Source organism: Spirosoma flavus (assembly GCF_054778555.1).
The window spans coordinates 1-57671 of record NZ_BAAGZL010000003.1 but is presented as its reverse complement, the minus strand read 5'-3'; the positions used below and the strand labels follow the sequence as shown (position 1 = coordinate 57671).

The following is a 57671-nucleotide window of genomic DNA, read 5'->3' as shown; positions in this document are numbered from 1 at the left end:
TTCGGTTGCCAATCGTGATCTCCTGTGCTACAAAACCAATAGCTGATACGGTTAATGTGTTACGTCCTGTTGGTACGTTCAGCGAAAACTGACCATTGGCGTCAGTCACCATCCCGATCTGCGTGCCTGTGATTACTACGTTGGCACCCGGTAGGGGATTGTTGTCGGTTCCGTCGGTAACCCGACCGGTAATTTTGCGATCCTGGGCGAAGGCACCCACGCACAATAGCCAGCTAAGTACAAGGAACGGCAATGTGCGATACGCTTGTCGTAAAGCGTGTTTCATCATAAGAAATAATTAATAGAATAGGTGAAAGATGACTATTAATACTCAGTAGTACTTACGTATTACTGCCTAAAGTTAATCCTAATTATGTTCTACTTAATCCCTTTTTAAGGATAGTTTTAAAATAATATAAAAAAAAAGTCCCAAAAAAAGTCCGAATGTTCAAACATTCGGACTTCACGAGGAGTTATATTCTATTTTTCTTAAAAAGAGTAGAATTACGTGAGTTGTAATTCATCAATTACTCGCTGCACTTTTGCTTTTAATTGGGCATACGTATCATCGAAAGCTTCCTTACTTTCAAGCGGCTCACGGACACTGACGTAGAACTTAATTTTAGGTTCAGTACCCGACGGGCGCGCCGATACTTTGGTGCCATCCTCTGTAAAGAATTGCAATACGTTCGACGATTCAATACCCATCTTACCAGCCTCAATAGCAGACGTATTGCCGGATTGCGCATCCAATCGGGTTAAGGCTTTGTAGTCATCAACACGCACAACCGGTGAACCGGCAATCGACTTGGGTGGGTTTGCCCGGAAATCGGCCATCATCTGCTGAATTTCTTCGGCACCCGATTTGCCTTTCTTCGTCAGTGATACTAACGCTTCGTAGTAGAAACCATTTTCCTGATACATAGCCATCAGCATGTCGAACAGGCTTTTACCCTGATCTTTAGCGTAAGCCGTTAACTCCGCAATGATGGCGCAGGAAGCAATGGCATCTTTGTCGCGAACGAAATCGCCGATGAGGTAGCCGTAACTTTCTTCACCACCACCGATGAATTTTTCTTTGCCTTCGAGCTCGCGGATAACTTCGGCGATGTATTTAAAGCCGGTAAGCGTATTGTAACACGTAACGCCGTAGTTTTTACACATCTGGTCGATGAGGTCGGTCGTTACGATGGTTTTTGCAACAAACTCTTTACCGGTCAGCTTACCGGCGTCTTTCCAGGCGTTAAGTAGGTAGTAAATAATCAGACTGGCCATCTGATTGCCGTTCAGCAGCTCAAACTCGCCGTGGTGATTACGAGCACCAGCACCTACGCGGTCAGCGTCTGGATCAGTGGCCATTACGAGATCAGCGTTGATGGAAAGCGCCAGATCAAGGGCCAATTGCATGGCAGCCCGTTCTTCAGGGTTCGGTGATTTTACCGTCGGGAAATTGCCATCGGGTGTGGCCTGCTGTTCAACGATATGTACGTTATTAAAACCTAAAGCTTCTAGCGTACGAGGCACCAGCGTAATACCCGTTCCGTGAATAGGCGTATAGACGATATTGAGGTTCGCCTGACGTTTGATTACGTCCGGATTAACCGCGTTCGACTTAAGCCGCTCCACGTAAGGCGCGTCAATTTCTTCGTTGATAAGTTGAATTCTTTCGGGAATGCCATCAAATTTAATCGCGTCAATAGACGTGATTTTATTAACCTCACCAATAATGGCTTTATCATGCGGAGATACCACTTGACCACCGTCGTTCCAGTATACTTTGTAGCCGTTGTATTCCGGTGGATTGTGAGAAGCTGTTACGACAATACCACTCTGGCAACCCAATTGGCGAATGGCAAACGAAAGTTCGGGAGTGGGGCGCAGGCTGCTAAATAAATACACCTTAATACCATTGGCCGAGAAAATATCGGCTGCCAGTCGTGCAAATTCAGGGCTCATCCGACGGCTATCATGGGCAATCGCAACGCTGATATCCTGGCCTGGAAAAGCCGCGTTGATGTAATTCGACAGCCCCTGCGTAGCGGCTCCCACGGTGTAGCGGTTCATCCGGTTGGAACCAACGCCCAGAATGCCCCGCAAACCACCCGTACCAAATTCGAGGTCGCGGTAGAATGAGTCAGTCAGCTCAGTAACATTGCCCGAGTCGATAAGATGTTGAATAGATTCTTTGGTGGCGGCATCGTAGTTGCCAGCCAGCCACTTATCGACGCGCTGTTGAGTAGATGGGTCAAGGGCCGTTGTCATATTGAAAAAGATTTCCTGTCTAAAAATTGTGCGCCAAAATTACAATTACCTGACTGACCACCAAATTCACAGGATAGAATCAATCAGAACTGATTGATAAATTGTGGCTCAGCCTGAAGTGCAATTTTGTATTTATATAGGAATATGACAACTGCATGAATTGTTACATAAGATTTAAATACATTTTATTGGATCGTATTTATCAACGTCACAGTTTCATCGTTCGCAACCGAAGACTATTGCTAACAACTGATACTGAACTCAGAGCCATTGCTGCACCAGCCAGCATTGGATTCAGTAGAAAACCAAAAGCAGGATACAGCACGCCAGCCGCGATAGGAATGCCAATCAGATTGTAAATAAAAGCCCAGAATAGATTTTGCCGAACTACCCGCACAGTTTTTTTCGATAACCGCAGAGCTTTCGATACGCTGGTTAAATCGGACGTAGTGAGGGTTATTCGTGCTACGTCCATCGCTATATCAGAACCATGTCCCATCGCCATGCTTACGTCGGCCTGAGCCAGTGCCTGCGAATCATTGATGCCATCGCCCACCATCGCCACGACATTTCCAGCCGCCTGCAGTTCTTTAATGAAACGTGCTTTATCATCAGGCATAACTTCGGCCTGATAGTGACTAAGACCCACTGCATTTGCAACGGCCGTTGCCGTCTGCTGGTTGTCGCCTGTGAGCATATACGTAGCAATGCCAAGTCGTTGGAGTGAACGTATCGCTTCTGTCGAGGAATTTTTTATTGGATCGGCAATGGCAATAATGGCAAGTAAATGGCCTTTCTGTTCTGGTATTGTTGCACTAAGTGTGCGATTTTTTCGGGCAAAAAAGATGACTGTTTTCGCCTGATTTTGTAGCTCTGCTACGTACTGAGTAAGATTGTCGGGAATCGAAATCGACAATTGATCCAGCAAACGGCTGTTGCCTACTACGTATTGATGATCCTGATAATAGGCACTGACGCCCAGGCCCGTCGAACTTTCAAATCGCTCAATATATATTCGTTTTTTGCTCTTTAGATACGTAGTGACGGCACTCGCTAATGGGTGCTCCGATTGGGATTCCAGCTCATACAATATTGACCGAAATAAGGATTGCTCTTCTTCTGAAACCGTCCATTGGACATCTGTCACTACAGGTTGGCCTTTGGTAATGGTGCCGGTTTTATCGAATACAATGGCATTAGCGCGGTGGCCTATTTCCAGACTCTCCGCATCTTTTATCAAAATGTTATTTTCTGCGCCCTTACCAACACCAACCATAATTGCTGTTGGCGTAGCAAGTCCCAATGCGCATGGGCAGGCAATCACCAGTACCGTTACAGACGTAAGCAGGGCTGTTGTAAGCGGATCGGTACCGGGAGCCAGATACGTACCGAACATAAACCAGACCAGAAATGTCAATAGGGCAATTCCTAATACAACAGGAACAAAAATACCGGCAATCTTATCCACGATACGTTGTACAGGCGCTTTACTACCCTGTGCTTCCTGAACCTTCCGAATAATCTGCGCCAGCAACGTATCAACACCAACTTTTTCGGCCCGGAACCGAAAACTCCCTTTCTGATTGATGGTACCAGCAAATACGCGTGTTCCTGATAACTTTTCAACAGGAAGCGGCTCGCCACTAATCATGCTCTCGTCTACATAGGACTCACCAGATTCGACCAGTCCATCAACCGGAATTTTGTCACCGGGGCGTACCAAAAGCAGATTGCCTACCTGCACCGACGTAATAGGAATTTCCCGTTCCGTATCATGCTCAATTAGCCAAACCGTATTTGGCTGTAGACCCATTAATTTTTTGATAGCCGATGTCGTATTCGATTTGGCGCGCTCTTCAAGAAGTTTTCCTACTAATATGAAAGTCACAACTACGGAAGCCGCTTCAAAATAAACGTGTGGGTGCAAACCACGACTGTGCCAGAATTCGGGATAGAACGTATTGAATGCGCTGAACGTAAACGCAATTCCCGTGCTGAGAGCCACTAACGTATCCATGTTCGCTTTTCCATGACGGGCCTGCCGCCAGGCATTTGCGAAAAAGGATCGCCCTAACCAGAAAACAACCGGGGCGGATAGCACCATCATGATCCAGTTGACATACGGTACGTTCATGAAGAACATCCCCAATAGCACAACGGGTATCGATAAAATGGTGGCCCAAATGGTACGTTGGCGGATACGGTTGCTACGTTCTAATTGAGCATTTTCCTGTATTTCTTCCGGAGCCTGTGTATCAATGATAAGATCGTAACCAATCGAACGTACTGCGCTCTGTAAATCGACTGGTGTTACGTTAGCAGGATCAAATTGAACCCAGGCGCTCTGATTCGCGTAGTTAACGCCCGCATCAATAACGCCCGGCGTATGTTTCAGCATCGACTCAACACTGACAGCACAGGCGGCACAACTCATTTCCAGTACCGGATACGTTTGTCGTAATTCAGCTGAACCTGGTTTGCCTATTGTCCGATGTTTTGTTGTTGACGCGTTCATTTTTGTTAATTCAAAAGTTCAGCTTTATAGCCTGCTTTTTCTACCGCTTGTTGAACAGTAGCAGCTTGGTCAGCTTCAGCGGTCAATAGCTTTTTAGGATCCTGCGTATCTACCTGCCAGCGCCCTTCGCCAACGGCATCATTCAGAAATGGCGTAACGGCGGCAATACAACCGCCACACTTGATATTTGTCTTAAACGTGATCGTTTTCATGATTGTAATTTTTTAAAGGAGTAATGCGTTCATGGCTTCTGGCCGTCGGGCCATACACAATACATATCCCCCGTACGATAACAAAATCTATTCAACAAATGTCTCTGATCGTTTTGCCATTACATTTACATAATTGCTGACCAGTCGTGTAAAATTCAGTTTCGCAGTTAGGATAGTATATTTTGTAGATAAGAATCGTTAGTATTGAAGACACGTAACGATTTGATTACCTAGGCCAAATTTTAGAAAAAATTGTCTAGCGCTAATACATAATTTCTGTTATTTTGCTTACTTGCAATTGAAGGCAACTTGGTGATGCGAGGCAGTGTAAGACGCTAGAATCTATTATTTATATACGTTAGATAATATTAGCAATGCAAGGGCGTTTTTATTTAAAAGATGCTGTAAACTTTGTATAATCACTTTATTAAGTGGTTTATCGGGTTACACCATCGTTTGAGCTAGAAAAGTTTTTTTGTAGGTTAATAAAGAAATTGCGTACCTTTAGCGCAAACAATCCTTTACAAAGGGAAGGTTGAACATCAAGATCAGGCGGCCGCCCGGTCGTCGGTCTTGAAATGGTGTGGATAGAAGCGGAAAGCCGCCCCGAAATTCGGAGCGGCTTTTTTGTTGCTTATCTAGCCTATGAAATAAGTAAAAGGTATTATAACGGCCTTTTAATGCTGTCGTCTTTTTTTTTGCCTAAGATTGGCGGGTAGAACAGAAACTTAACTAAAAGGACTTTGTGTGTACAATAGGTAAGTGGCTGTATATCTGAATTTTCTGTTCGTCCGTTCTTAAAGCGCAAAGGAATTACTTATGTATGTTGCAGATATGAAGATTTTGGTAGTCGAAGATGAACCTAAATTGGCATCATTTGTTCGAAAAGGCTTGGAAGAACAAGCCTGTGAAGTAGACGTTGCTTTCGATGGGCAGGCTGGGCGAACAATGGCGCTGGCGAATCCATACGATGTAATTATTATGGACATTAATCTGCCTAAACTCAACGGGTTTGAGGTCGTCCAATCCATCCGACAGCAAAAAAATAGTACACCTGTGCTTATGCTTACAGCCCTCGGTTCTGTAGATGACAAGCTGACAGGATTTGAAGCCGGGGCCGATGACTATCTGGTGAAACCGTTTGAGTTTCGGGAGTTGATGGCCCGGCTACGTGCGCTTACCAAACGTAACAGCGATGGGGCGTTGCAGGCAAACACGTTGAAACTGGCTGATTTGGAATTAGACTTGAATGAAAAAATAGCTCGCCGGGGAAATAAACGTATCGACCTGACAGCCAAAGAGTTTGGCCTGCTCGAATACCTGATGCGTAATCGGGGTAGAGTGGTGTCGCGGGTGGATATTGCCGAAAAAGTCTGGGATATTCACTTCGATACTGGAACGAACGTGATTGATGTATACGTCAATTTCCTGCGCAAGAAAATTGATAAAGATTTTCCAACTAAGCTCATCCATACGGTTATCGGGATGGGGTATATGTTGAAAGAAGACTAGGCGATAGTCACGGTCGGTGGCAGACTCCGACAGGTTCTGGCTGTCGGTTATGTAGTAGCAATCCAGTTAGCCGCTAACGCAACTCCGACAGCCAGAGCCTGTCGGGGACTACTACGTATGAATATCCGCATTCGCCTGACGCTCCTGTTCATGCTGTTAGTAGCGTCGATTTTACTGCTTTTTTCAATCTCGGTTTACTACCTCTACAACCAGTTCCGACAGCAGGAATTTCAACAACGGCTTGAAGAAAAAGCCTATACTATGGTACGCCTTCGCGAAGACGTTGGCGAGGTACCGCAGGCCGATCTGCCCGTTATGGTCGATGAACAGGTAACCATCTACAATAGCCAGCAAGCTGTTGTGTATAATCAGGGAAATCAGCGTCCCAGGTTCCCAGTTTCGGCTGATTTTCTGCATAAAACGGCCCTTGGTCAACCACAATATTTACAGGTAGATAGCATAGAAGCAGTTGGGGTTCGACACATCAATCTCCGGGGCGAACCGCTACTCATTGTTGCATCAGGAAAAGATCGTTATGGATTCAGCAAGCTAGGACGATTGCGCGAAATTCTGCTTTTTGGCTGGTTGTTAAGTCTGGGTATCGTAGGTATCGCTGGTTATCTGTTTGCTTCTGATGCCCTTCGGCCCGTGTCCGAACTGATTGCACAGGTGAATGCCATTTCGGCAACAAATATTCATGAGCGAGTTTACGTCGGACGGCAGAGCGATGAGCTTGCCGATATGGCCCGTACCTTTAACGATCTGCTCTCGCGACTTGAAGAAGCCTTTATTCTCCAGAAAAGCTTTGTTTCGCACGCATCTCATGAACTGCGCACCCCGCTCACCGTGATGATGGGGCACATTGAGGTGACACGGCTGCAATCGCGCTCCCGGGAAGAATACGAAGTAACGCTTGATGCTTTGCTCGATGAAGTGAAAAGCATGATTCGTCTCGTTAACGGCCTGCTTGAATTGGCACGTGCCCGTGCTGATACTGCTGCCAATACCAATCAGCCAGTACGTATCGACGAGTTATTGTGGCAGGCACAGGGACTTATTCTGCACAACAACCCTGATTATCAAATAAACATTGACTTTGAGAATTTACCCGATCAGGAAGAGGAGTTGGTGATCATTGGCGAAGGTTCGCTGTTGCAAACGGCGTTTCAGAACCTAATGGAAAATGGCTGTAAATATTCACCTGATAAGCGAGTATCGGTCGGGATTTCGTTCGAGCGTGGACAGGTACAAATTACGTTTACCGATCAGGGTTATGGCATTCCTAAAGAAGAATTGTCTCATATCTTCGAGCCGTTCTACCGGTCTGAAACGACCATGACCATCAAAGGACATGGTATAGGATTAGCCCTTACCCAACGTATCATCGAACTACATAGGGGGCAAATCGAAGTTAAATCGATAGTAGGGAAGGGGAGTACCTTCCGAGTTACCCTACCCATTCCCTACGGCTCGAAAACAGACGCTGATGATACGTATAAATCGATAGAAGCCGCCAAAACGGACTCCTGAACGTAGCACAATTGAGGTAAAAAATAACGGAGTGCTACGTAGCACTCCGTTATTTTTTACCTCAATTAATTGGCTGATTATTCACTCCGCATACTCTTAAACGCATTCATCAGGCCGTTGGTCGAGCTGTCGTGTGTACTAACGGTAGCGTCGTCCTGCAACTCAGGCAGAATGCGGCTAGCCAATTGTTTGCCCAACTCAACACCCCACTGGTCGAAGCTGAAAATGTCCCAGATGATACCCTGCGTAAAAATTTTATGCTCGTACATCGCAATTAGACTGCCGAGCGTTCGGGGGGTTAGCTTCTTGAATAGAATCGAGTTCGTAGGTCGGTTACCCGAAAATGCTTTAAACGGCGCTAATGCTTTTATTTCCTCTTCGCTCTTGCCTGCTTTGCGTAGTTCTTCGCCAGCCTCTTCTTCGGTTTTGCCGTTCATCAGCGCTTCCGTTTGAGCGAAGAAATTGGCCATCAATATTTTATGGTGCTCGCCAATCGGCCGCTGACTAACGGCGGGAGCCAGAAAATCGCAGGGAATCAACTTAGTGCCCTGATGAATTAATTGGTAAAAGGCATGCTGGCCATTGGTGCCGGGTTCTCCCCAGATGATCGGTCCGGTTTGGTAATCGACTGGATTTCCGTCGCGGTCGACGGATTTGCCGTTACTTTCCATATCGCCCTGCTGGAAATAAGCCGCGAAACGGTGCATGTACTGGTCATAAGGCAGAATCGCTTCGGTCTGAGCACCAAAGAAATTGTTGTACCAGATGCCGACAAGCGCCAGAATAACAGGCAAATTCTGATCTAGCTCAGAACTCTGAAAATGCTGATCCATGGCATGAGCGCCATCGAGTAATTCCTCGAACGTATCGAAACCAACGTAGAGCGCAATCGAAAGTCCAATCGCCGACCAGAGCGAATACCGACCGCCAACCCAATCCCAGAATCCGAACATATTAGCCGGGTCGATTCCAAATTTTGCTACGTCCTTTTGATTAGTCGACAGAGCCGCAAAATGTTTAGCGATAGCCGCTTCGTCGTTGGCCGCATCCAGAAACCACTGCCGGGCCGTCTGGGCGTTGGTCATGGTTTCCTGCGTCGTGAACGTCTTCGACGCAATCAGAAACAGCGTTGTTTCGGGTTGAACAGTTTGTAGCGTTTCGTAGATGTGCACGCCATCGACGTTCGACACAAAATGCACACGCAGTTTTTTATCGTCGGCGTAGGGTTTTAGTGCTTCCGTCACCATCACCGGACCCAGATCAGAACCGCCGATACCAATATTTACTACGTCCGTTATTGCTTTACCCGTGTATCCTTTCCACTCGCCCGACCGAATCTGCTCGGTAAACGATTTCATGTGGGCCAGTACGTCGTTCACATCAGGCATTACGTCCTTTCCATCGACCATAATCGGTGTGTTCGAGCGATTACGTAGCGCTACGTGCAGCACAGCCCGGTCTTCAGTACGATTTATTTTATCGCCCGACATCATCTTGCCAATAGCGCTTTTCAACTCGGCCTGTTCGGCTAACTGAATCAGCAAACGTAGCGTTTCGGTGGTGATACGGTTTTTCGAAAAGTCGAGCAGAATATCCTCAAACTGGCGCGAAAACGTAGCAAACCGTTCTGGATCTTCTGCGAACAAATCGCGCATATGCCGTTCTTTCAACGTATCGAAATGAGCCTGTAGCTCCGGAAAAGCAGGTAACGTAGTAAAGCGATGATTAGCGAGCATAATTAAGACTGGTTTATACGTTTCAGACCAACGTAGTAATTGCTTCTAGGAGGCAGATAGCGAAAATTGCTACGTATCAGCCGACTCGGTAAACGGAAAACGAAATTGTCGGCGCGAATATCGGGAATCCCGGCAATCTTTTTTCCTCTATTTTTACACTTCTTTTCCATTTGGGAGGCTTACTTTTTTCCATCAATACGCTCATTAATGAATCAAAAACTTTTTTATTCACTGGTTCTGATTGGGTTAGGCGCTTTGTTCTTCATTCCCTTTCTGGGAAGCGTCCGCCTGTTCGACTGGGACGAAATCAACTTTGCTGAATGTGCCCGCGAAATGATTGTGCTGGGTGATTACTGGCACGTTCACATTGATTTCAAGCCGTTTTACGAGAAGCCACCCTTGTTTTTCTGGTTCCAATCGATCACGATGAACCTGTTCGGGATCAACGAATTTTCGGCTCGTCTGCCAAACGCGATTTGCGGAATCATTACGTTAGTTTACATCTATAATCTTGGAAATAAACTACATAGCCATCGATTTGGATTACTTTGGGCGCTGGCTTATCTGGGCTCGGTGACACCCCATCTCTACGCTCGATCGGGCATTATTGACCCGTTTTTTAATCTGTTTATTTTCGTTGGTCAGGTGAATCTGATTTTTGCCGCCTGGAAACGCGAACGACTTGGCGGAGCCATGACGGTGCCCAAAAGCGAGTGGCGCTACGTAGTGCTGGCTGGCCTTATGATCGGTTTCGCCGTATTAACGAAAGGCCCGGTGGCATATCTTATCGTGTGTCTGGTACTGCTCATTTACTGGCTGTTAAATCGGTTTCGCTGGTTCATTACACCTCTGCAATTTCTGGCGTTCACGGCGTTGGCGTCGGCGGGCTCGCTTATCTGGTACGGGCTCGATGTGTACCTGCATGGGCCGGCAATGATGCAGGAGTTTATCGCTTATAACATCCGTCTGTTCAGTACGCCCGATGCGGGGCATAGGGGGTTTCCGGGTTTCCATTTTATAATACTGTTGATAGGTTGTTTTCCTGCATCGATTTTTGCTATTCGTGCGTTTGGACAGTTATTCATCGAACGTAACTACCAGCGCGATTTTCGGCAGTGGATGCTGATTCTGTTTTGGGTAGTGCTGATACTGTTCAGTATTGTTCAGTCGAAAATTGTCCACTATTCGTCACTCTGCTACATTCCCCTGACGTACTTCGCAGCGCTGACGCTGGTGCAGCTAGAGGAACGTAAAATTCAGTTTTCTAACTGGTTATGGACCGGTTTGCTCATCATCGGTGGCATTTTTATTGTCGCTACGATCGGGCTACCGCTGCTGGCCAGCCATCGGATGGATTTGGTAAAATCGATTGCCGATCAGGACCCCTTTACGCAGGGGAATCTGGCCGCTAACGTACACTGGTCGGGTTGGGAAGTGCTTCCTGGCGTGTGGCTGCTGGTGGTATTGGTGCTGGTACTGATTTGGTACAACAATCACGAAGCTGCCCGCGCATCGGTTACGTTATTTGTTGGTTCGGCGATTTTCGTCACGCTTACGCTATGGTCGTTCATCGGACGTATTGAGGGAATTGCGCAGGATGCTCCCATGCGATTTTTTGAGCAGGCTCAAGGGCAGCCGGTCTACGTAAAAACATTTGATTATCATAGCTACGGTCCATTTTTCTATACCAGAAAACCTCCCGTAACAAACCCTAATTATTACGATACCAACTGGTTGCTACGTGGTAAAATTGACCAGGACGTATTGTTTGTCCGCAAAGCTTCTAGACAGCCAACGCTTCTAGATTCGCTACCCGATGTGCGCAAAACGGGCGAACAAAATGGCTTTGTTTTTTACCGACGTAAGGCAAAGTGATAATCAGCGTATCAGCCTCTTATTTCGCGTTGATACGTTGACTATCAAGATAATGTATTTGCGTTTTCGGAAGTCAATCTGCTATACTGTGTGTTAGGATAATGGCTGGGTGAACAAAATATTGGCAAGGATGTTGAGTGTCTTATTTATGTTCCCCTACCATTCTGATTTTCACTAAAAACAGTACATGACAGCTAAAACGCTACCGCCACCTCACTATCACCAGTTTTCTCTGTCCCTGCTTTCGCTGGCTATTATTACGGTAGCTATCTATTTGGGGCAGGATATTATCGTACCGCTTGCCATGTCGGGACTTATTGCGGTATTGCTACGTCCCATCGAAAACCGACTGATTCGATGGGGAATGCACAAGGTTATTGCGATCAGTCTGGCTTTATTGCTGGCCATTATTCTTGTATCGGCGGTAACGTTTTTACTGTCCATGCAGATATCGAATTTTGCGGACGATCTGCCAAAAATTCGTCAGAATCTGAACGATGCGTTTCACAAAATTCAGCAGTGGATTCGGCAGGAATACAACCTGAGTTATCGGCAACAGAATCAGTACCTAAAAAAAGCGCAGGCACAAACCCTTGATTCACTGCAAACTACTGACGCGCTTGGTGTAATTTCAGGACCACTGGCTACATTAATCGTGATCCCGATTTACGTGTTTTTGCTGCTTTACTATCGTGCCATGCTACTTCATTTTATCATTGCGCTGTTTTCTGAAAAGCATACAGAACGAGTGCGTGAAGTGCTGGGCGAGGTGAAGGCCGTTATCCAGAGTTATATGGTTGGACTGCTCATCGAAACGGCCTGCGTAGCCCTTCTGAATTCGCTGGGATTGCTCATTTTGGGCGTTCAATACGCAATTTTGCTGGGCATTATGGCGGCCATTCTCAACCTGATTCCCTATATCGGAGGGTTGGTTGCTACGTTTCTAACAGTACTCGTTACGTTCAGCAGCAACCCGGAATTATCAGTCATCTTAGGGGTTGTCGGTATTTTTCTGCTAGTCCAATTCATTGATAATAACGTATTTGTGCCATTAATTGTAGCTTCTAAAGTGAAGGTCAATGCACTGGTTTCGATTGTAGGAGTCCTGATTGGCGGGGCGTTGGCTGGTGTTTCGGGTATGTTTTTGTCAATACCTGCCATTGCCATCATGAAAGTTATTTTCGACCGCGTTGAAAGTCTTCGTGCTTGGGGTATTCTTCTCGGCGACCAAACGCCTGAAGAGTCAGGAGCTAATCTGTTTAAAATCTCCCGTAAAAAGCGGAAGCCTAAAGAAGCATAAGTAACTGAAGGTGCGCCCATAATGGCCGATTTTTACCACCAAAGTCGCTTCTACGATCCGGAGATTTGCCTGCCGACTTTTCCAAAGTGCGTAGGTAACGTAGGACGTATTCGTAGACAGCCAGAAAGTAGTCCCTGACTACGTCTTTCTGCGTAATCAACCCCTGACTGAACCGTCTCCTCGATTGTTACGTCCGTTCTACCAACGGATTGGATTTTTCGGCAAACGTACCGTCAAATTCAATCTCATGGAAACGAAAAATTATAAAAAGCGAAAGCCATCCGATGCCGAAACTGCTGTCGGATGGCTTTCATTTTTTAAGCGTCCATTAGGGCACTCTTTGATTCTTTCGATTAGTATACTCTGCCTCCTCTCCTGTAATAAAGGTGATGAAATGAAGGCAGATCCGAACCCGACGAACCCATCGAATCCAACCAACCCCAATCCCGCTGGCAACGTAGCACTGGGTAATGGTCAGCCGGGAATAGTGGGTATAGCCGGTATCGACGCCTGGGATAAACTGACTGCCGCCGAAAAGGAACGTATCAAAAACTGGAATACGCTGTTTTTGCATCAGTCTGTCGGGCAGGATCTGGAAGAAGGGGCCAAAGCCAATGGCGTTCCGTTTGAGTACTTTGGGCCGAAAGACCTTGTCGATAAGGGGGCCGAAGGGAAGGGGCTCCGGGGCGGGATTTTCGTGGACGTGGGCGGCATTGCAAATGGTAATCCGTACGAGAAAATCCGGGTGTTTAAAGAGGCCGCGCTACGTAGTAAAACCACGTTAAAAATTGCCGTGTTCAAATTCGGTTACGCCGACGTACTGGACAATAATCGTGAACAGGTGAAAACGGCCTATAAAACATTTATCGATGAACTCCGCCAGCAGATTCCGGGCCTTCGGTTTGTACATATGACACCCCCGCTTGTGTATTCTACCACTGCTGAAGAAGGCAATGCCGCCAAAGCAAACGTTGGTCAGTGGATGAAAGATACGTTTAAAAATGCCGACGTAGTGTTTGACTTACAGGCTGTTGAAACCAACGAAGGAAGTTGTCAGCAAAACAACGTACCACGTATCTGTCAGGACAACCGCGCCAGTACCACTGATCCTTCCGAGGTAAACGGTGTAGATAGCGACGGGCAAGGGCATTTGGGTAAAAAAGCGAGCCAACGTATCAGTAAGGGGCTTTTGTACGCCATTTATCAGGTTGGGAAATGACAAAGGCAAAAAGGATTTGCTACGTTTCACGCAGGTGCAGACTGGTAAAGTCATCGGCACGCTACGTCACGTTTGATACAAAAATCCAACGGTGAGTAAATTAACTATTGGATATGCAGAAAGGATGTCGATACTTCTGGAAACTAGCCGGGTACATACCAGCGCAGTTTTATAATCTTCATTCTTTAACCAGTTAATTAAATGCTACGTCTACTTTTCACTACGTCTTTCTGTTTCTTTTTATGCGTTATGGGTTGGGCACAAAGTGCCGTTGGTACCTGGAAACGCACTACCATGCTGCTGACCGAAGCCGATGGGAAAACTACCGATATGTCGGCTCAGCTCACAAAAGCAATGCCCTGCACGGCCGACATTACCTACACCTTTGTGGCCGACGGTACGTTCCGGACCGACGTTCCCGAATCCTGTGGCGCTATGAAAAAGACCATCGAGCAAATGAATAAATCGGGCCGGTGGTCGGCAAAAGGTAATAAAATCAAAGTCGTGATGATCGATAAAAGTCTGCCCGACGCCGACTATGATCTGACTGTAAGCGGTAACACGATGACCTGGTCGTTCAACTATGCCGACAATCCGCAAATGCCTAATCCTACCAAAGCCAAACGTACCGTCATTACGTACAAGCGGCTTTAAAACCTCTCATCATCCATGAAGTACGTACCCATTTTGCTAGTCCTGTGTCTGGAGTTATCGATTGATTTGAGTGCTCAAAATCTGTACCTGAATCAGGCCGGCGATGTTGGCGTTGGCACAAAGACGCCGTCGGCCCGATTCAACGTATCAAGTACGGGCGAGAATGCGATGCGTATTGATGGCGTAAATCCATACGTATTGTTTCGGAACGTAAACGAGCCAGATCCTAACGGGCAGATGCGCGAATTTGGATTTATCCGCACCTGGACAACGAATCCGTTCAATTCAGCCGGGTATTACGGCCTTGAACTAGGTGTGCCGCCACCGGCTTCTGGGCAACCCGCCAAACACCTGATGTTGTCGACCAACTACGTTCCCCGACTAACTATTCTGAACAATGGCCGTGTCGGAATTGGCACCACAACGCCCTATACAACGCTGGATGTAGCTGGTACGAGCCACTTTGTAGGCCCTATGTTTATTGAAGGTAGTAATGGTGTTAACCCCATGCTTGCTATAATGGCTGAGTCGGGTAATTCACTGTTGTTTCTTGAAAATAAAGACATTGGGCCGTGCATTCAGACAAGAAGTAAAAATTTTTATACGTCTCTCTGGTCACAGAATACAGGTTGGGGCGCGGGATTAGTGGCTGCAACGTTTAATGGACAATTTTCGGGCATTTTCGAAGGGGGGCGCGTGCTTATCAAAGGCGATAATTCGGAAGGCCGCTCGGGTGGAATCGAATTTCGAAACAGTTTTTATGCTAATTCGAGCCTTGGTTTCATGGGGATGAATGGTGACACCGAAATGGGATTTTTTGGTTATGGGCTTGGCGACTGGATCTTACGAATGAACGTCGGTACAGGCGCTATCTGCTCTCGCTCCAACATCACACTCTGCTCCGACCAACGCCTGAAACGCGACGTTACGTCATTAACCGCTTCACTTACAAATTTATCCAGATTACAGGGCCGACATTATTTCTGGCAAAATGACCAGATACCGGGTTTGCAGACTGGCTTCATTGCGCAGGAAGTGCAGGCTGTTTTTCCAGAATTGGTGCAGACCGATGACAAAGGATTTCTGAGTGTGAATTATACAGGTTTCATTCCGCACCTGGTCGAAGCTGTAAAAGAATTGAAAAGGGAAAACAACGTATTAGCCGAGGAAAATGCAGGGTTAAGGAATCAGCTTGAGGACGTACTGAAACGGTTATCAAGATTGGAGTCCGGCCTAACTGCGTCTCGGTAAATGACGTAATGATACGTTACTAGTTGTTTCAAACAATTACGATTGTTTCTCTACGCCAACGAACTTGCGTAAATCCTTGTAGATGAGATTGCTTTTCCAGAAAAGCTGAACCGCCATTCCTACGTGTTTCTTACCTGGAATTACTGTAAGCGTGTGACTGATGCCAAATTTTTTCAATTCTTGCTCAAATTTCCGACTGCTTTTTATGATGCTGGGATACGTTTTTTCGCCGGTATAGAGCAACATAGGCGGACAGTTGGCACTTACGTGATAGAGGGCCGATACCGCCCGCCAGACATCCGCGTTTTTACCGAAAGGAATCAGGTATTGATCATCGCCGGGATACTCCATTTTCTTCAGATAATCGAACATGTCCAGCCCTGCCGGGTCGTCGAGGATGGCGCCTTTTATTGGGTTCTCGGACAGACCAAGTTGGGTAAAATAATGGCTTTCTGTGGCTAGCAAGGCGGCTAATCCAGCGCCCGCCGAATGGCCCATTACAAAAATCTGGTTGGGGTCGCCCCCGTATTCGGCAATGTGTAAAGAAGTCCAGAATAAAGCGCGGGCACAATCAACAGCCATGTCTGGTACTTCGACCGTCGGTGCGAGTCGATAATTAATCAGCACGGCCACAACGCCCTGACTGGTCAGCCGCCGACCCACGAAGGAATACATATTTTTACTGCCGCTGTTCCAGCTCCCACCGTGGATAAACACAACTACTGGGCGGGGTTTCGACGTAGCAGAACGAGGTACGTACACATCGAGTCGGTGCCGCTCCGACGCAGCATCAGAATCATCGTACGGAATATCTTTGGTACGTTTGCTGCCGCTGGCTATGGCGTATTCGTTGACTGCAAATAGTAATGTTGTCAGCAGAATCAACGTAAGCGGAGCAAGCCAGAGGAATCGGGATAAAAGCATAACTACAAGCGACTGCAAATACAAAATCGCATACTATATACCGCAGAGAAAGACATCTGGATTTTTTTAAAGATACCGAAAGCAGGAAATATAGAACGTAGCAGCCCGAACTGATCACCCTACTTGACGAAGCTAATACGACCAATAAGTTGCGAGCCAACCCGCGCCGTGAACCAGTACTTCCCCGGTAAAGGTAGGCTGACGGTTTCCTGAACCTGGGTTGTATCCGGGAATTGTTTCTCGAGAAGAACAAGCCCCATGTTGTCCGTAACGTATAGATTTACAGTCTGTTTCGATGGTAATGATACCCGTACAGTTGCTGGCTCCTTACCTTCATCAATAGTCATTTCACCCTCAAACGTCAGATTAGGAGACGTCGTGTTGTCCATATCAATGGTAAATACGTCAGAGAGGCAGCCAAACGAATCGGTTACTGTATAAGAAGTGGGTGCGGTTGGCGCTACGTTGATGGCACGGGTGGTTGCATTGGTATTCCAGCGATAGTCACCCGGCCAGGAAGCTGCCAGTGGCGTCGACGTACCAGGCGTAGTGAAATAATAGTAGCGTTTGCTCACGTTTTTGAAAAGCGTGAATTTATCTTTAATTGTCCCGTCGGCAGCCAGCCATTGTGCATCGAGCCGGTTGTTTGTTACGTCCATGATCATGGAACCGCCAACGGTATTGTTCGAGAAAATCATTGCCGGATGGGGGTAACCCGGTGCCTGGCCGCCCAATTGCCCGCCACTGCCGCTCACTAAGTAGATGACACCACTGGTTTTATTGGTAATCGGGCATGAGTTGGGCGTACCATCGTACCGGGCATTGCTGGTCGAGACGGCGTGCTGGGTAATGTTGAACGTGCCAGACAGGCCATAATGCCCTTTCATCAGATAACTTCGCTCATATACGTGGCTGTGGCCGCACAAGACAAGGTCGACATTATAGCGCTCCAGAATGGGGACAAGATTCTGACGGATAAGCGTTTGATCCTGAAACGTATCGGAGTCGCGCGGACCCTTGCTGTAGGGAGGATGATGAAAAAATACGATGGTCCAGGGTAATTTATTGGCGGCTAGATCCTGTTTCAGCCACTGCACCTGTCGTCCGGTTGTATCGTATAAGCGCACATTATCCTGTCCTTCAGAATCCAGCGATACGAAATGCACATTCGCATAATTGAAGGAATAATTCATTTCTGAACCCGACGCTACGCCCCCCGCTTCGGCCTGTTGTGGCAACGTAGTCAAATTGAAATACTCGTTGTTGAAATTAGTAGGTGTCTCGTTGTAATCATGATTACCGGGTGTTGGCCAGAACGGCAGATATTTGAGGATGTCGGCATACATGGTAAACACGTTCTGCTGGTATTGCAGGTCAGTTCCCTGGGAGTAAGCATTGTCGCCCAGCCAGAGCCATACGTCGGCGGGCCGGGTTTGGGCTAACTGCCGGTAGCGTTGCGCCACATCCATCTGATTGGCAGACCCCGTTCCAAAATCGCCCAGCGCCCAGATGCGAACCGGGGCCGTAGAGCCCGGTGCTGGAGACGTTTTGAAGTTCAACTCATTCGATACTAATATGTCGCTGGTCGAAGAACCAATAGCGTAATAGTAACGGGTGGCTGGTTGGAGGTTCGTTAACGTAACGATGTGCTCGGTAGTTACCGCCGAATTGGTCGTTTGCTGATTGAGTTGCCCCAGACTACTACCAAACCGAACCCGGCTGTCGGTTGGCTGGTCAGTGCGCCAGCGAATAGTAATTCCGGTTGGGGTAACCGTTTGCAGGTATGGCGAGCGGGTAAGTGTCTGAGCCATAGCCGTCAGCGTAATGGTCAGAAAGCAGCCAGTTAGCCAAAAGTAACGTTGAGAGAGCATAGTCATAGTGAATGAAAAGATGAGTGAATGTACTCAACTTTAATCAATGCTCACATACCAATGCTTTATTCAGTAACTAAATTGTATCTAATGGCACCTAGTGACATAAAATTACTGTAACAATGGACTGACTCACTAATCGTTTATCACTCATCACTTTTTAGAACGCTTTATAATTCTTTACACTTTCCTGAAGAGAAGCCAGAACGCCCGTGAGTTGTTTGTCGAGTTCCGTACAAACTGCCTGCGTGTCTTTCTCATTACGTTGGCAAAACGTTTCGAGCGAAACACGTTTGTTACTACTGGTTTCTTCCAGATCGATGCGGGTAATGGTTGCCCGGTATTTCCGGTTGGTGCATTCAATCGTCAGGCTGTAATGAAACGTATAAAGGCCACCGGCCGACGTTTCTGTGCGGGGAAGTCGCACAACCTGGGTGAGCCGACCCGCCAGATCACCGGTTTCTTTATCCATAACCGGAAACGTATCGACTGTTGATGAGTTTGATTGTGCTAGCCACAGCCGTACCCGGCGGAATACGTCGGTCTGCGTGACACTACCGCAATCTACTACGTCGATGTATGTGGCTTTTTGATTAACAACGGGAAAAATACCGGCTAATTTTCCGTCAATTAAGTCAGACGTAGAATTGGCATAAACCGAACCGACAATTAATAAGCAACTGGTAATGAGTGAAAGAAAGGCAGTGTTCATGAGTAACTTGTTGTGCTTTTTGGGGCTTTACATTGAAAAGTATGTAAAGGTAAATTCACCCAAGCCGCACAACCAGCCAGACCTTATACGTAGTAGTATTGTCTGAACAACCGGCGAAATATTGGCGATAATTGGTGCTACTTGGCCACGACCTGCACGACGTAGGTGCGAACAGGCTGCCCGCTTCCCGACTGATTGATCGGTTTAGCCGAGAAAATAACATTAGCCGTTCCCGACGTAACGCCTTTAATCTGAAAAACCGCTGGCCCTGTTTTACCCCGACTTAACGTATCGACGGCAGGCGCCAACTGCTGACGCGACACTTCTACAACTTCCTGATTGTCGGATGTACCAATAAGCTCGGTACTGCCATCTCCCTGACCAGGCAGCGATACTTCTTTAATTTCGCCCACCATAACCCGTAAACGCTGGCTAGGGCCATTAATCGGCTGGCCAGACCGGCTACAGGCTATTTGCCCAATGAAAAGGCTGAGTACGAGCAGCGAAAAAGTAGTCTTTAAGAGACGTATTGGAGTAGTAAAGTGCGTTTCCATAGTGCCTATAACTACCCAACTACGTACCTGGTTTTGAACATATTGAATTGTAGCTGTTATGATTGGTTGCTACGTTGCCGGTTTTTATTTTTACGAAAAGCTGAATCCGACCATTTATGACTGAAATTGATGTACTGAGATATGCCCTGAAAGAATTTGCCGGCATTGATGACGAAGCATTCGACTTATCGATGGCTTATTGGCAAAAGAAGCAGTATCAGAAAGGAGAGTTTTATAATGAATACAAAAACGTTTGTAAACATCTAGAATTTATTCTCGACGGCGTGTTTCGAGCATACTGTGTAAATGAGCAAACGGGCGAAGAAAAAAACGTTTTCTTTTTCTCGAAACATCAAATTGTCGTTTCCTTCAAAAGTTTTCTGGAACAAGCGCCCTGTAATTATTATACGGAGTCGATGGTTGATTCAACCATCTTATACATCCATGTCAATCACCTGACTCCACTATATAAAGAGTCGCATCAGTGGGAACGGTTTGGGCGGATGGTGGCCGAACGGGCATTTTCTGTAGCCATGGGACGTACCGAAAGTTTCCTGTTTCAGACGCCCGAACAGCGGTATCTGGACCTTGTTGAGCAGCATCCCGATATTTTTAACGCCATTCCGCTTTACCATATCTCGTCGTATCTGGGTATTCAGGGGCCATCGCTGAGTCGAATTCGGAAAAGAATGATCGGTCATTGACGATTTTAACTTCGGTTAAAATGATTGTCGACCCTCGTGCTGAATTTTGTCCTGTTCAAACGCCACAGCGAACAGTTGGTTATCAGCTTTCGTCTGTATTGATTTGAAAATGAATATCTTAAAAGTTAAACTGACTTTAAACACTACGACCATGGAAACGACAACGAGTAAAAACAAAAACATTGTATTTGTAACCGGAGCCTTCGTTACGCATCACGGCTGGAGTGAGTGGCAGGCTTATTTCGAAAGCAAAGGCTATAACACGGTAGCACCCGCCTGGCCGTATAAAGAGGGCACTGCCGAAGAACTTCGAAATTGCCAGCCAAATGATACTGATCTCGCACGTCTGACGCTTGACGAACTGGTTGACCATTACGCAGCTATTGTAGCCTCCTATCCCGAAAAACCCATTGTGATTGGTCATTCGCTGGGTGGATTAATTACGCAGATTATTGTGAATCGCGATCTGGCTGCGGCTGGGGTTGCCATTCACTCAGTTCCGCCACAGGGTGTGATTCCCTACGAATTTTCGTTCCTGAAAGCGGGCTGGAAAGCGCTGGGTATCCTGACGGACCTCGACAAAACCTACTTGATGTCGTTTGAAGACTGGCAATATGCGTTTGTGAATGAAATGCCGCTGGACGAGCAAAAAGCTGCTTACGAAGCCAACACCATTCCCGAATCGAAACGGGTAGCGCGTGGCGGTCTGACCAGTGCCGCCCACGTTGATCTTGATAAACCACACGCTCCGCTGCTACTCACCTCGGGCGAGCTGGATAACATTATACCTGCCCACCTGAATCACCGGAATTTTGAAGCGTATGCAAAAGGTGATTCTGTACTGGATTACAAAGAATTTAAAGGGCGGAACCACTTCGTTTTGGGCCAGCCGACCTGGAAAGAAGATGCTGATTACATTCTGGACTGGCTCGCTAAAAATGCCTGAATCAGCTAATTACGTAACGTAATGATACATAGATCAAAATAGTACGCTTGTAATTCAGAATCGTCGATAACCGTTTCGTGTCTCGCGATTCTATCTATTCAAAACAAAACCTTCTATTGAACGTATCGTTACGTTAGAAAGCGGCCACCCGATCATGGACGAACCGACGCTGGACGTATTACTCAATAATTAGTTTTACTACGTTGCCAACAGCCAGTGGGAAGCTTTTGACGAGGCCGGAAAACCCGTTCCCAATTTCTCCGCGCAGAAACCAACTATTCTGGTTGTGGCTGTGAAGTGATCGGCCTCGACAGGCTCTGGCTGTCGGTCATAACCGGATGGTTAGAGCTACACGGTTAGTCGCTAACTCCGGCAGCCAGAGCCTATTAGGTTTCTACTCAAATTGGAACGCAAAATACGTACAGGGGCCTTTGCTGGTATTCTGAAGTGCGTGCGGTACGTTCGATTCCAGAAATATAAGATCGCCTGTGGTAGCGCTAAACAGCTTGCCATCAATGCTTTCCTGAGAAGAATCTTCTTTCATCAGGAGAATTTCGGCCGCCCGATGCGTATGGGGCGGATGGCTCCATAAACCCTGATTCAACGTAGTAACGTGCATTTCAAAACGTTTGGTCATGGCCGTTGCCCGGTCGAACATGCGACGAATACCGCCCTTGTCATGCGGCTTGAACGGTACGTCATTCCAGTCAATCCAGAACGATCCGCCCGCTTTACGTCCCCGCTCCAGATCAACGGGTTCCTTAGACGTATAACGCATGACGTAATAGGTTGCTGAAGCGTCGCTATTGTTGGCAAAGCCGTGTTCGTCGCCCGGCATCATCAGTGCTACGCTGCCCGGTCCCAGTGTTTTGGTTTTCCCCTCGATAGTTACAGTAAGTTGACCTTCCTTGATGATAATCAGTTCTTCATCGTCGTGCTTATGGGCGGGATGCGGCTTCTGATAAGCAGGCAACGTAGTAGCGTGTACTTCAAGATGGCTAAAATCGGTGCTACTCCCCTCCAGAATGGCGCGCTGCTCCGACGTAACTTTCTTCACAACCGGAGTATCTTTCCAGACGTATGTTTTCGATTCGATGGTCTGAGCCAGGCAATAGCCGGTGTTTAACAGACAGATAAACAGGAGGATAGAGCGGAGAATCATAGGCGCGTCTGGGCTTTGATTTGTAAAAGAGAATTTTTAAAAAGGGATACTCACAGGCTTGTTAATGAGCTAATTGTCGCCCTAAGAATTGCTTTTCAGAGCGAAGAAAATAAAGTGCATTTCGGCAATTCACTGCTGACATAGGGCTGTCACTGTGTTGGATTTACTTTGTATTATCAAAAACAAACACTGTATGACACTCGCAACCGAACAGAAAACGACGCTGACCGCAGCTACCCAAATTCAGGATTTTGCCGTTTATAATGCCTGGGCCAACAAACGTTTGGTCGACTGGCTGCAAACAAAATCAACCGAGTTGATGAACGAAATTGTGCCTTCCAGTTTCCCAGGTTTGAAAGAAACGCTGGTCCATATCTGGGATACAGAGCGTTTTTGGCTGGCCACTGTGCAGCAGGTTGAACCGCCACGTTCGTTTCGGCAGCATGGGTTCGATGGTACGGTTGCTGATGCTTTTAACGGCATTGTGTCTCAATCAGAAATGTTTGCGGAATATGTTCAATCATTGTCAGACGAAGATTTGCAGGAGGACGTAACACTAAATACCCCCTGGGTTACGGGAACTGAGCCGCGCACAGTTTTTTTACTTCACTGCCTGAATCACAGTACGTATCATCGGGGTCAGATCGTAACAATTGGCCGTGTGCTTGGCCTTACCGATGCGCCAATGACTGATTATAGTTTTTATCGGCTGATAGGCTAAACTGGCTTTGTCATTAAACAGGAGTGGTTGTCAATGAACTTCGGTGCGTCTTGACAATCACTCCTGCTTTATGACAACTTCATTCTTTTGCCAAAAACATGGAATGTAATTTTCAGTTTACTGTTTTCAATGCAGGAAAGAACACCTGTTAAAGAGAAACAAGAATCAGTAACTATGACTACGACAGAAACAAAAACAGCCTTAATTACAGGTGGATCTAAAGGAATTGGCTACGGAATTGCCGAAGTGCTAATCAAGGAAGGTATTAAAGTGGCCATTACCAGCCGTTCGTCGGTGGCGGCTGAACTGGCTGCAACCAAATTGAATGAAATTAAACCTGGTTATGCGCTGGGCGTAGGTGCCGATGTCCGGAATCTGGAATCGCAGCAAAAAGCAGTGGAGACCGTAGTGAAAACCTGGGGGCGGCTCGACTACGTAGTGGCTAATGCCGGCGTAGGTCATTTTGCGTCCATTCAGGAATTGACGCCTGAACAGTGGCAGGAAACCATCGATATTAACCTGACAGGTGTGTTTAATACGGCAAAAGCGACGCTTGACGCACTGAAAAAGTCGGAGGGGTATTTCATAACCATCGCCAGCCTGGCCGGAACAAATTTCTTCGAAAAAGGAGCGGCTTATAATGCCAGCAAGTTCGGATTGGTCGGATTTACGCAAGCCGTTATGCTCGACCTACGTAGTGAAGGTATCAAAGTAACGACCATTATGCCGGGTTCCGTAGCTACGTATTTCAATGATCACCAGCCCGACGAAAAAGATGCCTGGAAAATCCAGCCAGAAGACATTGGCCAGATTGTGTATGACCTGATCAAGATGAATCCGCGCACGCTGCCCAGTAAAATCGAGGTTCGGCCCACAAAGCCGGGTGGCAAATAGTGCCTTATAAATTCACGAACGTAGCGATTCTGGCTGTACTGAATGAAGCGTGCTACGTAGGCCATTACGTCAACAATAGCCTACGTAGCACGCTTCATTTTCATTTAAATTCGCCCTAAAAACATTGCCGAACGTATCAGTTTACAGTTCTGCCAAAACCTCAAAACGTTTATGATTGGTGAATCAACGCACACGAATTTATACACAAAGCCAGCTATATTTTCCCGGTTTCCGAACGTAGTAGCGGCCGAAAGCACACGGCATGGAGGCATTAGTCCACAACCGTTTGCATCACTCAATCTAGGTATCAATACAGACGATACCCCGGCGAATGTAATAGAAAATCGTCGGCGATTTTTTGCGGCAATTGGGGCGGCCGAAACTTCATTTGCGTCGTCATATCAGGTGCACGGTACGTCGGTTCTGGTTGTTACGGAACCGGGTCGTTATGAAGGGTATGATGCCTTGATAACCAGTCAATTAAGTTTACTGGTTGGGGTAACAGTTGCCGACTGTGTACCTATTCTGATTTACGATAGCGCCAATCGGGCAGTAGCTGCTATACATGCTGGCTGGCGTGGAACGGTAGGCGAAATTGTGCTTAAAACGCTCACAATGATGCAGGAGCAGTATGGCACAAACGCCACTGATTGCTATGCTTACGTAGGTACGTGTATAGATGAATGTGCGTTCGAAGTAGGTCCTGAAGTGGCCGGGCAGTTTGACTCCGCCTTTAAACGTATCGACCCGTTTACTCAAAAAGATTGTGTTGATCTAAAAGGGGCCAATCGGCAGCAACTATTGAATTTTGGTATTCCTGCTGAACAGATCATGGTTTCACCTTTTTCAACGATTGAGCATAACACCGATTATTTTTCTTACCGTGCCGAAAAAGGACAAACTGGACGGATGCTGGCTGCTATTGGAATTAATTCATAAACAAAGTCAACCGAGTGCTAGTTATGTATCTGTTTTAACAACAATTCATTTACTCAACACTTAATAGTCATGGGAATCTTAGTTTCGATATTGGTAGGTGCGGTTGCCGGATGGCTGGCCGACCTTGTTTTCAAACGGTTTTCGTTTTCCTTATTTGCTGAAATTTTACTCGGCATAGCCGGTGGTTTCGTAGGCGGCTGGATTTTTGGTCGTGACGGAGGAATCATTGACAGTATTCTCACCGCTTTTGTTGGTGCCGTTATTATCCTTGGTATTGCCGCCCTGATCAAGGGACGTAGCAGTACGGTATAGTCTGAACCGGGATTTAACAGATTGAGGGATTTTCACGATTTTGTTTTTCGCTTTTTTAAAGCGTTTTATCGAAACAAAATCGTGAAAATCCCTCAATCTGTTAAATCCCGGTTCAGATAAGTATCTGCCTAGAAATCACTATTTTCTGAATTTCGCTTGTTCCTTCGCCAATCGTGCACAATTTGGCATCGCGATAAAATTTTTCCGCCGGAAAATCTTTCGTGTATCCGTAGCCGCCGAAAATCTGCACGGCTTCATTCGCAACACGTACTGCCGTTTCAGAGGCAAACAATTTGGCCATGGCCGCCTGCTTAGTAACGGGTTTTCCTGTGTCTTTGTAAGCCGCAGCCTGATACGTCAGCAGGTGAGCCGCTTCAATATCCGTAGCCATATCAGCTAGTTTAAAGCTAATGCCCTGATACGTAGCAATCGGATGACCAAATTGTTCGCGCTCTTTTGCGTAAGCAAGTGCGGCATCGTAGGCTCCCTGCGCAATCCCCAAACTCAATGCTGCTATCGAGATACGTCCCCCGTCCAGCACTTTCAGGGATTGAATGAACCCATCGCCCACTTCGCCAAGACGTTGACTGTCTGGAATTCGGCAGTCCTGAAACAACATTTCGGCTGTTTCCGACGCCCGCATCCCAAGTTTATCTTCCTTGCGCCCGCCCGAAAAACCGGGTGTTCCGCGCTCAACCACAAAAGCTGTAGCATTATGCGACGTATTGGGTTCGCCAGTTCGGGCAATCACAACGGCAACGTTACTGCTTATGCCATGCGTAATGAAATTTTTGGAGCCATTCAAAATCCAGTCGTCGCCGTCGCGCACGGCGGTGGTACGCATATTCCCAGCGTCCGAGCCCGTGTTCGGCTCTGTTAACCCCCAAGCACCCAGCCACTCGCCAGTTGCCAGTCGTGGCAAATAAAGTTGCTTCTGGTCTGAATTGCCAAACAGCAAAATGTGATTAGTACAAAGCGAGTTATGCGCAGCCATCGACAAGCCTACTGAGCCGTCGACACGAGCCAGCTCAACAATGGCCGTTACGTATTCGGCGTAGCCTAATCCGGCACCATTAAACTCAACAGGTACAAGCATTCCCATCAGGCCCTGCTCACCCAACTGGCGAAATAATTCGGCAGGAAAATGCTGTTCTTCATCCCACTTTCGAATGTTTGGGCGAATAAGCCGTTCGCTCAAATCACGCACTGACTGGGCAATTAATTCTTGATTTTCTACAATTTCGTTTGTCATAAAGTGATAAAGCAAACTATCTCGTTTGGATAGTAATATTTGATAATATAGGAAAATAATCGGAGAATGACAACCTTATTTTCTAATTGGATTCGAAAGATCTTTTATGCCAATTCCGTTAAATAATTACTTATTTTGATTAGCTTATATTAGCTGCCGATGACAATAAATTTATTATTTTATGAAAATGGTATTGTGACTTGACCTTAATCGATACGTCTGTATGAAGTATATTAATTAATTACAACCCGGTGCCGATCAATCACTAAATGACACAAGTCAGTACCGCCTATTAAAAAACTCCTATTTTTGTGAACATAGACGTAAGGGTTGGTCTAATTAATTATTGTCTGAAATCACTGAACATCATATATGAAATTAGCTGTTGTTGGAACCGGATACGTAGGCCTAGTGACAGGCACCTGCTTTGCCGAAACAGGAAATCAGGTTACGTGTGTTGATATTGATGAGCGAAAAGTTGAGAAACTTAACAATGGAATAGTACCCATTTATGAACCTGGTCTTGAAACGTTGTTTCATCGGAACGTAGAAGAAGGTCGGTTATCCTTTACGACGAACCTAGAAGAAGGTATTAAAGGAGCCGAAGTGATTTTTCTGGCTTTACCAACTCCTCCGGGTGAAGACGGTTCGGCAGATCTAAAATACATTCTGAAAGTAGCCAGCGATCTGGGGCCGATTTTAAATCAGTATGCAGTTATCGTCGATAAAAGCACGGTACCGGTCGGAACCGCCGAGAAAGTACACGCTCACATTGCCGATAACGCAAAAGTTGATTTCGACGTAGTATCGAATCCCGAATTTTTGCGGGAAGGTGTGGCTGTCGAAGATTTTATGAAGCCTGATCGCGTCGTGATCGGCACCCGATCAGAACGGGCTAAGAGCGTCATGAATAAACTTTACGCACCACTGGTACGTCAGGGGAACCCGGTTATTTTCATGGACGAGCGTTCGGCCGAAATGACCAAATATGCCGCCAACGCGTTTCTGGCTACCAAGATTACGTTCATGAACGAAATCGCCAATTTGTGCGAACTAGCTGGTGCCAACGTCGACGATATTCGCCGGGGGATTGGTACCGACAGTCGGATTGGTAAACGCTTCCTGTTTGCTGGTATTGGATATGGCGGGAGCTGCTTTCCTAAAGACGTACAGGCACTGGCCAAAACCGCCAAAGATTTCAACTACGACTTCAAGGTGTTGAAATCGGTAATGGACGTTAACGCCGAGCAAAAAACCAAACTGATGCCGCTGATTCTGGATTATTTCGGTGGTGATCTGCGCGGAAAAACCATTGCCGTCTGGGGATTGGCGTTCAAGCCTTACACCGATGATATTCGGGAAGCACCAGCCCTGGACAACATTCGGGCGTTGCTCGATGCGGGCGCGAAAGTGACGGTTTATGACCCTGAAGCGATGGAGAATGTTCGTCAGCAGATTGGCAATGCCGTTTCGTATGCACACACGCAGTATGCTGCCCTTGACGATGCTGATGCGCTGGTGATTATCACGGAGTGGCCACTTTTCCGCACGCCTGATTTTGAGAAAATGAACCTGTTGCTGAAGAATAAGCTTATCTTTGACGGCCGGAACGTATACGAACTCGATCAGATGCGCGAGAACAATTATACGTATTACAGCATTGGTCGGGAAGCTGTGTTGGCACCCGTTGAGCAAACCGTTAAATAATGAATAATGTACAATGAGTTATGTATAATATATGATGTATGATGTATAATGCATGATGCCTCGGCAAAATCATTATATACCATACATTATACATCATACATTCTTCATTACCCATCCTTCCGATGAAACGAGTTTTAATTACCGGTGGAGCCGGCTTTCTGGGATCGCATTTGAGCGACCGATTTATCAAAGAAGGATACCATGTCATTGCCATGGATAACCTTATTACGGGCGACATCCGTAATATTGAACACCTGTTCCATCTGCCGAATTTCGAGTTTTATCACCACGACGTTTCCAAGTTTATTCACGTACCGGGCAACCTGGATTACATTCTGCATTTTGCCTCGCCAGCCAGCCCTATCGACTACCTTAAAATTCCGATTCAAACACTAAAAGTGGGGTCGCTGGGTATTCATAACTGTCTGGGTCTGGCCCGTGTAAAAGGTGCGCGTGTACTGATTGCATCGACATCGGAGGTATATGGGGATCCAACCGTGCATCCTCAACCAGAAGAGTATTGGGGCAACGTGAACCCAGTTGGTCCGCGTGGTGTGTATGACGAAGCCAAACGGTTTCAGGAAGCCATGACGATGGCCTACCATACGTATCACGGACTGGAAACACGTATCGTTCGCATTTTCAATACGTATGGTCCCCGGATGCGCCTGAACGACGGCCGGGTGCTACCTGCCTTCATTGGCCAGGCGTTACGTGGCGAAGACCTGACCGTTTTCGGCGATGGCAGCCAGACACGTTCTTTCTGCTACGTCGATGATCTGGTAGAAGGCATTTACCGATTACTGCTGAGCGATCATGCGTACCCGGTGAACATCGGCAACCCGTCGGAAATTACCATTAAAGAATTTGGTGAAGAAATTATCAAGCTGACTGGTACTTCACAGAAACTGGTATTTAAAGATCTGCCGAAGGACGATCCGAAACAGCGCCAACCAGATATTACCAAAGCAAAAGCGATCCTGGGTTGGGAGCCGAAGGTATCGCGGGCCGAAGGATTACGTGTTACGTATGAATACTTCAAAAGCCTGCCACCTGAAGAACTGTATCGGGCTGCCTATCACCGCGAATTTGTAAAACAGTGATATCGCCAATTTATTGTCGTTGTCAAAAAATAATTATAATTTTACTTCAGTAACTGCTTTTAAGCAGTACACCTTTAGCTGTCTAACAAAAACCTGCGAGCCCTTGCGCGCAGGTTTTTTTATGACGTAACGTGGGTAGAAAGCCGCGCTACGTTCTGTTAACTCAATCTATCTTTAAAACTCTCATAGCCATAGGTTTTGACGAGCCGAAACGATTCATCCTCCTGCCAGATACCAATAGCGGGCAAATTGACGCCATTGAACGTAGTGGTTTTCACCATCGTGTAATGGATCATGTCGTCGAACACAAGTTTATCGCCAATAGCTAGTGGCTTGTCGAACGAATAGTCGCCCATAAAATCACCGGCCAGGCACGTCATGCCGCCAAGTCGATACGTTGGTTTTCCGGCAACGGGTTCGTGGTAAGAATCCAAAATGCGCGGCTTGTAAGGCATTTCCAACGTATCGGGCATGTGAGCGGCAAACGACGTATCGAGAATAGCAACTTCAATTCCCTGACTGTCTACCACGTCCAGTACGGTCGATACCAGTACGCCCGTTTGCCAGGCAATGGCCGAACCCGGCTCCAGCAGCACATCTACGTTGTATTTCTCTCGAAAATTGGTCAGCAACTGAATCAAGTGGTTGGTGTCATAACCTTCTCGGGTCATCAAATGTCCCCCACCAAAGTTGACCCATTTGGCCTGATGTAGTAAATCACCGAAACGGTCTTCCAGCGCGGCCAGCGTTCGCTCCAGTGTGAATGAATCGTTCTCGCAAAGGGTGTGAAAATGAATGCCGTCAAGGCCGTCCGGCAACGTATCGGGTAGTTTGTTTCGAGTGGCACCCAGCCGCGAACCCGGTACGCAGGGATTATACATGTCCGTGGCCACCTCCGAATACTGCGGGTTAACCCGAATGCCGCACGAAACTTTTCCTACCGCCCGATCTTTAAAACGCTCCCACTGATTCCAGGAATTGAACGTCAGGTGACTGCTACGTTCCACCACTTCGTCAAATTCATCGTCTCGGTAGGCGGGGATATAGGTGTGCGCTTTCACGCCCATGTACTCGTTCACCAACTTGATTTCGTTGAGCGAACTGGCCGTTGCACCAGCCAGATATTCACGTACCAGCGGAAAAGCGCTGTACATGGAAAAGCCCTTCAGGGCCAGGATAATAGTGACACCGGCAGCGCGTTGCACCGAATCGATTAACTGCAGATTCCGCCGGAGTTTAGCTTCTTCCAGCACAAAGCAGGGCGACGGAATGGCGTCGAGGTTGTGTTGCAGGCTTGTATTCATGCCGCAAAGGTAGGCATACAACTCACTTCTACCGCCTGTTCCGTAATCGTAGGCTCCGCCAGCCAGAACCTAATGGCGCCTATTCCAGGGTGAACGTAATAGGTAAGTTGTATTTTACCCGAACCGTTCGGCCAGATTGCTTACCAGGTCGCCAGGCGGGCATTTTGTTGACAACGCGCAGAGCTTCCTCATCGCAGCCAAAACCAACGCCCTTCAGCACCTGTACATCAGTTAAACTACCGTCGGTATTTACGACAAAACTGATGTAAACCCGCCCCGAAACTCCAGCCGATGCAGCCGCCCGTGGATACTTCAGGTTCTTTCCCAAAAACGAACGTAGTGCATCCATACCACCCGGAAATTCGGGCTGCTGTTCAGCAGTCAAAAACGGTTGCTCAGGTTTGGGGATTACTTCCATCGCTTTTTCCTGAACCGTCGGTTCTGCAGCTTCAGGCGCCGTAATTGCTTCCAAATCGCCGGTTCCTTCGATAGTTTCGGTTCCAGACGTAGCGTTTTCTAATTCAGCAGTAGTAGGTGGCAGAATTTCTTCGACAACCTCATCTTCAGGCGTAACAACCGGCGGCAGATTTCGAACAGTATTTACGGCTGGCGCCTGTTCAACGGGCGGTAGTTTAATGGGCGGTTCGACGGGCTGTTCGGGCAGTTTCATTACGTTTGCTTCTACCAAAACTTCGCTAGTGCTACGCTGATCAGAAGCAAAGAAATGAGCGTGAAGCATGGGCGCACTTAACGCCAGTAGAAAAAAACAAATGCCCAGACCTAAAGCTCGACTAAGTGTTGTTCGGTATTGTTGGCGCAGGTCGAAAGCGCCATAAGCACGGTTACGCGCCAGAAAAATAATCTCGTCGTACGAGAGAGCGGACGTATCGTTTGGTAACATGGTCGTTGTGGTTTAAGTATACCCCATAGATGACCATGCGTGTTTGATTCCATATGGTAAAGAGCGAATACCATCCTGGAAATTCGCTCTTTCGCTCTTTCATTCTTTCGCTCTTTATAAACTGTCGTACTTCTTTAGTAAAGATGCTGCGCCCTCTTCGGTTTTGAGGTTCAGCGAGGCTTGCTTAGCGAAGGCTTTCAGTTCGTCCTGATGGTCAGCAATGGCTTCGAATAAGGCTTTGTCCGACAGCTTAATTTTGGTGAGCGATTGGTCGGGATTCTGTAGAAAATACGTATTAGTTTCCCGGAACGAGTCGTAGCGGACACTATTTGAATAGGGATCTTTAAAATCGGCAGCTTTGAATTTCTTTTCGATGCGTTTCAGTAACGACGTTTTTCCCGTGTAAAGCACCAGAAAATAGCCCTGAGGTTGCGATTCCTGTGGGGATGTCAAATGACGGAATACGTACGTTTGCCCGTTGGCGTCACGGAACTGAAAGGATTTTACGGTTTCGGAGTTAACTAGAATGGAATCATTGCCCATCCAGGTACGTAGCAGCATTAATTGTTGACGAAAGGCATCGAATTTAATGGGAACATCCTTGTAATTCTGCCCGGCCGCCATCTCAATTTGCCCTTTGTTCCATTCAGGTAAAAAATAAGGTGTTCCGCGCAACCCTTCGTACCGATGATCGATGGTGTTAATGGCGGCCCCAGGTGCCAGGCCTACACCTGTTATATCAGCTGAACTTTGATACGTCTCATAACCGTTACGTCGGCTATTCGGATTGTCGACTACGGCCCGCCGAGGTTTGGTTGCCGACGTATCAGCCTTTTGAGCCATTACGTTAATGCCGATCAGTGTGAGCAACGAGAAGAGAACCAGGGTTTTCATGGGTGTGCTACGTAGAAAAAGGGATTTAGCATAAAACGATCATTACCATTATAAGCTATCATAACGTTTTAATAAGGCAACAGCGCCCTCTTCACTCTTCAGATTCAGCGACGAATTTTTGGCGAAGGTCTTCAATTCGTCTTTATGATCGCTGATAGCGTCGAGCAGGGCTTTGTCAGAAAGTTTGACTTTGATGAGCGTCTGATCGGGCTTAAGTAGATAGTAGGAAATGGCGTTCTGAAATTCGTCGTAGCGAATGTCATTTGAATACGGACTTTTGTAATCAGCCTGTTTAAAGGTTTTGGAAATACGTTTCAGCAGCGATGATTTGCCCTGATAGAGTACAAGAAAATACCCCTCTTTGGCCATAGTTTCCTCGGTTTTTACATCGGGATATCGCCGGAATACGTAGAGCTGACCAAGATTATCAGTAAATTGAAACGACTTTACCTGGTTAGGATTAACAATAATCGAGTCAGTGTTAGCCTGTTTACGTAGCAGCAGTAACTGTTGCTTATAGGCGTTGAATTTGATCGGTACGTTGCGGTAATTCTGTCCAGAAATAATCTCGATCTGACCATTGTTCCACTCCGGCAAAAAGTAAGGCGTTCCGCGCAATCCTTCAAAACGCTGATCGATAGTGCTCACCATCGTATAAACACCTGAGCCAATAATCTGATTGGTTGAGGAAATTCCTTCAAACGCGTTACGTTGCGCCGTAGTGGTGTTCGACGTAGGAGCCGACTGAATTTTGCTGGAATCGGGCTTTTGAGCAAAGAGGCTTCCCGCAAGACCGAGAAGAAAAGTGGCTGACAGCAGTACGTTCGTAAACGTCTTCATGGGAAAGTCAAGTTTCAGGAGACCACGTAAATTGAGAAGCTTGTCGGGTAACGACGTAACGAATGGTTTTATCGTTACGTCGTTACCCGACGATAAACAGTTTAATCTACTAACGAAAAATCCCGCTTCTTAACGTAGCGGGATTTTAAATTTACTAGTAGGCTGGATACTCATGCGGGAGTGTTACGTTGACGCGCTCCTGAACGGGCAATCCCTGTTTATTCATTTGTTCGATAAATGGGTCTGGATCAAGCTCTTCGCAGTTCCAGACGCCAGGTTTCATCCAGACGCCCGTGAGCATCAGCATGGCGCCGATCATAGCTGGTACGCCCGTCGTGTAACTAACTGCCTGACCCCGCACTTCGCGATACGTTTCGGCGTGGTCGCAGTTGTTCCAGATGAAGTACGTTTGTTCCTCTCCATTTTTTACGCCCTTAATCTGGCAGCCGATGCTGGTCTGGCCCGTATAATTTTCGCCGAGCGAATCAGGAGCGGGCAGTACGGCTTTCAGAAATTCCAGCGGTACGATGTCCATGCCCTGGAATTTGATGGGGTCGATACGTGTCATACCTACATTTTGCAGCACTTCCAGATGCGTCAGATAAGCTTGACCGAATGTCATCCAGAAACGAGCGCGTTTCAGCGTCGGGAAGTTTTTTACCAGCGACTCCAGTTCTTCGTGATAAAGTACGTATGATTCGCGTGGACCAATCCCTGGATAATCGATGGGTTTATGAATACTCATCGCCGGAATTTCGACCCATTCGCCGTTTTCCCAGTATCGGCCGGGCTGGGTAATTTCCCGAATGTTGATTTCCGGATTGAAATTAGTCGCGAACGCTTTGCCGTGGTTACCGGCGTTGCAATCGACAATATCCAGGTAATCCATCCGGTCGAAATAGTGTTTGTTGGCGTAAGCTGTGAACACCTGCGTAGCGCCCGGATCGAAACCGCAGCCCAGCAGCGCCATCAGACCAGCTTTCTCGAAGCGCTCTTTATAAGCCCACTGCCAGCTGTACTCAAATTTTGCTACGTCCTTCGGCTCATAATTGGCCGTATCCATGTAGTGAACCCCTGCTTCGAGACAAGCGTCCATAATGGGTAAATCCTGGTAGGGGAGTGCTACGTTAATGACCAGCACCGGATTGAACGACCGGATGACGGCTACCGTCTCGGCCACTACGTCGGCATCGACTTGTGCAGTCTGAATCGTTACGCCGTGCATTTCCTGAATTTCGGCTGCAATTCGGTCGCATTTTGCTTTCGTACGGCTGGCCAGCATAATCGACGTAAATACGTCGCTGTTCATCGCACATTTGTGCGCTACAACACTACCAACGCCCCCCGCCCCAATAATGAGCACATTCGCCATCTATCTAAATTTAATGGTTTGCATTTTTTACGGGCGCAAAGATAAAGAAAGTCGCCAAGTCGATACGTCTGTAATTAGTTTCAGGCATGGTTTTTAGTAAGCCTGATGAAGGATTAGATAAGTGCCCTTAGTACCTGACGCTACGACCAGAAAGGTCTGTAATGTTACTAATAGGGAAAAATAGGTACTGACAAGCTCATCTTTACAACATTCTTTTAGTATATTTGTTAAGTAGGCAAATATGCATTCCTCGACTAAATCGTTATGAAACTTATCTCCTCTTCAGATTCCTCCGATTCGTTTGAATTATCTATTCTTGGGTACGGTAAAACAACTACTACCTGGCGCGATCGCAACCGCCTTCAATGTCGTCTCTCTACGTTCTGGCGGCAAAAAGCAGATACACAGTCAGCCCCTCTGCAGACCTGGGAAGTGAAGCGGCTACTAAGCGGGTTACGTTCTCTCTGGAATAAGGCTTCTAACCGCATTACGTTTACTTTCTCTGAACCAGGCCTCAGTATGGAAGCTAAAACGATGCCTGAAAATACGTATCAGTTACAAATTCAACTAGGTCATTCACTGAAACCAGCCTGGCATGGATATCCGGATGTGCCAATGGAAGTAACCATTTTGTTGGATCGTAATCAGTTGGAAGAAGCAATTCATGATTTATCGGGACAAATGGCAGCGTATCCTGAAAGATAGTTTGGTAATTTAGATGTGACTACATTAATTTTCTGAGTCTATATATATAGAAGTTCTGCGATTCGTTAGCTGAACATATAAGTACCATTAATCGCAATTTGTTGGTAGTACAAACTTAATGTGGCTGATAGTCACTAGTCTTATCCTTGTGCTCCTGTTTTGGCGGCTATATTTTGATAAGATATACATAACTGTCATATTTGTTTCTCTATCAGCCTATTGGTGTATTTATAGGTATACACCATTGAATAAATCCTGAAATCCCTCTTTTTTAACCAAAAATATATTTCCTATGAAAGTAATTAAGCGTAGAAACCGCCAGATGACAATGGAGCGCATTCTACGGGCAATGGGCGACGTAATGGCTGAGCGAGGTACCGATAAAGCAGGTATTAATGCTGTAGCCGAACGTGCCGACGTAAATAAAGTGCTCATTTACAGGTATTTTGGTGGCTGGAATGGACTTCTGGAAGCGTATGTACAACGGGGCTTCTTCCTGTCGATGTTCAATGACAAATTTTTAGATTCCGTACCTGCTAATTTACCTGCTGAAAACCGGAGTAAAGTTTGGTCAGAATATACGATTCAGTTTATGCGGGAGTTCCGCGCTCGTAAATCGTCTCAGGAACTGATTCGTTGGGAAATGGCACATGGCGAAACCGAACTAGCTCGTCGTTTGGCTGAATTCCGCGATAATTCGTATAAAAGCTTGGTTTCTAAATTAGCTCCCTATAATGACTTTGACCCAATTGCGATCACAAGTCTGATGGTAGCAGCAGTAACGCACATCGTATTGAACAGTGCGCAACGTGATCATATCGGCGATATTGACCTTCGTAACGATGCAGGCTGGGAACGTCTCGAAACGGCTATTCGTCGGATATATTCAAGTCTGAATATTGCCCTCGAACGGGAAAATAATAAGAAAGAAGAGGCTGCGGTTTAGGTTTTGTTTGCATCCCATATATAGAAAAAGAAATAAGAAAACGCCAGGTAGCTAGGTATTCAGGCTGCTTGGCGTTTTCTTATTTCTTAAAATAACAAGTAATCAGTTGCCTGGATGTCCAATCTACTGATTCATTAACGATTCAATTTCGTCGGCTTCCAGCGGAATATTGGCCATGAGATCAATATTGCCGGATTCTGTAATCAATACGTTATTTTCCAGCCGGATACCGAGCGATTCCTCACGAATGTAAATGCCTGGCTCGACGGTAAATACCATTCCTGGCTCCATTTTTCGGTATTTGTTGCCCACATCGTGGACGTCGAGACCCAAAAAGTGCGACGTACCATGCATGAAATATTTCTTATAAAGGGGCGCATCCGGGTCCTGTTTGGCTACGTCATGGCTGTCCAGTAAGCCCAGACCGATCAGTTCGGATTCCATTAGTTTACCCACTTCACGATGGTACTCATCCCACAAATTACCAGGACGTAGCAACTGTTTTGCTTCCTTCATGACACGTAGCACGGCATCATAAACCGCTCGTTGGCGGGCCGTAAAGCGCCCATTAACGGGGATCGAGCGCGTCATATCGGCATTGTAATTGGCGTATTCGGCCCCTATATCAAGCAGTATTACGTCGCCATCCTTACACTGCTGACTATTAGCGATGTAATGCAGTACGCAGGCATTAGCCCCCGACGCGATGATAGGTGTATAAGCTACTCCTCGTGAACGATGGCGTAGAAACTCGTGCATCATTTCGGCTTCAATTTCGTATTCCCAAACGCCCGGTTTTACAAAACCAAGCAGCCGCCGGAACATTTTATCGGTAATATCGATAGCGGTTTGGATAAGCGGAATTTCGATCAATTGCTTTATAGCGCGTAGCTGATGCATCAGTGGAGCCAGTCGTTCCAGGCGGTGGAGTGGGTATTTCTGGCGGAAACTTTCAACGTAACGCGCATCCTGCGTCTGAACTTCCACCCCGGCGCGGGTATGTTCATTGGTGTTCAAATAGATATAGTCAGCCTCGAAAACCATCTGGATAAAAATCTGCTCGAACTGGGTCATCCAGTAAATCTGCTTCTGGGGGATGCCCGTTACGTTTTCCGCTTCGGCTTTGGTGAGTTTGTGACCTTCCCAGATTTCGATTAATTCGCTGGTTTCGCGCAGAAATAGCACTTCGCGAAATTTCGGATCTGGATGATCAGGAAATAAAACCAGCCGCGTTTCTTCCTGATCGACGCCAGTGAGATAGAATAAATCATTGTTCTGCCGAAATGCCATAGTGCCATCGGCATTCGTAGGCATAATGTCGTTGGCATTGACAACTACCAATGATTTTGGTTTTAAGAGAGCCGTCAGGCGTTGGCGATTCTGGATAAAGAGCTGGTTATCGATCGGGAGGTAACGCATACTGAAGATGAAGAAGACTCGTGTTTCTGATTAATTTTGCAAATATTAGCAAAAGCAATAAGAGTTTTTGCCCATTTCCTTGTTTTAGCAAATACTGATTCGGGTTTGCCCTGAATTGTTTTTGTCTGCCTAAACTAATTATGACGCTTCGCTTAACGACCCTGCTTTGCCTGGTTTGCCTTTCGGTGCAGGCACAAACAAAATACTGGATTCTCCTGCGTGATAAGGATGCTACGTCGGCTCCGGCCATATCGCAGCTGACGTTACAGCAGCGTCAGCTTCAAAATCTTCCGGTTGATGAGACGGATAAACCAGTTTCGGGGACGTATCTACGTCTATTAAAACAGGCTGGCGTTCAGCCTGTTTGCCAATCGCGTTGGCTCAATGCGGTTTCGGCTCGTTTGAGTAACGATCAATATACGCAGGTTCGGGCGCTGCCATTTGTGCAGGAAATTCGACCCATCGATCCGGCCATTGTTATTACGTCGATTGATTTGCCTGTTAAACCACAAATGGCCCCTGTAATGACACAGATTCAGGCACCTGATTTTGCCCAGGCGGGGCTAACGGGTCGATTTGTTAATGTTGGAGTTATTGATGCGGGTTTTTTTGGGGCCGATTCGGCTAATGCACTTAAGCATGTTTTCGCGCGGCAGGGCGTGAAACAGGTGCGCGACTACGTCAATGAGAAAAAGACGCACAGTAATCTGTTCCGCACGCTCGAAACCAATTCTGATTTCCACGGCACCGAAGTTTTTGCCGCCATCGCTGGTAGTGATCCTACCGAAAATATTCAGTTCGGCCTTGCCACCGATGCTACGTTCTATCTGGCACGTACCGATCAGGGAAACCGCGAATACCGGGGCGAAGAAGATAACTGGGTAGCCGCTATGGAGTGGATGGACAGCCTCGGAGTTCGGCTAATCAATACGTCACTGGGCTACGCCAAGGGAATGAGCAATCCAAAGGAAAATTACGAACCGAAAGAAATGGATGGGCACACCAGCCTGATCAGTCGGGCGGCTCAAATTGCTGCCGATAAAAAAGGAATTTTGATTGTGGTTTCGGCTGGTAATGAGGGGGAAGACCGTTCCTGGCGTATTATCAGTACGCCGGCAGATGCACAAGGCGTTCTGGCTATCGGTGCAACCAACGCCCGACTCTGGAACCGCATCGGATATAGCAGTATTGGTCCCGAGAATCTACCGTATCTGAAGCCAAACGTATCGTGTTTTTCGCTGTATGGTACGTCGCTTTCGGCCCCGGTGATTACGGGGTATGCCGCCTGTATTATGCAGGCTAATCCTAAATTGACCAACAAGGAAGTTATCGACATCATTGAAAAATCGTCGCATCTTTATCCCTACGGCAATAATTACGTCGGCTATGGGGTACCGCAGGCGTCGCGGGCGCTGGCGCTGCTACGTAATCAACCGCTCCCTACTACGTCCCGAACGGTGAAAGCTTCTGGAAAAACGTTCAGTCTGCCTCTGGAAACCAAAGAAACGGTGGTGTCAGTCTTTCACAAAAAAGATGCAACGCACGTACTGAATCAGGAAGCGGCCAAAGTGAGCGACGGAAAAGTGTCGCTACGTCGTTCGTCGGATGAGAAACAAACGACAATCGATCTGAAGAAAGAGGTAATCGAGGTGATCTGGGAGTGAAAATCGAGATGAAGAAAAATTAATTTCTGTTTCAGATTGAGCTTATGTGGCTGATATAGTTTTGCTTCCGTAATCAACAGTAAACAACAATTGACTATGGAAACCAATGCAAAAGTAATCGTCTTAGCCAGCCTTCTTGCCACACTAACCGCACCACTCGTTCATGCTCAGGATCAGGCACCTGTAGGACAGCCATCCCCAGCTATCGCACTGAATGCGCCAGATAGACCTTTACCCCCCGATGGTCCGGGTGGACGACATGGTGGGCATCACCGACCGGGGGGGCCAGACCAGCATGCAAGACCGGGCGGAATGCGCTCACGAGGCCTCACTTCGCTAACCACCGTTTCGGGAACGGTTGGCCAATGGGTTGGAAATGATGATGCCATTCTCAACGGATTTACACTCAATTCGGGGTCAACTACAACGACCGTAAAATTTCCTCCTCATTTGGGAGAAGAAGTGCAAAAGGCAGTCAAAACCGGAAGCACAGTTAGTGTTTCAGGGTATACCGAAACAACGCCAAAGGGAGAATCTTTCTTCCTGATGAACAGCCTGAACGCTGGCAAAACAACGGTCTCGAATACACCTCCCGCTGTTCCGACTGCACAACCCCAAACGCCAGCACTAACGACCGTTACCGGAAAAATCGTTGATTATCGACTGGATAGAGAAGGTCGAGCCAGCGGCCTGATTCTGGACGATAAAACAATTGTGAACATTCCCTCGCACGTAGCGTATCAACTTACGAATCTGGCCCAGAAAGGTAGCACGATTACCGTACAGGGGTATCCGAGAACGATACGTAGTGGTCAGGTACAATTGGAGAAACGTAACATTCTGCGTGCTTCCGTGCTGACAATCAACGGACAACAATATCTGGTTCGCTAAACAGTCAATTCATACCCTCTCCTGATTTCGCCGTATGAAAATTTTGGTGATTGAAGACGAACGCAAGCTAGCTCGATTTATCAAACAGGGACTTGAGCAGCATGGGCACGTCGCCGACCTGACTCATTCGGGTACCGATGGAATCGAGCTGCTTGCGGGAGGGCTTTATGATCTGGTATTACTCGATCTGATGTTGCCCGGCCAGACCGGTTTCGACGTATTGCAGAACATCAGAACGTTTGGTATGACGGTTCCGGTGATGATCCTTTCGGCCCTGAGCGACCCCGAAAAGGTGATACAAGGACTGGATTTGGGAGCTGTCGATTACCTAAGAAAACCGTTCGATTTTGGCGAGTTATTGGCTCGTATCCGGGTGCTGCAACGACGTACAACAACGGGCGATAACGTAGTATTACGTGCCGCCGACCTGGAAATGAGGCTGGTATCACATCGTGTGCTTAAAGCGAACGTAGCGCTTGAGTTGACTAATCGCGAATTTGCGCTGCTGGAATTGCTAATGCGTCGAGCGGGACATCTAGTGACGAAAAACGAAATTGCGGAGAAAGTCTGGTCGGCGGATTACGATATGGGTAGTAATGTCATTGAGGTACATATTTACCAGCTTCGTAAAAAACTCGATGCCATCGGAACGACCGGATTAGTCGAGACAGTTATCGGTAGAGGGTATCGGATGAACACGCCATGAAATTACGCAGTCGGATCGTATTGGCTATCACGCTGGTTTTTGCTACAATAAGTTTGCTGGCGGGCTGGTTCATGCTCGTTCGAGCCGAAACAAGTTTACAAATAGCGTTTGATCGGGCTGCACAAACGCGAGCTGATTGGTTGTTGTCGTTGATCAGCGTAGACCCCGTAATTCTGCCGGTTCCAGGGAGTAATGAGCAGATGCTCGTTCGCTATATGGCTTACGGGCAAACCCGCGAGTTATTTCGAAGTCCCGGGTATCCTACAGATGAACGTAGCATTCCATTTGCAGAAACGTATCGAGTTGTAACAAGTCAATCCAGTCCTGAGTCGGTGCCCGCTAGTGAAGTAGTCCTGAAACTGGGCGTGGTCGATAGCAGTTTGCGGCAAGATATCAGGCAAATACGTTGGATGTTTGGATTGGGCTGGCTGGCAAGTCTTTTACTGGCTTTTAGCGTTGGATTCGTAGTGGCAGGCTGGCTGCTACGTCCGATTCAACGTATTACTAACCAGGCAAATACGATTAATGATGCACTCTTTGTCGACCCAATCGAATTGCCTGATAGCCATGATGAGTTGTATAATTTGACGGATACGTTAAACCAGATGCTACGTCGGATCCGGGAAAGTGCTGAACAGCAACGAAATTTTTTCGGTGCGGCTGCTCACGAACTTCGAACGCCGTTAGCGGTCATGAAAACGGGCCTGGAAGTAACGCTCATAGGAGACTATAATCCCGAACAGGTCGATTACTTTTTAAAAGGCCAATTGGACGAAGTAAGCCGTCTATCTCGGTTACTCGACGAATTTCTAACGCTTAGCCGACCCGATTTTAACGAACAGCAACTTCATTATAAAGAAGTTCAAATCGTGAAACTAGTCGAAAAATGCATTGGCCAATTATCATCGATATCAGGCGAATATAACGTAGCAATTAGCCTCTGGTTTGGCGGAACAGATGGCAAAACGGTCGTGACCGACGCCGTTAAGCTTGAGCATATCTTACTGAACCTGATCGAAAATGCGATTAAATACGCAGTCGAGAAAAGCGCTATAAACGTTTATATAGAGTGTAATACGTCTTGGATGGTTCGTATTGAGAATCAGACAGGACGTGAGAGCGGGCTCACCGTTGACCTAACGCAGCCGTATTTTCAGGCTGATCCATTAAAAGACGGGCACGGGTTGGGGCTTTGGATCAGTGCTCGTTTAACACGCCTGCTCGGTGGGAATCTGGCGCTGAACTGGCAAAACTTCATCTTTTCCAGTACGTTACACTTACCGATATTACCCGTCAATCAGCAGTTAACCAGTTAAAAATGAAAGGAGTTTATTGTATTTTATTGCTCACGTTATCGAATGTGTTTATGACTTTGGCCTGGTACGGCCATCTTCAGCTAAAGCAATACCCAATGCTGGCCAAACTATCCTTGTTTGGCGTTATAATGCTCAGTTGGGGCTTAGCTTTTTTTGAATACATCTTTCAGGTTCCGGCCAATCGGATAGGTTCAGTAGAAACGGGCGGACCATTCTCCCTTTTTCAACTTAAAACAATTCAGGAAGCTGTCTCCCTGATTGTCTTCACATTAATTACCGTTTTTGTTTTCAAATCAGACAAATTGGCCTGGAATCACATAGTCGGTTTTGTTTTCCTGGTCGTTGCTGTGTTTTTTATTTTCAAGAAATGGTAATTTTTAAGCAATAAAGAGCACGAAGGATATCGTAAAGTGTCACAGAAAAACTCTGCAACCTTCTCAATATCCTTCGTGCTCTTTGTTGAATAAAATAAGTTTACAAGTATTTACCCTGACTCAGGTAATTCGTTACGTAGTCTGAAATGCCTTCTTCGAGTGTACAGAAATGCCGTTCGTAGCCTATTGAACGTAGTTTCGCCATATTGGCCTGAGTGAAATACTGATATTTGTCGCGAATGTCGACAGGGGTGTCAATGAATTCAATTTGTGGATCAAGGTCTAGACCATGGAAGGTATTAGTAGCCAGATCGAGGAATGTACGGGCTTTGCCACTGCCCAGGTTGTAAATGCCGGAGTTTCTTCGGTGATGCATCAGAAACGAGCAAACTTCGATTACATCTTTCACATAGATGAAATCACGCATTTGTTCACCGTCGGCAAATTCGGGGTTGTGCGACCGGAACAATTTCATATTGCCCGACTTTTTAATCTGATTATAGGCGTGGAAAATCACCGATGCCATCCGGCCTTTATGATACTCATTGGGGCCGTAGACGTTGAAAAACTTCAAACCTGCCCAGAAGAAAGGCTTACGATCCTGTTGCAGCGCCCAGATGTCGAACTCGTTCTTTGAATCACCGTAAGGGTTCAGCGGTTTCAGTTGCGGAATGAGTGCCTCATTGTCGTCGTATCCCAACTCACCCAGGCCATAAGTAGCAGCGGAGGAAGCGTACACAAGCGGAATCTGGTACTCAATGCAGCGATTCCAGATTTGCTTGGAATATTCAACGTTCAGGTGCTCAAAAATCTGGCGGTCAAACTCAGTAGTATCCGTGCGGGCGCCGATGTGAAAAATAAATTCTACATCCTGATAATTCTGATCGAGCCAGCCAAAAAAATCTTCCCTGTCGACACGTTCCTGAATACGTTTACCGGCTAGATTGGCTTCTTTTTCAGGATACGAAAAATCATCAACAGCAATGATGAAATTGAAATTTTCCTGATTTAGCTTACTGATTAAACAACTTCCGATAAAACCGGCAGCTCCCGTAACGATGATCATAAATTACTGGTCGTAAACGTGTTCTAAGTGGTAATTAGCGTAATATCAGGTCGGATGAAGTAAAATTGGCTGTAAAGATACGCCTTTTATCGGGTAGAAATGAATAGCGGATTTAGTGATTAATTTGTATTATTCTAATATTGACTTTTGTGTGTTTCAGCCATTTTGCATGAGTTAACTGTTTTATCCCGCGATAAGTGTTCGTACCTTTGTACCTTATTTTAAAAATGGCGTTTCTGGCAACCGCCCCATCTAAACCAGAAAAATGGTCTATATCAACAGAATTGAGCATTTTAATGCTGCTCACCGGCTCTATAATCCAGCCTGGTCAGAAGAACGTAATAAGGAAGTATTTGGTCCCTGCGCCAACGCAAATTGGCATGGGCATAACTTTGAGCTAATTGTAACGGTCAAAGGTGAGCCTGACCCGGATACAGGTTTTGTTATCGATTTAAAACTGCTAGGCGACATTATCCGGCGGGAAGTCATCGAAAAAGTTGACCACAAAAACCTGAATCTTGACGTCGACTTTATGCAGGGCAAAATGGCGAGCTGTGAAATCTTCATCATGCAAATCTGGAAGATTCTCGAACGGGCACTCGAGCCCGTTACCGAGGCTCATCTGCATCAGCTCCGTCTCTACGAAACCCCCAAAAACTTTGTAGATTATTATGGAGAATAGAATTAGTATATATGATGTATGAGATAGAATGTATTTGGTCTATTCAAATCATACATTCTACATCATACTTCATACATGAATTACTATCTCATTGCTGGCGAACGCTCTGGCGATCTCCATGGAGCCAACCTGATTCGTGCCATTCGGCAGCAGGATAGCGGTGCTACGTTCCGCGCTTATGGAGGGGAGCAGATGGAAGCGGCTGGCGCTACGTTGGTCAGGCATTATCGGGAGATGGCGTTCATGGGATTTCTGGAGGTCGTAAAAAATCTCGGAACGATACGTCGGATTCTCCGCGAATGTCAGGCGGATTTGCTTAAGCATCGTCCCGACGTATTGATTTTGATTGATTATGCGGGGTTTAATCTGCGGATGGCTCGTTTTGCCAAAAAACATGGCATTCGGGTGTTCTACTATATTTCGCCGAAAGTCTGGGCGTGGAATCAGCGTCGGGCGCTACGTATCAAAGCCAACGTCGATAAATTATTTACGATTCTTCCTTTCGAAACCGATTTTTTTGCTCGTTATGATTACAAAGTCGAGTACGTTGGCAATCCGCTGCTCGATGCGTTAGCTGATTTTCGTTCTGATGCTACGTTCGCTAGTAAATTAGAATTGGACAACCGCCCGGTTATAGCACTTTTGCCAGGTAGCCGTCGGCAGGAAATAACGTCCATTTTGCCCTCCATGCTGGACGTAACACGTCGGTTTCCGGATTATCAATTTGTGCTGGGGACGGTAAGCAACCTGCCTACTACGCTATACGATAGCCTGCTGATCGACTTCCCCAACGTGAAACGTGCTCAGGATGCTGCCTACGACGTATTGACTATTGCTACAGCCGCACTTGTTACGTCGGGTACAGCTACGCTCGAAACCGCGCTGCTGAACGTACCGCAGGTGGTCTGCTACAAAACAACGGGTATTTCGTACGCGATTGCAAAACGCCTGATTGCTGTACCGTTTATTTCACTGGTGAATCTAATTGCCGGGCGCGAAGTGGTTAAAGAGTTGATTCAAAACGACCTTACTTCCGATAACGTTGCCCGTGAATTGCAGGCCATTTTGCCGGATACTATTGGGCGAAAAGACATGCTGGCTGGCTATGCCGAAGTTCAGGCCAAAATGGGTGAACCCGGCGCTTCAGAACGAGCCGGCAGAAAAATGGTTGGCGAGCTGCAGAAAAAGCCACTGGCAACGTAGCACAATTATCACAGCGTATCATTTATAATAACCCCAAACTTCCCGACTTGCAATAACAGGCTTGTTCACGTTGGAGGGTACTATAAATTCGTCTAAAAGTGTGCGGTTGCCAAGCCGCTCAGCGGATAGCTGATTTACCGGAACGTGTGGTCCCGCTTTTTCTTTAACATTGACATACGTGAACGTAACAGGCAATACGTATTGCCCACGGTAGGCAGGATTGAAGTTTGGTACGTATTCAAACGCATTTTGAACAGCCTCTGTAAAACCAACCCCCTCATTTCCAGGACTTAAAATTTGGACATTTTTCACATTGCCCTGTTCAGTAACTTCAAATCCCATATAAACGCGTCCGTAAACCCCCTGATTCCAGGCCTGATTTGGGTACGTGATTTTGTCACGGAGCAACTGGGTAAAAATTGGATCATAGCGTAACGGTGGCTTGTTTGCCCGAATTGCTGCCATGAGCGTGTCGTAATACTGTAAGATTTTTGCTACGTCTTCTGTAGTCAGTTCTTTAGTAGAAATTCTGGATGCTATTTGCTCCGACTGCTCATATAGTGTCGAAACTAACGAGTTTTTTGAAAGGCTAATCAATTCGGGAGTCGCGTCGCCTTTCTGAATGTAATATTTCGTGTAATCCTTATAATAGCCTTTAACATCCAATGCTTTTCCATAACCAGAACTGTTACCGTAGGCTGGTTTTAATTGTTTACTGTAGCTGGCTAACAATTTTGTTGGACCGTGATGAATAATAGTTAGGAAGGCGGATTTATTGGGATGGCGAACGAATGAAACATCATCAATGGTAAATGCAGCAGGTGTCGCGATTTTAGCAGATGGGTCGTCGCTAAAACGGCATAACACTTCATTCGAGACTAAATTATAGGCCAGTTCACCGATCAGATCCTGTCCTTTTTCATCCAAGCGAATTTTACCCGCCTTCCACACTGGATACGTCAGAAAGGGGCTTCCCTGATAAATTATTTCGTTGTGTCCGCTACCGCTGGTTGGCGAGGAGTATTCGTCAAACCGAGTTAAAATATGCCCCTGATCATCTTTGTATACAGTATACTGGCCAAATGTTTCAGTAAAAGCAGCAGTTAAAATACAAACAGCAAGAATAATTCGGCGCATAAGGTGATAGACGTTATAATACGTACCAAGTAACAATAAAAGATAATAAAATCATAGAATTTGAATAGGTCGATATAATACATTTTTATTCTATTAACTCAGGATTTTGGCTCAAGACGAACAAGTATATGCATCATGAGACTGGCTAAAATGAGGTAGGTCGCTTTGTGCAGGATGGGGGTTTTGGGTACGTAAATGGGGTCGATTTCGTAGAAAAAAGCATAGATAAATAACCCGTGTGCAGCCAGTAACGTAGCAGTTGCTACCCATTGCAGAAAAAGTGCAATGGGCTTTGTAGCCTGTACGATATATAATCCAATACCCACTTCTATCAGACTGACAAGAAGGATAAAAATGTGCCGACTACGTAGCATAATCCGTAGTCCCATATCCATCAACTGTTTATCAGGATACGTGGTCCTCAAATAACGTCCGGTCCAGGCAAAAAATAGGAGGGATGATATGCCAACTCCCAGATAGATAAGCTGGAAATAATTGCGGTTCGTTCGCACGTAAATGGCTATTGATCATTCGAATAAAAAACTTTTTTAATCAAATTAAAACGCCCCAACCAAACGGCTGAGGCGTTTCTGTAATTGCTGTCAAAAAAGCTACACTGTTTGAATCCATCCGAATTCGTCAGCGATTTTGCCAGTACGTAAATCAGTCAGGTAATTTTTGACGCGAACCGCAAACGAATCTTCTGGCGAAAATTCGGGTAGCATATAATCTTTACCGTTATAACCAATCAGCGAGTAGGGCGAAACGACAACGGCAGTACCAGCGCCAAACGCTTCGGTCAGACGACCTGTTTCGATGCCGTTAATAACCTCTTCAATAGAAACCCGACGTTCTTCAACCGGAACGCCCCAACTCTGAGCAATCTGGATAATCGTGTCGCGGGTAACACCCTTCAGAATCGAATCCGATGTCGCGGGTGTAATCAGTTTTCCGTCCATGAAAAACATGATGTTCATCGTGCCCGATTCTTCGATGTATTTATGTTCCCGAGCGTCGGTCCAGATAAGCTGATCGTAGCCTTGTTGCTGAGCCATGAGCGTTGGATACATCGAACCGGCGTAGTTGCCAGCACATTTTGCGTAACCAACTCCGCCCGGTGCCGAGCGAATGTATTCCGTTTCAACTTTCAGTTTTGGCGGATTGGTGTAATACGCGCCAACAGGGCACGTAAAAATGCAGAAACGATACGTCTTCGAAGGAGCAACACCCAGATACGTATCGGTAGCGAACATATACGGACGAATATACAACGAGCTATCGGGCGTATTAGGCACCCAATCGGCATCGACACGTAGCAGTGCTTCCAGCCCGCCGATGAATACTTCTTCGGGCAACGTAGCCATGCACATCCGACGAGCCGACTCGTTCATCCGCTCAAAATTGGCGTACGGACGGAACAACAGCACCTCGCCAGCGTCGTTTTTGAACGCTTTCATGCCCTCGAAAATCGACTGACCATAGTGTAGTGACGACAGAGCAGGACTTAGCGTGAAGTTGTCGAATGGCACAATCATTTGATTTAGCCACTGACCGTCTACGAAATCGGCCACAAACATGTGGTCCGAAAAATGTTTTCCGAATGGCAGGTGATTAAAATCTACCTCCTGAAGGCGGGAGCGTTCCGCTTTCCGCAATTCAATTTGCAATACGTCCGTCGTCATAACACCTTGTGGTTAATGAGTTAGCCTATGGTTGCGTAGGCTGTGGCAAAGCTAAAAAATAAGATTGAGCAAATTTAGTTGTCAAGACAACTTTTTTTTTACGGTCTTATTTTTACCTACAAAAAGGTAGAAAATTGCTACGTTCGCGGCTTCCAGACTATCTCCGCTACGTTCAAATCCTGTGCCATCAATCGCCCTAAAACAAACAGGTAATCCGACAACCGATTGAGATAGGGTAGAATCAGTTCATCAACAGGCGACGACTGACTGAGGGCCATAACCAGCCGTTCGGTACGCCGGCAGACGGTACGTGCCAAATGGCAATAGGAAACGGATTCGTGGCCACCGGGCAAAATAAATGCATGCAGTGGTGCCAAAAGATTTTCCATCTCGTCAATGGCTTGTTCGAGTTGGGTAATATCTTCAGGTACAAGCACGGGTATGCTACGTCGGGAACCTCCAGGCGTAACCGATTTTTCGGGATCGGTGGCTAGCTCGGCACCGATGGTAAAAAGTCGGTCCTGAATAGTACCCAGTAGTTCCTTACGTGCTACGTTGATGGGCTGATCACGTAGTAAACCTATCCACGCGTTTAACTCATCCACTGTACCATACGCATCAATACGCGCATCGGCTTTACTGACCCGTCGCCCGCCAATTAATGCCGTTTGCCCTTTATCGCCCGTTTTCGTGTAAATTTTCATTGAATCCTGAGGAATGACCTATTGAAACAACGAAAATGCCCAATGAGTGTTCCAAACTAGATTCAATATTGGCTACTTCTCATTAAATGGTCCGAACTTGCAACCGTTACGTTATCACTTCGTTCTATTCAGTTCGTAAGGTCTTAACCGGGTTTGTCAGTGCGGCTTTTACGCTTCGAAATCCAACAGTTAGCAAGGCAACGACGAACGTAACGAGAACTGCCAGGATAAAAATGCCCGCGCCGAGTTCAATTCGGTACACAAACGTATTCAGCCACTCTCTCATGACCCACCACGCCAGTGGAGCCGCTACTATAAACGCAATCAGCAGCAGGCGGGAAAACTCTTTTCCAAATAACCAAAGAATGCTGGACATGCTGGCTCCCAGTACTTTGCGCACGCCAATTTCCTTCCTTTTCTGAGCCGCCATGAACGACACTAATCCGTATAGGCCCAGACAGCCTACGAAAATCGCGATGCCGGCAAACGCCTGAATGAGCCGAAGGAGCATGTTGTCTAGCTTATAAAGCCGGTCAATTTCCTCATCCAGAAAACGGTACGTATAAATGGAAGATGGATACATGGTTGTCCAGATTTTCTCAAAACTGGCTAGCGTTGTTTCTAGATTAGCCGGATTGACTTTTATAGCACAACTATTATAAGTATCGCTCCAAGTCGTTAGGCACAGGGGTTCAATTGCAACACGGAAGGACTTGAAATGAAAGTCCTTCATAACCCCGACAATGGTTCCTGGTCGGCCATTGATCGTTGCAGATTTACCGATTACGTCCTGTAGAGAAGCTAATCCAAGGGCTTTTACGGCCGCTTCATTGAGCAGGAATTCCCGAACTGTATCTGACGGATACAGATTACGTCCGGCCAGAATGGGTATCTTGAACGTAGGAATGTACTGATTATCGGCAGACTTGAAACCGATGGAAAAGTCTTCATTTTTCGGGCGTGAATCGAAGCGGATACCCGTGCTTGCCAGGAATTCGGATGTGGGCGGTGAATCGCAAAATGTTACGTTTGTTACGTCCGGAATTTCAGAAAGCTGTGCAGCCAACGTACTGATTGTAGCTTTTTTGTTATCGGCAATTGGTAGAATAACGGTCGCGTCTTTCTGAAAACCCATATCGGCCTGTTGCGAATAACGTAGCTGATTAGTAACGATCAACGTACCGATAATGAGCAATTGTGAAATAGCAAACTGTGTGACAACCAGACCTCTACGTAGCGAAAATCCACCAACCGATTGCTGAGAGAGCTTCCCTTTCAACGCCAGCACGGGCTGAAAACGAGCCAGAATCAGACCGGGATAGGAACCGGAACAGAAAATTACGATCACCAATAAACCGACTAAAAAGGCAAATAGATACGTATCCGTCAACGGATTAATGGCCATTTCTATCTCAAACCATTGATTGACAAATGGTATCGCCAGATAGGCCAGACCCAGCGCGATAACCATGGCAAATCCGGCAATTAAAGCTGTCTCGGTAATAAATTGCCAGAAAAGTGCGCCCCGCTGACTTCCCAATGCTTTCCGGACACCAATTTCCTGAGAGCGCCCAATTGCCTGCGCCGTCGCCAGATTTATAAAATTCACGCAGGCCGTTACGACCAGAAAAAAGCCAATCAGCGCAAATGTCCAGAGATTCTTTTTATCGGTATAGCCGCGTAGTTTCGGATTAAAATGAAAATCGGAGAGTGGCTGTAACTTAAAGTGAAAAATCTTCGCATTCGCTTTGTCATAGTATTTATCCGTAATGGCCGGAAGAATGGTTGAATCGACCATATCCGCTGACACACCCGGTTTGAGCCGGATAAAACATTGCAATTCTTTATTGAACCCTACCCACCAGTCTTTTTCAACCATCCAGGGTCTATGTTCCTGCAAATTGCCGTAAGGAAAATAGATTTCCGTGTGGAAGTCTGTGGTGGCTGGTACGTCCCGAAGAATACCGGTAACCTTGAAAACCAGGGAATTATCCAGCTTCAGGAGCTTGCCGATTGGGTCTTCGGTGCCAAAATATTTTTTCGCGATTCGATCTGTTATCAGGGCGGTGTTACGTTCCTGCAAAGCTATGCTGCCCTGAATCAGTGGGAAATTGAAGATGCGGAGAAAAGCGGGATCAGCGAATGCTACGTCTTCCTCAAACTTTTTTTCCGAAGCTGTGGAAATTACTTGTTTCTTCAAAAAACCGATACGTCCAACTTCCTCCGCTACGTCATATCCGCGTTTGAAAGCTTCTCCCATCGGATTCGGAACGCCTGTACTGTACGTAACTTTATCGGTATGTAGCTCTGTAAATATGCGATAGATGCGATCTCCGTTTGCATGGAACGTATCGAAACTCAGGTGGTATTTGACCAACGTGAAGATCAAAATGACACAGGCAATGCCCAGGCTCAGGCTCACTACGTTGATTAGCGTATAAGATTTGTGTCGGTTCAGTTTTCTGAAAGCGATTTTAACATAGTTGCTTAGCATGTCCATTGGATTTGGTTGTGAGTAATCAGAGGGTTTACTGTATTGGCGTGTAGATTGGGCCGGTTTGCGCCAGAGTCGGGGATGTAGCAGCAGCAGAATTTCCAATACATACAGCAGTCGGGCCGACGTATCGCCATATCGCTGTCGATACGTTTGGAACAATTCATACAAATCGCCCAATACTTCATCCCAGAGTTGAGGAGCCATAATGCGAGTCAGGAACCGCTCGGCCCAACGGGGCGGCTCCGTATGCTTCGACTGATACGTATTATTTTTTCGTTTCATATCAGATTGTCAAAAGCCGTTTTCGGAATACCGTCCCACAACTCATTTCGGATACGTCGTGCCTCCCGCAACGCCTGTTCACCCGCCAGAGTTATGGTAAACAAGCGTTTACTACGTCCTCCACGTTCAGCGGTAGGTTCACTGAAGCGGGAGTTGACTAGCCCTTTTTCTTCCAATCGCTGCATGGTTCGATGGACAAAGCCCAGACTAATAGGTCGATCCAAACGCTCGCTTAGTTCTTCCACTACGGCTACGCCATATGCATCATCGTAGAGTCGGGCGATGGTCAGGAGAACGATTTCCTCAAACTCACCAAGCTGGGTACCTTTCATAAGTTGGGATTACTTCTATAGTCATTGAAATTTATCTTTCCTCTTTGCATAGCAAATCAAAGACCAATAGGCTTTATCGCCTCTGCGTGCTGAAAAAAGCACATTTTGTATGTTCTGGTAAATTATTGTCGTCCGAAAACGGACGGAGAATTGTCCAAATGTGGACGGGGGCGATATGTATTCTGGTTAAATCAAGCGACGAATTTGTAGCCTGTTCCAAGTATTATCACTAGTCGAACGATGAGCGACTTTGTCAGCAGGACAAAAGTTCCTACGGAGAATAGTTCAACTAAAAAAGGGAGGTTAGCCTCCCTTTATTTTAATTATTCAGAAGTTTCTTTTTCTGGGCTTCGTATTCATCTTTTGTTAGTGCACCCGCATCTAAAAGTTGCTTAAGTTTTATTAACTCGTCCGCTACGCTTACAGTACCTGTAGCTGCTTTGGCGGAAGGCGTAACGTTTCGGAGGTTTGGAGGAGGTAGCACTTCGCCCGCTTCAATAGCATTATCAAGATCGGCATAATAACGTACCAACATGCCAACTCCGATTTCCGCGCTCATTTTAAAGCCCTGACGCTTAGTGCCATTTTGAGTTAAATCTTTAACGATTCCTCGCCTTCCCGCGTAATCTGACGGTAAGTACCGATACGTCTGCTGACCATTTACGTACCTCGGCATTTCATAGATGAACCCAAACTGTTTATTGGGTTGAGATGCTTTTCCGAAATAGAGTGTGTCGCCAGTTTTGATTACCCAGCCTGGTATCGCTGTTTTATAACCGTTGGCCAATCGATCCATATCCAACCGTTGCTCGCGTGCTTCATCTGCTGTTACAGGACCGCTCTGAGCTATGCTACTTAGTGTAATAAAAATGAAAAGACCTGCTGTTAGAACCGAGGTAAAACGTTTTGCCATTCTTTTTAGTCGTCTTAAAAAGGAGTTAGAGGATTGGTTTATGTGCTGTAAACGGATGTACAGCTGTAGCCGGTAAAGATAAATATGACGAGATTATAATTTTGAGTATGCGATTAAAATCATACTGTGAACACTTTATTTGACTCACGAACAAGTTTATGAAGCAGGAATAGCCACTGGTTACTGATATTCCGGATTGACACACGAATAGATTTTACTAGTAACGCCGTACCTTTGTATCAAAATAAAGTCGATAGTCGCTAATCATTAGTTTAATGCTAGCGTAAACCTCCTGATGACTGAAGACCAGTGACGATTGGCTATTAACTAAAATGAAAGCAGGTACTTTTTTTATCCGGGCGTGGCGAATCCTGTCCATTCTCGGTTTGTTGATTGCCTTATTCTCCAGCTATATTTCGTATCCCGATGAAGTTGCTGTTCGTTTCGATGACCTCAAGCAGCCTATTCAAACGGTTGATCGTGAGGTGATTTTCTACATAGCTATCGGCATTTTTCTTCTGAGTAATACGCTCATAAACGTAGTAGCCCGGCTTTTTCCGCGCGTTCCAACTCCTCAGATTCCAGTTCCGAATCAGTCTATGTGGGCCAGTCACCGCACACAACTTAATGAGGTATTTAAGAATTGGTTTCAGGCCTTGATGGCTGCCATTAATACGATACTGGCGCTGGGATTACTGGTTTTATCGCTGCTTAATCGCTCGGATCGGAGTATGCAGTCTTACGATTACGCCTGGTTATTGCCGGTTAGTACGGCTATTCTGGTAGCTGTTCTACTGCTGTTGCCCGTTCAGCTGTACATGAAGCCGAGTACTGATGACTGACAATAAGGAGCTGTTGCTGAGTCAGTTTCAGTATGACCTTCCTGACGAACGTATCGCCCGGTTTCCGCCGGAGCAGCGCGATACGTCGAAATTATTGGTCTATCGTAGCGGTCAGGTTAGCCATCATCAGTTTACTGAACTGCCCAAGTTGCTTCCACCGGGTAGCTTTCTGGTATTTAATAATACGAAGGTGATTCCGGCGCGGCTGCACTTCACAAAACCCACCGGCGCTCACATCGAATTGTTTTTGCTTAATCCGTTTCCCTCTGATTTACCGATAAGTCAGGCAATGGAAGCAACGAGTTCGGCGGTCTGGCAGGTAATGGTTGGGAACCGCAAACGCTGGAAACGGGACGAGTCGCTGACGCTGCAAGGAGCAGAAGATATAGAACATCGGGAACGTAGCATTGCCTTGGGCGGGTTTGAAATTACCGCTAGCTGGGAAGATTATGAACAGTCTTTGATACGTTTGAGTTGGCTGCCTGCTGAGTTAACATTCGCCCAGATTGTTCAATACGCTGGCGAAATTCCGTTGCCGCCATACCTGAAACGTAGCGCTACCGACGCTGACCGCACTACGTATCAAACGATTTACTCGAAAGAAGAAGGGGCAGTTGCGGCACCTACGGCGGGTCTTCATTTTACACCTGCTGTTTTTGACTCGCTACGTTCCAAAGGTGTTACGTCAGATTATTTGACCTTACACGTTGGTGCTGGTACGTTCCAGCCCATCAAAACCGACAATGTCCGAGAGCATCACATGCACACCGAGCAGGTCGTTTATACAAAAGATAATATCCAGAATCTTCTGAACCATCTCGACACGATAATTGCGGTTGGCACTACGTCGATGCGGGCGCTGGAAAGCTTATACTGGATAGGCGTTCGGTTGCTACGTGATGAACCGAATCCGTTTCTATTGGATCAGCATTATGCCTATCAACTTCCGGTAGAAGAGCAACCAACGGTTAAGGAGGCTTTACAGGCAGTAATGCACTACGTCATATCGGCTCAGCAAGAATCGGTTGTAGCGCACACCGGTATATACGTAACGCCCGGTTATGCATTTAAGCTTTGTAAAGGAATCATAACGAACTTCCACCAACCCGGCTCTACGTTGATTTTACTTATTGCTGCTTTGATTGGTAATGACTGGAGGAAAGTTTACGACGAAGCTTTGCAAAAAGGATATCGTTTCCTGAGTTACGGTGATTCGTCCCTGCTTTTGCCATAAACCACTACTTTTGCAACAAAATTTAGAGAGTGTAAGAGCGAAAGAGGGCAAGTGCGAATACGATTCGTCTTCTCAAACCGCTCTTTCGCTCTTGCATTCTTTCGCTCTTTATGAATTTTATTGAAGAACTCCGCTGGCGAGGTATGTTGAACGACATGACCCCCGGCACGGAAGAACAGTTTCAAAAAGAAATGACGGCAGGCTATATCGGTTTTGATCCCACGGCTGCGTCACTTCATATTGGTAATCTGGCAACCATTATGCTCCTGGTGCATTTACAGCGGGCGGGTCACAAGCCATTTGCGTTAGTTGGTGGCGCGACAGGCATGATTGGGGATCCATCGGGCCGTTCTACCGAGCGTGATTATTTATCTGAGGAAACACTACGTCGAAATCAGGAAGGAATTCGATCACAACTGACTCGCTTTCTCGATTTTGATTCTGGCGAAAATGCGGCTGAGATGGTCAACAATTACGACTGGTTTAAGGAAATGACATTCCTTGATTTTCTGCGCGAAGCCGGTCAGCACCTTACCGTCAATTACATGGTCGCCAAAGACTCGGTAAAAAAACGGCTGGAAACCGGATTGTCGTTTATGGAATTTTCGTATCAGTTGCTTCAGGGATACGACTTTTACTGGCTCTACAAAAACAAAGGCGTTCGTTTACAAATGGGCGGTTCTGATCAGTGGGGGAATATCACGACGGGTACAGAATTGATTCGACGTAAGGAAGGCCGTGAAGAATACCATGCATATGCTCTAACAACGCCCCTCATTACCAAGGCTGACGGAACTAAGTTTGGTAAATCGGCAGGTGGAAATGTATGGCTTGACCCAGCCATGACGTCGCCGTATCAGTTTTACCAGTTCTGGCTAAATGCAGCTGATGAAGATTGCGGACGTTTCATACGTGTATTTACACTCTTGAATCGCGAAGAAATCGAAGACCTGGAGCGCCAGCATCAGGAAGCCCCTCATTTGCGTATTCTGCAAAAAGCGATTGCCAAGGACGTAACGATACGCGTGCATTCGCAGGCTGGATACGATCTAGCAGTTAAAGCTTCAGACGTATTATTCGGAAAAGCGACGCTCGATACATTACGTTCTATACAAATTGACGAGTTCGATACAATTTTCGATGGCGTACCACAGACTGAGATTTCAGCAGAAGAACTGGCCAATAGCAAAGACATTACGGATTTATTATCGGTAGCGAGTAGGGGAGAAGTGTATGCTTCAAAAGGGGAAGCTCGTCGGGCAATCACACAAAATGCGGTAAGTATTAATAAAACGAAGATAGCTGATCCCGCTGCTACATTGGCCTTAGAGTGGCTTCAGGGCCGCTATATTCTAGTTTCGAAAGGGAAGAAAAATCACCTGCTGAAAAAAGTTTAAGAAATTTTCTATGTGTAAGTGATTGACGTTGGGGGGCTTACCAAATATTCTTTGGCAGGCTCCCCACTATTTTCAACCCACCCCTTGACAAAGCCAATTCAGCCCCCTACCTTTGCAGTCCCAATTCACTAAAACAATTCACAAACCAGCGGTAACCCGCTCAGCGTGAAGCAGTTAACTAGTTAGGCGGGACAAGTGAACTAGAAAAAATATTTTCACTTTCACTTGACAAACGGATAAAAAAGTAGTAATTTTGCATCCGCATTCAGAGAAAGACACCGCAAGATAAGTTTCTTGCTCTACTTTTCTCACCTTGCCGCAGGCCAACGGGCCGGGCAACTTGTTCTTTGACAAACGGGATATCACTAGAAGCACACAACCGATGTTGAGTTCGCTCAACCGGTTAAAAACACAGTATTTGGATTTATCCGGATACACAATTATTTACGATGGAGAGTTTGATCCTGGCTCAGGATGAACGCTAGCGGCAGGCCTAATACA

The 57671-nt window shown here is 46.6% G+C and carries 54 protein-coding genes (1 of these 54 running past the window's edge); 28 read left to right on the top strand and 26 right to left on the bottom strand.

Going from position 1 to position 57671, the window contains the following annotated elements; translation table 11 throughout:
• The 4 genes from ACYVF1_RS16875 to ACYVF1_RS16860 all read right to left on the bottom strand — a co-directional run.
• On the bottom strand, positions 1 to 286 hold the 5' end (the start) of the coding sequence (locus ACYVF1_RS16875) for a SusC/RagA family TonB-linked outer membrane protein (RefSeq protein ID WP_461082286.1). The gene continues 2993 nt to the left of window position 1, outside the view; the window shows 286 of its 3279 coding nt (coding positions 1-286); the start codon lies at positions 284 to 286; its stop codon lies off the left edge, out of view.
• Between the two features lie 218 nt (positions 287 to 504).
• On the bottom strand, positions 505 to 2262 hold the full coding sequence (locus ACYVF1_RS16870; RefSeq protein ID WP_461080887.1) for a phospho-sugar mutase: 1758 nt from the start codon (positions 2260 to 2262) through the stop codon (positions 505 to 507).
• A gap of 208 nt (positions 2263 to 2470) precedes the next feature.
• Positions 2471 to 4777 (bottom strand): heavy metal translocating P-type ATPase, encoded by a 2307-nt coding sequence (locus ACYVF1_RS16865; protein WP_461080885.1) that lies wholly within the window; start codon positions 4775 to 4777, stop codon positions 2471 to 2473.
• Positions 4778 to 4782: 5 nt separating this feature from the next.
• Complete coding sequence (locus ACYVF1_RS16860) at positions 4783 to 4989, bottom strand: heavy-metal-associated domain-containing protein (RefSeq protein ID WP_461080883.1); 207 nt, start codon at positions 4987 to 4989, stop codon at positions 4783 to 4785.
• An 834-nt stretch (positions 4990 to 5823) separates the two neighbouring features.
• On the opposite strand from ACYVF1_RS16860, the gene ACYVF1_RS16855 reads away from it, so the two are divergent.
• Positions 5824 to 6501 carry a response regulator gene (locus ACYVF1_RS16855; protein ID WP_461080881.1) on the top strand — a complete coding sequence of 226 codons (678 nt, stop codon included), beginning with the start codon at positions 5824 to 5826 and terminating at the stop codon, positions 6499 to 6501.
• 117 nt (positions 6502 to 6618) lie between these two features.
• Complete coding sequence (locus tag ACYVF1_RS16850; RefSeq protein ID WP_461080879.1) at positions 6619 to 8031, top strand: sensor histidine kinase; 1413 nt, start codon at positions 6619 to 6621, stop codon at positions 8029 to 8031.
• Between the two features lie 77 nt (positions 8032 to 8108).
• On the opposite strand, the gene pgi is transcribed toward ACYVF1_RS16850, so the two are convergent.
• Together pgi and ACYVF1_RS16840 are read right to left on the bottom strand one after the other, a co-directional pair.
• Positions 8109 to 9767: a glucose-6-phosphate isomerase gene (pgi, locus tag ACYVF1_RS16845; RefSeq protein WP_461080877.1), complete on the bottom strand. Its 1659-nt coding sequence runs from the start codon at positions 9765 to 9767 to the stop codon at positions 8109 to 8111.
• Between the two features lie 2 nt (positions 9768 to 9769).
• Positions 9770 to 9937: a hypothetical protein gene (locus ACYVF1_RS16840; RefSeq protein ID WP_461080875.1), complete on the bottom strand. Its 168-nt coding sequence runs from the start codon at positions 9935 to 9937 to the stop codon at positions 9770 to 9772.
• A 37-nt stretch (positions 9938 to 9974) separates the two neighbouring features.
• Between ACYVF1_RS16840 and ACYVF1_RS16835 the strand changes: the two genes are divergently transcribed.
• From ACYVF1_RS16835 to ACYVF1_RS16815, 5 genes are all read left to right on the top strand, one after another.
• Positions 9975 to 11642 (top strand): ArnT family glycosyltransferase, encoded by a 1668-nt coding sequence (locus ACYVF1_RS16835; RefSeq protein WP_461080873.1) that lies wholly within the window; start codon positions 9975 to 9977, stop codon positions 11640 to 11642.
• Between the two features lie 187 nt (positions 11643 to 11829).
• A complete protein-coding gene (locus ACYVF1_RS16830) occupies positions 11830 to 12942 on the top strand; it encodes an AI-2E family transporter (protein ID WP_461080871.1) in 1113 nt (370 codons plus the stop codon).
• A gap of 247 nt (positions 12943 to 13189) precedes the next feature.
• Positions 13190 to 14161 carry an SGNH/GDSL hydrolase family protein gene (locus ACYVF1_RS16825; RefSeq protein ID WP_461080869.1) on the top strand — a complete coding sequence of 324 codons (972 nt, stop codon included), beginning with the start codon at positions 13190 to 13192 and terminating at the stop codon, positions 14159 to 14161.
• Between the two features lie 201 nt (positions 14162 to 14362).
• Complete coding sequence (locus ACYVF1_RS16820) at positions 14363 to 14815, top strand: lipocalin-like domain-containing protein (RefSeq protein WP_461080867.1); 453 nt, start codon at positions 14363 to 14365, stop codon at positions 14813 to 14815.
• Positions 14816 to 14830: 15 nt separating this feature from the next.
• Positions 14831 to 16066, top strand: coding sequence for a tail fiber domain-containing protein (locus ACYVF1_RS16815; protein ID WP_461080865.1), 1236 nt, complete (start codon positions 14831 to 14833; stop codon positions 16064 to 16066).
• Between the two features lie 36 nt (positions 16067 to 16102).
• Here the strand turns inward: ACYVF1_RS16815 and ACYVF1_RS16810 are convergent, their stop codons facing one another.
• From ACYVF1_RS16810 to ACYVF1_RS16795, 4 genes are all read right to left on the bottom strand, one after another.
• Entirely contained in the window at positions 16103 to 16990 is an 888-nt protein-coding gene (locus ACYVF1_RS16810; RefSeq protein WP_461080863.1) for an alpha/beta hydrolase, read from the bottom strand.
• Between the two features lie 119 nt (positions 16991 to 17109).
• Positions 17110 to 18867, bottom strand: a complete 1758-nt coding sequence (locus tag ACYVF1_RS16805; protein ID WP_461080861.1) for a purple acid phosphatase family protein — start codon at positions 18865 to 18867, stop codon at positions 17110 to 17112.
• Between the two features lie 154 nt (positions 18868 to 19021).
• On the bottom strand, positions 19022 to 19573 hold the full coding sequence (locus ACYVF1_RS16800; RefSeq protein ID WP_461080859.1) for a DUF4468 domain-containing protein: 552 nt from the start codon (positions 19571 to 19573) through the stop codon (positions 19022 to 19024).
• A gap of 137 nt (positions 19574 to 19710) precedes the next feature.
• A complete protein-coding gene (locus ACYVF1_RS16795; RefSeq protein WP_461082312.1) occupies positions 19711 to 20127 on the bottom strand; it encodes a hypothetical protein in 417 nt (138 codons plus the stop codon).
• 116 nt (positions 20128 to 20243) lie between these two features.
• Here ACYVF1_RS16795 and ACYVF1_RS16790 point away from each other — a divergent pair, with 116 nt between their 5' ends.
• A complete protein-coding gene (locus ACYVF1_RS16790) occupies positions 20244 to 20831 on the top strand; it encodes a Crp/Fnr family transcriptional regulator (protein ID WP_461080857.1) in 588 nt (195 codons plus the stop codon).
• A 151-nt stretch (positions 20832 to 20982) separates the two neighbouring features.
• Positions 20983 to 21777, top strand: coding sequence for an alpha/beta hydrolase (locus ACYVF1_RS16785; protein ID WP_461080855.1), 795 nt, complete (start codon positions 20983 to 20985; stop codon positions 21775 to 21777).
• Between the two features lie 394 nt (positions 21778 to 22171).
• Here ACYVF1_RS16785 and ACYVF1_RS16780 read toward each other — a convergent pair whose 3' ends face one another.
• The gene (locus ACYVF1_RS16780; protein WP_461080853.1) at positions 22172 to 22939 is read right to left on the bottom strand and encodes a cupin domain-containing protein; all 768 of its coding nucleotides are present in this window, start codon (positions 22937 to 22939) and stop codon (positions 22172 to 22174) included.
• Positions 22940 to 23132: 193 nt separating this feature from the next.
• Between ACYVF1_RS16780 and ACYVF1_RS16775 the strand changes: the two genes are divergently transcribed.
• The 4 genes from ACYVF1_RS16775 to ACYVF1_RS16760 all read left to right on the top strand — a co-directional run bounded on the left by ACYVF1_RS16775 (position 23133) and on the right by ACYVF1_RS16760 (position 25805).
• Positions 23133 to 23660 (top strand): DinB family protein, encoded by a 528-nt coding sequence (locus tag ACYVF1_RS16775; RefSeq protein WP_461080851.1) that lies wholly within the window; start codon positions 23133 to 23135, stop codon positions 23658 to 23660.
• A 174-nt stretch (positions 23661 to 23834) separates the two neighbouring features.
• Positions 23835 to 24554, top strand: a complete 720-nt coding sequence (locus ACYVF1_RS16770; protein WP_461080849.1) for an SDR family oxidoreductase — start codon at positions 23835 to 23837, stop codon at positions 24552 to 24554.
• 171 nt (positions 24555 to 24725) lie between these two features.
• Positions 24726 to 25493 carry a peptidoglycan editing factor PgeF gene (pgeF, locus tag ACYVF1_RS16765; RefSeq protein ID WP_461080847.1) on the top strand — a complete coding sequence of 256 codons (768 nt, stop codon included), beginning with the start codon at positions 24726 to 24728 and terminating at the stop codon, positions 25491 to 25493.
• Positions 25494 to 25562: 69 nt separating this feature from the next.
• Positions 25563 to 25805: a GlsB/YeaQ/YmgE family stress response membrane protein gene (locus ACYVF1_RS16760; RefSeq protein ID WP_461080845.1), complete on the top strand. Its 243-nt coding sequence runs from the start codon at positions 25563 to 25565 to the stop codon at positions 25803 to 25805.
• A 112-nt stretch (positions 25806 to 25917) separates the two neighbouring features.
• Here ACYVF1_RS16760 and ACYVF1_RS16755 read toward each other — a convergent pair whose 3' ends face one another.
• Entirely contained in the window at positions 25918 to 27057 is a 1140-nt protein-coding gene (locus ACYVF1_RS16755; RefSeq protein WP_461080843.1) for an acyl-CoA dehydrogenase family protein, read from the bottom strand.
• 372 nt (positions 27058 to 27429) lie between these two features.
• On the opposite strand from ACYVF1_RS16755, the gene ACYVF1_RS16750 reads away from it, so the two are divergent.
• Positions 27430 to 28764: a UDP-glucose dehydrogenase family protein gene (locus ACYVF1_RS16750; RefSeq protein ID WP_461080841.1), complete on the top strand. Its 1335-nt coding sequence runs from the start codon at positions 27430 to 27432 to the stop codon at positions 28762 to 28764.
• A gap of 122 nt (positions 28765 to 28886) precedes the next feature.
• Positions 28887 to 29867: a UDP-glucuronic acid decarboxylase family protein gene (locus tag ACYVF1_RS16745; protein WP_461080839.1), complete on the top strand. Its 981-nt coding sequence runs from the start codon at positions 28887 to 28889 to the stop codon at positions 29865 to 29867.
• A gap of 158 nt (positions 29868 to 30025) precedes the next feature.
• Here ACYVF1_RS16745 and nspC read toward each other — a convergent pair whose 3' ends face one another.
• From nspC to ACYVF1_RS16725, 4 genes are all read right to left on the bottom strand, one after another.
• The gene (gene nspC / locus ACYVF1_RS16740; protein ID WP_461080837.1) at positions 30026 to 31171 is read right to left on the bottom strand and encodes a carboxynorspermidine decarboxylase; all 1146 of its coding nucleotides are present in this window, start codon (positions 31169 to 31171) and stop codon (positions 30026 to 30028) included.
• A gap of 79 nt (positions 31172 to 31250) precedes the next feature.
• Positions 31251 to 32072: an energy transducer TonB gene (locus tag ACYVF1_RS16735; RefSeq protein ID WP_461080835.1), complete on the bottom strand. Its 822-nt coding sequence runs from the start codon at positions 32070 to 32072 to the stop codon at positions 31251 to 31253.
• A 114-nt stretch (positions 32073 to 32186) separates the two neighbouring features.
• On the bottom strand, positions 32187 to 32966 hold the full coding sequence (locus tag ACYVF1_RS16730; protein WP_461080833.1) for a hypothetical protein: 780 nt from the start codon (positions 32964 to 32966) through the stop codon (positions 32187 to 32189).
• A 48-nt stretch (positions 32967 to 33014) separates the two neighbouring features.
• Positions 33015 to 33806 carry a hypothetical protein gene (locus ACYVF1_RS16725; RefSeq protein ID WP_461080831.1) on the bottom strand — a complete coding sequence of 264 codons (792 nt, stop codon included), beginning with the start codon at positions 33804 to 33806 and terminating at the stop codon, positions 33015 to 33017.
• Between ACYVF1_RS16725 and ACYVF1_RS16720 the strand changes: the two genes are divergently transcribed.
• Positions 33805 to 33939 (top strand): hypothetical protein, encoded by a 135-nt coding sequence (locus ACYVF1_RS16720; protein WP_461080829.1) that lies wholly within the window; start codon positions 33805 to 33807, stop codon positions 33937 to 33939. The genes ACYVF1_RS16725 and ACYVF1_RS16720 overlap by 2 nt on opposite strands.
• A 21-nt stretch (positions 33940 to 33960) precedes the next feature.
• On the opposite strand, the gene ACYVF1_RS16715 is transcribed toward ACYVF1_RS16720, so the two are convergent.
• Positions 33961 to 35178: a saccharopine dehydrogenase family protein gene (locus ACYVF1_RS16715; RefSeq protein WP_461080827.1), complete on the bottom strand. Its 1218-nt coding sequence runs from the start codon at positions 35176 to 35178 to the stop codon at positions 33961 to 33963.
• A 264-nt stretch (positions 35179 to 35442) separates the two neighbouring features.
• On the opposite strand from ACYVF1_RS16715, the gene ACYVF1_RS16710 reads away from it, so the two are divergent.
• Positions 35443 to 35883: a WapI family immunity protein gene (locus ACYVF1_RS16710; protein WP_461080825.1), complete on the top strand. Its 441-nt coding sequence runs from the start codon at positions 35443 to 35445 to the stop codon at positions 35881 to 35883.
• A 292-nt stretch (positions 35884 to 36175) separates the two neighbouring features.
• Positions 36176 to 36829 (top strand): TetR/AcrR family transcriptional regulator, encoded by a 654-nt coding sequence (locus ACYVF1_RS16705; protein ID WP_461080823.1) that lies wholly within the window; start codon positions 36176 to 36178, stop codon positions 36827 to 36829.
• 123 nt (positions 36830 to 36952) lie between these two features.
• Here ACYVF1_RS16705 and ACYVF1_RS16700 read toward each other — a convergent pair whose 3' ends face one another.
• On the bottom strand, positions 36953 to 38248 hold the full coding sequence (locus ACYVF1_RS16700; protein WP_461080821.1) for an aminopeptidase P N-terminal domain-containing protein: 1296 nt from the start codon (positions 38246 to 38248) through the stop codon (positions 36953 to 36955).
• Positions 38249 to 38388: 140 nt separating this feature from the next.
• Between ACYVF1_RS16700 and ACYVF1_RS16695 the strand changes: the two genes are divergently transcribed.
• The 5 genes from ACYVF1_RS16695 (at position 38389) to ACYVF1_RS16675 (ending at position 43199) form a co-directional block, all read left to right on the top strand.
• Positions 38389 to 39912 carry a S8 family serine peptidase gene (locus ACYVF1_RS16695; RefSeq protein WP_461080819.1) on the top strand — a complete coding sequence of 508 codons (1524 nt, stop codon included), beginning with the start codon at positions 38389 to 38391 and terminating at the stop codon, positions 39910 to 39912.
• 96 nt (positions 39913 to 40008) lie between these two features.
• On the top strand, positions 40009 to 40803 hold the full coding sequence (locus ACYVF1_RS16690; protein WP_461080817.1) for a hypothetical protein: 795 nt from the start codon (positions 40009 to 40011) through the stop codon (positions 40801 to 40803).
• A gap of 34 nt (positions 40804 to 40837) precedes the next feature.
• Positions 40838 to 41509 (top strand): response regulator transcription factor, encoded by a 672-nt coding sequence (locus ACYVF1_RS16685; protein WP_461080815.1) that lies wholly within the window; start codon positions 40838 to 40840, stop codon positions 41507 to 41509.
• Positions 41506 to 42825, top strand: a complete 1320-nt coding sequence (locus ACYVF1_RS16680) for a HAMP domain-containing sensor histidine kinase (RefSeq protein ID WP_461080813.1) — start codon at positions 41506 to 41508, stop codon at positions 42823 to 42825. Before ACYVF1_RS16685 ends, ACYVF1_RS16680 begins: the two co-directional genes overlap by 4 nt.
• Before the next feature lie 2 nt (positions 42826 to 42827).
• Positions 42828 to 43199: a DMT family protein gene (locus tag ACYVF1_RS16675; RefSeq protein WP_461080811.1), complete on the top strand. Its 372-nt coding sequence runs from the start codon at positions 42828 to 42830 to the stop codon at positions 43197 to 43199.
• 100 nt (positions 43200 to 43299) lie between these two features.
• Here ACYVF1_RS16675 and rfaD read toward each other — a convergent pair whose 3' ends face one another.
• Positions 43300 to 44265 (bottom strand): ADP-glyceromanno-heptose 6-epimerase, encoded by a 966-nt coding sequence (gene rfaD, locus ACYVF1_RS16670; RefSeq protein ID WP_461080809.1) that lies wholly within the window; start codon positions 44263 to 44265, stop codon positions 43300 to 43302.
• 265 nt (positions 44266 to 44530) lie between these two features.
• On the opposite strand from rfaD, the gene ACYVF1_RS16665 reads away from it, so the two are divergent.
• Positions 44531 to 44947, top strand: coding sequence for a 6-pyruvoyl trahydropterin synthase family protein (locus tag ACYVF1_RS16665; RefSeq protein ID WP_461080807.1), 417 nt, complete (start codon positions 44531 to 44533; stop codon positions 44945 to 44947).
• Positions 44948 to 45022: 75 nt separating this feature from the next.
• Positions 45023 to 46150, top strand: coding sequence for a lipid-A-disaccharide synthase (lpxB, locus tag ACYVF1_RS16660; RefSeq protein WP_461080805.1), 1128 nt, complete (start codon positions 45023 to 45025; stop codon positions 46148 to 46150).
• Positions 46151 to 46168: 18 nt separating this feature from the next.
• Here lpxB and ACYVF1_RS16655 read toward each other — a convergent pair whose 3' ends face one another.
• The 7 genes from ACYVF1_RS16655 to ACYVF1_RS16625 form a co-directional block, all read right to left on the bottom strand.
• Positions 46169 to 47287: an energy transducer TonB gene (locus ACYVF1_RS16655; protein ID WP_461080803.1), complete on the bottom strand. Its 1119-nt coding sequence runs from the start codon at positions 47285 to 47287 to the stop codon at positions 46169 to 46171.
• A gap of 98 nt (positions 47288 to 47385) precedes the next feature.
• Positions 47386 to 47799: a hypothetical protein gene (locus tag ACYVF1_RS16650; protein WP_461080801.1), complete on the bottom strand. Its 414-nt coding sequence runs from the start codon at positions 47797 to 47799 to the stop codon at positions 47386 to 47388.
• Positions 47800 to 47898: 99 nt separating this feature from the next.
• Complete coding sequence (locus tag ACYVF1_RS16645; protein WP_461080799.1) at positions 47899 to 48969, bottom strand: branched-chain amino acid aminotransferase; 1071 nt, start codon at positions 48967 to 48969, stop codon at positions 47899 to 47901.
• A gap of 137 nt (positions 48970 to 49106) precedes the next feature.
• A complete protein-coding gene (locus ACYVF1_RS16640) occupies positions 49107 to 49673 on the bottom strand; it encodes a cob(I)yrinic acid a,c-diamide adenosyltransferase (RefSeq protein WP_461080797.1) in 567 nt (188 codons plus the stop codon).
• Positions 49674 to 49797: 124 nt separating this feature from the next.
• The gene (locus ACYVF1_RS16635) at positions 49798 to 52452 is read right to left on the bottom strand and encodes an ABC transporter permease (protein ID WP_461080795.1); all 2655 of its coding nucleotides are present in this window, start codon (positions 52450 to 52452) and stop codon (positions 49798 to 49800) included.
• Entirely contained in the window at positions 52449 to 52784 is a 336-nt protein-coding gene (locus tag ACYVF1_RS16630; RefSeq protein ID WP_461080793.1) for a PadR family transcriptional regulator, read from the bottom strand. The genes ACYVF1_RS16635 and ACYVF1_RS16630 overlap by 4 nt, the downstream gene beginning before the upstream one ends.
• 319 nt (positions 52785 to 53103) lie before the next feature.
• Positions 53104 to 53697 (bottom strand): SHOCT domain-containing protein, encoded by a 594-nt coding sequence (locus tag ACYVF1_RS16625; RefSeq protein WP_461080791.1) that lies wholly within the window; start codon positions 53695 to 53697, stop codon positions 53104 to 53106.
• A gap of 332 nt (positions 53698 to 54029) precedes the next feature.
• Here ACYVF1_RS16625 and ACYVF1_RS16620 point away from each other — a divergent pair, with 332 nt between their 5' ends.
• The 3 genes from ACYVF1_RS16620 (at position 54030) to tyrS (ending at position 57170) form a co-directional block, all read left to right on the top strand.
• A complete protein-coding gene (locus tag ACYVF1_RS16620; protein ID WP_461080789.1) occupies positions 54030 to 54539 on the top strand; it encodes a hypothetical protein in 510 nt (169 codons plus the stop codon).
• Positions 54532 to 55773: an S-adenosylmethionine:tRNA ribosyltransferase-isomerase gene (locus tag ACYVF1_RS16615; protein ID WP_461080787.1), complete on the top strand. Its 1242-nt coding sequence runs from the start codon at positions 54532 to 54534 to the stop codon at positions 55771 to 55773. Before ACYVF1_RS16620 ends, ACYVF1_RS16615 begins: the two co-directional genes overlap by 8 nt.
• Positions 55774 to 55883: 110 nt before the next feature.
• Positions 55884 to 57170, top strand: a complete 1287-nt coding sequence (gene tyrS, locus ACYVF1_RS16610; protein WP_461080785.1) for a tyrosine--tRNA ligase — start codon at positions 55884 to 55886, stop codon at positions 57168 to 57170.
• Positions 57171 to 57671 lie beyond the last annotated feature (501 nt).

Excerpts from the sequence above, each read along its gene's own strand:
- ACYVF1_RS16870 (WP_461080887.1), bottom strand. The coding sequence starts at position 2,262 with ATGACAACGGCCCTTGACCCATCTACTCAACAGCGCGTCGATAAGTGG.
- ACYVF1_RS16865 (WP_461080885.1), bottom strand. The coding sequence starts at position 4,777 with ATGAACGCGTCAACAACAAAACATCGGACAATAGGCAAACCAGGTTCA.
- ACYVF1_RS16860 (WP_461080883.1), bottom strand. The coding sequence starts at position 4,989 with ATGAAAACGATCACGTTTAAGACAAATATCAAGTGTGGCGGTTGTATT.
- ACYVF1_RS16855 (WP_461080881.1), top strand. The coding sequence starts at position 5,824 with ATGAAGATTTTGGTAGTCGAAGATGAACCTAAATTGGCATCATTTGTT.
- ACYVF1_RS16850 (WP_461080879.1), top strand. The coding sequence starts at position 6,619 with ATGAATATCCGCATTCGCCTGACGCTCCTGTTCATGCTGTTAGTAGCG.
- pgi (WP_461080877.1), bottom strand. The coding sequence starts at position 9,767 with ATGCTCGCTAATCATCGCTTTACTACGTTACCTGCTTTTCCGGAGCTA.
- ACYVF1_RS16840 (WP_461080875.1), bottom strand. The coding sequence starts at position 9,937 with ATGGAAAAGAAGTGTAAAAATAGAGGAAAAAAGATTGCCGGGATTCCC.
- ACYVF1_RS16835 (WP_461080873.1), top strand. The coding sequence starts at position 9,975 with ATGAATCAAAAACTTTTTTATTCACTGGTTCTGATTGGGTTAGGCGCT.
- ACYVF1_RS16830 (WP_461080871.1), top strand. The coding sequence starts at position 11,830 with ATGACAGCTAAAACGCTACCGCCACCTCACTATCACCAGTTTTCTCTG.
- ACYVF1_RS16825 (WP_461080869.1), top strand. The coding sequence starts at position 13,190 with ATGGAAACGAAAAATTATAAAAAGCGAAAGCCATCCGATGCCGAAACT.
- ACYVF1_RS16820 (WP_461080867.1), top strand. The coding sequence starts at position 14,363 with ATGCTACGTCTACTTTTCACTACGTCTTTCTGTTTCTTTTTATGCGTT.
- ACYVF1_RS16815 (WP_461080865.1), top strand. The coding sequence starts at position 14,831 with ATGAAGTACGTACCCATTTTGCTAGTCCTGTGTCTGGAGTTATCGATT.
- ACYVF1_RS16810 (WP_461080863.1), bottom strand. The coding sequence starts at position 16,990 with ATGCTTTTATCCCGATTCCTCTGGCTTGCTCCGCTTACGTTGATTCTG.
- ACYVF1_RS16805 (WP_461080861.1), bottom strand. The coding sequence starts at position 18,867 with ATGACTATGCTCTCTCAACGTTACTTTTGGCTAACTGGCTGCTTTCTG.
- ACYVF1_RS16800 (WP_461080859.1), bottom strand. The coding sequence starts at position 19,573 with ATGAACACTGCCTTTCTTTCACTCATTACCAGTTGCTTATTAATTGTC.
- ACYVF1_RS16795 (WP_461082312.1), bottom strand. The coding sequence starts at position 20,127 with ATGGAAACGCACTTTACTACTCCAATACGTCTCTTAAAGACTACTTTT.
- ACYVF1_RS16790 (WP_461080857.1), top strand. The coding sequence starts at position 20,244 with ATGACTGAAATTGATGTACTGAGATATGCCCTGAAAGAATTTGCCGGC.
- ACYVF1_RS16785 (WP_461080855.1), top strand. The coding sequence starts at position 20,983 with ATGGAAACGACAACGAGTAAAAACAAAAACATTGTATTTGTAACCGGA.
- ACYVF1_RS16780 (WP_461080853.1), bottom strand. The coding sequence starts at position 22,939 with ATGATTCTCCGCTCTATCCTCCTGTTTATCTGTCTGTTAAACACCGGC.
- ACYVF1_RS16775 (WP_461080851.1), top strand. The coding sequence starts at position 23,133 with ATGACACTCGCAACCGAACAGAAAACGACGCTGACCGCAGCTACCCAA.
- ACYVF1_RS16770 (WP_461080849.1), top strand. The coding sequence starts at position 23,835 with ATGACTACGACAGAAACAAAAACAGCCTTAATTACAGGTGGATCTAAA.
- pgeF (WP_461080847.1), top strand. The coding sequence starts at position 24,726 with ATGATTGGTGAATCAACGCACACGAATTTATACACAAAGCCAGCTATA.
- ACYVF1_RS16760 (WP_461080845.1), top strand. The coding sequence starts at position 25,563 with ATGGGAATCTTAGTTTCGATATTGGTAGGTGCGGTTGCCGGATGGCTG.
- ACYVF1_RS16755 (WP_461080843.1), bottom strand. The coding sequence starts at position 27,057 with ATGACAAACGAAATTGTAGAAAATCAAGAATTAATTGCCCAGTCAGTG.
- ACYVF1_RS16750 (WP_461080841.1), top strand. The coding sequence starts at position 27,430 with ATGAAATTAGCTGTTGTTGGAACCGGATACGTAGGCCTAGTGACAGGC.
- ACYVF1_RS16745 (WP_461080839.1), top strand. The coding sequence starts at position 28,887 with ATGAAACGAGTTTTAATTACCGGTGGAGCCGGCTTTCTGGGATCGCAT.
- nspC (WP_461080837.1), bottom strand. The coding sequence starts at position 31,171 with ATGAATACAAGCCTGCAACACAACCTCGACGCCATTCCGTCGCCCTGC.
- ACYVF1_RS16735 (WP_461080835.1), bottom strand. The coding sequence starts at position 32,072 with ATGTTACCAAACGATACGTCCGCTCTCTCGTACGACGAGATTATTTTT.
- ACYVF1_RS16730 (WP_461080833.1), bottom strand. The coding sequence starts at position 32,966 with ATGAAAACCCTGGTTCTCTTCTCGTTGCTCACACTGATCGGCATTAAC.
- ACYVF1_RS16720 (WP_461080829.1), top strand. The coding sequence starts at position 33,805 with ATGGGAAAGTCAAGTTTCAGGAGACCACGTAAATTGAGAAGCTTGTCG.
- ACYVF1_RS16725 (WP_461080831.1), bottom strand. The coding sequence starts at position 33,806 with ATGAAGACGTTTACGAACGTACTGCTGTCAGCCACTTTTCTTCTCGGT.
- ACYVF1_RS16715 (WP_461080827.1), bottom strand. The coding sequence starts at position 35,178 with ATGGCGAATGTGCTCATTATTGGGGCGGGGGGCGTTGGTAGTGTTGTA.
- ACYVF1_RS16710 (WP_461080825.1), top strand. The coding sequence starts at position 35,443 with ATGAAACTTATCTCCTCTTCAGATTCCTCCGATTCGTTTGAATTATCT.
- ACYVF1_RS16705 (WP_461080823.1), top strand. The coding sequence starts at position 36,176 with ATGAAAGTAATTAAGCGTAGAAACCGCCAGATGACAATGGAGCGCATT.
- ACYVF1_RS16700 (WP_461080821.1), bottom strand. The coding sequence starts at position 38,248 with ATGCGTTACCTCCCGATCGATAACCAGCTCTTTATCCAGAATCGCCAA.
- ACYVF1_RS16695 (WP_461080819.1), top strand. The coding sequence starts at position 38,389 with ATGACGCTTCGCTTAACGACCCTGCTTTGCCTGGTTTGCCTTTCGGTG.
- ACYVF1_RS16690 (WP_461080817.1), top strand. The coding sequence starts at position 40,009 with ATGGAAACCAATGCAAAAGTAATCGTCTTAGCCAGCCTTCTTGCCACA.
- ACYVF1_RS16685 (WP_461080815.1), top strand. The coding sequence starts at position 40,838 with ATGAAAATTTTGGTGATTGAAGACGAACGCAAGCTAGCTCGATTTATC.
- ACYVF1_RS16680 (WP_461080813.1), top strand. The coding sequence starts at position 41,506 with ATGAAATTACGCAGTCGGATCGTATTGGCTATCACGCTGGTTTTTGCT.
- ACYVF1_RS16675 (WP_461080811.1), top strand. The coding sequence starts at position 42,828 with ATGAAAGGAGTTTATTGTATTTTATTGCTCACGTTATCGAATGTGTTT.
- rfaD (WP_461080809.1), bottom strand. The coding sequence starts at position 44,265 with ATGATCATCGTTACGGGAGCTGCCGGTTTTATCGGAAGTTGTTTAATC.
- ACYVF1_RS16665 (WP_461080807.1), top strand. The coding sequence starts at position 44,531 with ATGGTCTATATCAACAGAATTGAGCATTTTAATGCTGCTCACCGGCTC.
- lpxB (WP_461080805.1), top strand. The coding sequence starts at position 45,023 with ATGAATTACTATCTCATTGCTGGCGAACGCTCTGGCGATCTCCATGGA.
- ACYVF1_RS16655 (WP_461080803.1), bottom strand. The coding sequence starts at position 47,287 with ATGCGCCGAATTATTCTTGCTGTTTGTATTTTAACTGCTGCTTTTACT.
- ACYVF1_RS16645 (WP_461080799.1), bottom strand. The coding sequence starts at position 48,969 with ATGACGACGGACGTATTGCAAATTGAATTGCGGAAAGCGGAACGCTCC.
- ACYVF1_RS16640 (WP_461080797.1), bottom strand. The coding sequence starts at position 49,673 with ATGAAAATTTACACGAAAACGGGCGATAAAGGGCAAACGGCATTAATT.
- ACYVF1_RS16635 (WP_461080795.1), bottom strand. The coding sequence starts at position 52,452 with ATGAAACGAAAAAATAATACGTATCAGTCGAAGCATACGGAGCCGCCC.
- ACYVF1_RS16630 (WP_461080793.1), bottom strand. The coding sequence starts at position 52,784 with ATGAAAGGTACCCAGCTTGGTGAGTTTGAGGAAATCGTTCTCCTGACC.
- ACYVF1_RS16625 (WP_461080791.1), bottom strand. The coding sequence starts at position 53,697 with ATGGCAAAACGTTTTACCTCGGTTCTAACAGCAGGTCTTTTCATTTTT.
- ACYVF1_RS16620 (WP_461080789.1), top strand. The coding sequence starts at position 54,030 with ATGAAAGCAGGTACTTTTTTTATCCGGGCGTGGCGAATCCTGTCCATT.
- ACYVF1_RS16615 (WP_461080787.1), top strand. The coding sequence starts at position 54,532 with ATGACTGACAATAAGGAGCTGTTGCTGAGTCAGTTTCAGTATGACCTT.
- tyrS (WP_461080785.1), top strand. The coding sequence starts at position 55,884 with ATGAATTTTATTGAAGAACTCCGCTGGCGAGGTATGTTGAACGACATG.